This is a genomic window from Pseudoalteromonas sp. PAST1 (assembly GCF_021532515.1).
Classification (GTDB): domain Bacteria; phylum Pseudomonadota; class Gammaproteobacteria; order Enterobacterales; family Alteromonadaceae; genus Pseudoalteromonas; species Pseudoalteromonas simplex.
Genome location: NZ_JAKGBH010000027.1, coordinates 1 through 57,671, shown reverse-complemented (window position 1 = coordinate 57,671; position 57,671 = coordinate 1). Strand labels below are relative to the sequence as shown.

Sequence of the window (57,671 nt, the reverse complement as noted above, 5' to 3'; positions counted from 1 at the left end):
CGAAGCTCCCTGGCTAGTTAGCCGAAATGGTGAGAGTTACACCACTTGCAGCGCTGTAGCCGCGAAGGTCGATATACCAAGTACCCGCTTGAGGGTTTGTAAATGTACAGGTTTCGCTATTGCCGTTTTTATATGGACGGCAGTCATAGCTAGATGTTGTCGATTGCGAACCAAAATTCACATACAAGTCAGCATCACCAGAGCCACCAGAAATAGTCACATCCAGTGACGAATAACCCGCATCTAGATCTTGTGTAAAACGAGTCCAGCCATTTCTTGCTACACTCAAGTTAGACTCAGTGCGGTTAATCGGCGTTACACCACCACCGCTGCCCGAATCATAGCTACCTGTGAGTGATACACCTGAAATTTGATTCCATGCTTCAACCATTACGTAGTAAGTACCTGCTTGTACGTTACTAATAGCGCAGCTTTCTGTACTGCTAGATGAAGTGCTTTTACAATCAAAGTTGCTCAGTGTTGGTTTTGCGCCATACATAACGTAAAGGTCTGCATCACCACTTCCACCAGTTGTATTGAATTGCAAGTTCGTTGCGTCTGCTGGCACTTCAAGGGTAAAGAACATTTGATCTTTAGCAGCACCACTGATCCCTGTACGTGGCACACCATTGGTTAGTTCTTCATCACCGCCCGGAGGTGGCTCAGTTGTTCCACAGCTACTACCCGCACTCAAGCTCGAAGTCACACCAACCGCCGCAAGCGCTGCTTGAACATCTGCTGGTTCGTAATTTAAATCACACGCTGCATCCATCACGCCGTTACCTGCTAAATCCCAGTTTGTGCTGGCTGTCCAGTAAAGTTGATTAGCGCGTGCCATCACGACGAACGCCTTTTGCGTATCCCAACCTGGTGTTGTTGCAAGGTTATAAAATGCCTTGTTGAATACACCTGAGCTGTAATGAACATCCATACCAGAGTAATAATTGTTTTGATGGTCAATCGAGCTGCCATCTTGGGTAGGGTTATTCATGTAACGTAATGCACCGTTACCTTTAAAGATTTCCTGACCCACTAACCAGTCATTTGAGCCTTTCATGTAAAACTCAGCTGCTTCACCTGCCATATCAGAGAAAGCTTCGTTCAAACCACCTGATTTACCTGAATAAATAAGCCCTGAATTTTGTTCGGTAAAACCATGGCTCACTTCATGGGCCGATACATCAAGGCTAACCAGTGGATAAAACGTATTTTGACCATCACCAAATGTCATGGCACTGCCATCCTAAAATGCATTTTCATAGTTATTACCATAATGAACACGCATTTTTAGCTGGAAGGTTAAAGGCGCGGTACCTAACCAGTCGCTATACATATTGAAAATAACGTTACCAAAATAATGTGCATCATTTAATGGCGAGTATGCCCCGTTTATTTCTTTAAAGGTATTTTCTGGGCATGTAAACGAATACGCTGACGAACCACTTGTACCACCATTTAAATTAATGGTTCTTACGTTAGCGTTATTCATCGTACAAGTACTGCCAGACTGAGTAACATCTAGGCTATCAAAATCAGTACCGTAAATGTATTTGCCGGTTTTTAAGTTACCGCCTGGGCCCGTTGCACTAGCATGTTGTAAGTTATCGAAGCTAAATAAAACTTCACCGCTGTTTGCATCAATAATTTGATACGGACGAGATGGGTTATCGCCATACGTCACATAAGATACTTCATACACTAGGTGTGCAACGCTGTCTTCATCTAGCCAAATAGCTAAGCGTGATTGTTCATTATGCTTTTTTAACCCAACTGATTTAATTGCAGCGGGTGAGTTAGCAAGACCCTTCGCCATTGCTTTTTTCTTGTTAAGTGCCGGAGACACTGAGTCGATGTCGGCGGCAATGTCATACACCGCTGCACCATGTGCGCGCTTTAATTGGCCATTACCATCAAATGTAAGGCTAACCGTATCGCCGATGACAGGTAGACCTTGATACATCTGCTGATAACGGCGCGTGGTGTTGCCGTTACTGGTTTTGATTTCTTTTAATACAACTAAATCATTCCCTGCACCTAAACCAACTAACTGATTTGGATTTGCACTCAATACAGATGATGCATTGGTTTGCAAAGCTTGGTTAATCCCTGTTTGTTCGTTTAGGTATTTCTTGTTCGCAGCTACTGCACTTGTTGCTTGAGTCAAAGCAAAAGCAGCAAGAGTTGCTAGTGTGATTTTAGATAAATTCACGTTTACGCTCCGTTAGATTGTTATGTATTTAATATTTTCCTAGTAACCGGACTGCACTGTTCCCGATTAGTGACCAGCCTAGATTGATTGGAACGAAATTGAAAATGAAACAAAAAATTTACAAATAAAGTATTAACTCTAAACTAAAACCCTATAATTAACAGTAGGATAAGAAAATTAAAGTTTATTAATTGTTAACAAATAAAGTGAGAGTGTAAAATTATTGATACAAAATAATAACATTTGATATACATTTGTACCTTTTATTTGCATTTAATATTGCTCATTTCATTATTTGTGGTTCAAAGCTGAAGGCTTAAATATCCACAAAAAGCCTGGGTACATAATTTGCAGCAATACCAAGTACCTAGAATTTAAGGACTAAGCATGAATACTGAGTTGATACAAAATGAATGGCTAAATGAGCCTTGGCTGGTTGTCATTGGAGGCACTGCTCTAGCCGCTATCGCTTTGTTCTTATTGAGGTTTGTAATTATCTATTGTTTAAAAAAATGGACTCAACGCACTGACTTTGTGTTCGACTCTTTATTGGTTGACTCACTCTCTACACCATTGACCTTGTGCACAATGATGGTGCTTGTGATCATTTTTGGTCAGTTATTGAACACCACCGGCTTTATGGCTGAGCACCCCTTACCTATTGCGGCCACCGCTAAAGCCATTTGTATTTTTGCCTTAGTGTTATTTTTAGATCATTTCTTATTTGGTACCGTTGATTATTACAGTGCCCGCTCGGTGGTGGTTTCGAATAGTCATAGCATCATTAAAGGCTTGATCCGCTGTGCAATTGTGTGTGTTGGCTTATTGCTGTTATTAGGCACGTTAGGCATATCAATCACCCCAATTATTGCCTCATTAGGCATTACCTCTCTTGCCGTCGCTTTGGCTTTGCAACCGACACTCGAAAACTTTTTTTCTGGCGTGCAGTTGGTGATTGATAAACCAATTCGGGTCGGCGACTTTATAGAGCTTGAAAGTGGCGACCAAGGGTTTGTTGAGAAAATTGGTTGGCGCTCAACCTGGGTGAAAATGTTGCCTAACAACATGATAGTCATCCCCAATAGTCAGCTGTCTAAATCACGCATCATTAACTATTTTTACCCTGAAAAAGAGCTCAGCGTCCCCGTTGAGGTGGGTGTTCATTATGGCTCCGACCTTGAAAAAGTTGAGCAAGTAACTTTGGATGTAGCAAGACAGATCTTAAAAAGCCATGAATGGGGCATCGATGATTACGAGACCTTTGTGGTCTTTCATACTTTTGACCAATCAAGCATCAATTTTACGGTGATGTTAAGAGCAAAAGAGTACTTTAACCGCTTTTGGGTAAAATCTGCGTTTATCAAAGCATTACATCAACGTTACGCAAAAGAAGGAATTGTGATCCCTTACCCAATCAGAGCGATTAATACCAGCCAAGAATCGGCTCACTTTAAACAGGCTGATTGACCTAACTGAAGTTATCATAATTGCACATTCATCAGGTTTTTTTTGTCTCTTTTTAGACATTATTAACAGCGATTATACATATGCAATCAGCACCTTGAATTTTTACTCTAAAATGTCATAAAAATCGCATAAACACTGTGACATACCTATTTTAGAGGCGTACTATATGCGGCCAGAAAGTGACTGCTTTCTGCGTCTTGTTATACAAATATTTAAGGTCAAACAATGAATGCTTGGTACCTCATTTGTTTTCTTTCAGCATTAGCTATTTTTATTGCTTTTGCTAACCAATTCATCCTCAAAATGCAAACTACAATTGCTATAACAACAGGTTCTGTTGTTATTTCTCTACTTCTTATACTTGCCGTTAAAATGCTTGGTGATACCACCGCCCTCGAAATGACTCAAGTTGTCTCCAGTATCAACTTTAATCAGTTGCTTTTAAAAGGGATGCTCGGCTTTTTGCTGTTCGCGGGTGCGTTAGAAATCAACTTAGCAGCCCTTCGAAAGCAACGGTGGGAAATTACCGCATTAGTGTTATTTTCAACCATAACCTCAACGGTCATTGTTGGTTACTTGAGCTATTATTTGTTTGCTTTTGTTGGCTGGCCTGTGCCGTTTATTTACTGTTTATTGTTTGGTGCTTTAATCAGCCCAACCGACCCGATTGCAGTGTTAGCCATTATTAAACAAATGCGAGCCCCAGAAGGTATTTCTGTGCAAGTTGAAGGTGAGTCTTTGTTTAATGATGGTATTGGTTTAGTGATTTTCACAACGATATTTTCAGTGGCCTTTTATGGCACCGAAGCTACCTTTACTGACGTTGCAGAATTGTTTTTAGTTGATGCAATTGGCGGTATCGTGTTTGGTCTGGTGATTGCGTTAGTCGGGCATTTTTTAATTATTAATAGCCGCGATGTGAACATTCGTTTGCTACTAACCCTGACCATTCCAACAGCCGGCTTTGCAGCAGCAAATATTTGGGAAATCTCAGGTGCCCTTGCTATGGTCACCAGTGGTATCTTACTTGGCAATATTACTCGTTCAAAAGCAACAGAGCGTACCGGGCCTGAAGATACTCGCTACGTGAAAGACTTTTGGCATGCCACAGATAGCTTTTTAAATGCCTTGCTGTTTTTGATCATCGGAATGCTAATTGTCACCATGCCTATTACTCTTGAAGAAATTGGCTTAGGTTTACTCATGGTGCCTGTGGTGTTGCTGGCTCGTTTTTTAAGTGTAGGCACGCCATTTGTATTCTTTAAAAAGTACCGCCAGTACGATAAGCACTCAGTGAAAATACTCACTTGGGGTGGCTTACGGGGGGGGTTAGCGCTTGCAATGGCAGCTGCCATCCCACGCGATCAAGTAATGATCGCAGGCTCTGATTTACATGACTTGATTGTTATTGTCACTTATGTGGTGGTGATCTTTTCGATTATCGTACAAGGTTTGACAATATCGCCGTTGATCCAAAGCAGTATTCAATCAGCAGAAGCGAAAAATTAAGCACTGATTTTTACTTTAAAGGCTCAATTATCGAGCCTTTTTTGTGCTTTATCGGCATACATTCGTGCGTCTGCAACAGCAAGTAATTTAGTCAGCGAGCATGGTTGCTGATCTGAAAAATCGGCTATACCATAAGAAAAGCCAAGCTCAACTTGATTATTAAAACTATTAGGTAAGTGATTGAATGACAAAAATAGACGCTGCATAATAGCCTCGCAATCACTGGTATTTAAATCTGTAAACAAAATTACAAACTCATCACCGCTCAACCGCGCATATAAATCCGCTTTGCGACAGCAGCTTTCCAGCAACCTTGCAAAATCTTTTAGCAACCGGTCGCCTGCAGCATGACCGAACTGGTCGTTAATTGCTTTAAAGTTATCTAAATCTATAAATACCAATTTTGCTTTTAAATGCTGGCGAATGCATAAATCAAGGTAATGTTCAGCTGTGCTAATAAAACCCCGACGATTGGGTAATAAGGTAAGCTCATCTGTGGTTGCTAATTGCATAACCGCAAACTCACGCTCGACAATTGCTGCAAAGTCTTTTAAAACTTTCGTATCTTTATTGTTAAAACTGCGAGGTTGGTGATCAATAAGGCACAAAGTGCCAATTCTATTTCCTGATTTAAGTGTGATTGGGCAACCTGCATAAAAACGAATATTTGGGTCACCCATTACCAGCGGGTTATCTGCAAAACGTTTATCGTTTAAGGCATTTTCAACCACTAGGGGGTCTTTATATAAAATTGCATGGGCGCAAAAAGAAATGTCTCTTGCAGTCTCTGTCACATCTAACCCCACACATGACTTAAACCACTGTCTATGCTCGTCAATTAAGCTAATGACACAAATTGGCACAGAGAAAAACTGTTGGGCAAGGCGAGTGATTCGGTCAAAGGCGGGGTCGCTCTGAGAGTCTAATACACCCAAAGAGCGAAGCTCTTCAAGCCTTGCTTGCTCATTTAACGGCACTGCTGGTCGTTCCATTAGATTGCCTTTTGATCAAAATCACATGTATTTCTTAACCCTAGCAGAAAAAAATGGTCTATTGCATACAAACAATTTCTTAAATTTCTGCTATGCCCATGTATCTAGGTGTTTATTACCCTCTTCATCTTCTTCTATGGCATTTTTACCGCTTTTATCATCTTTTTTAGCAGCTTTTTTTCGTCGCTCTATTTCTCGTTTTTGGCGTTTTTCAAGTTCAATTCGCTGCACGTTCGCATCTTTTACGCCCGCAATGTGAAATGCGCCTTTACTTTCTAACTGTAGCCGTGTAATTCGACCTAAAAAGGGGATCATGATATCCATTTGTACCTCCTATATATCCATTTATTATCGGCGGTTATAGCATATACTTTAATTTCGCAAAAAAATGCTTGCCAAAGATTAGCAAAGCATGTTTATCTATATACGTAAATTATTTAAACAGATTAACGCACTGGTTTACATAAACGAGTGCAATACAGGAAAAATTATGCGCTTCAATCTGACAACTATCCATCATCACCATCATTCACCGGAATAGCCTGTCAGGTTTTTCGCTGAGAGGTTATTCCTAAAAGGAACCTCTGGCGAGCAATCAACCAAATTATTTATTTTCGCCCTGAGGTTCCCTCGGGGTTTTTAGTTTTTGAATTAAAGGAAAATGAATAATGAGCAATACCAACCGTTTACGAATCGCCATCCAAAAAGGCGGCCGCTTATCAAAAGACTGCCAAGAGTTGCTAAAGCAACTTGGTGTGAAATTAAATCTTCGTGAACAACGTTTAATCGCACACTCTACCAATATGCCAATTGATGTACTTCGTGTACGCGATGACGATATTCCGGGCCTAGTAATGGACGGTGTGTGTGATTTGGGTATCGTAGGTGAAAACGTACTTGTTGAAGTACAAGCCGAACGCGAACGCCAAGGTGTGGAATTCGAAGTAAACAAACTTTCTAAGCTTGATTTTGGTTACTGTCGCCTTGCACTTGCATGGCCGCAAGAACTTGGTCCACAAAATAAAAGCTGGTTCGAAGGTAAACGCATTGCCACTACCTACCCAGAAATCTTAAGCCAATACCTAAAACGCGAAGGTATTAACGCAAGCACAGTTATGTTAACGGGCTCTGTTGAAGTTGCGCCGCGTGCTGGTTTAGCTGATGCAATTTGTGACTTAGTATCTACAGGTGCAACGTTAGAAGCAAACGGCTTAATGCAAGGCGATACCATCTTAGAATCAAACGCATGTTTAATTCAAAACAAGAATCTAACTGATCAAAGCAAACTTGATTTAATCAATACGCTAATGCCGCGTTTACGTGGTGTACGCCAAGCAAAAGAAAGTAAATACATCATGCTACACGCACCAAAAGCAAAGCTTGATGAAGTATGCGACTTACTACCTGGCACAGGTCAACCAACTTTACTATCGCTTGCTGGTAGCGACGATTATGTTGCGCTACATATGGTTAGCAGCGAAACCCTTTTCTGGGAAACAATGGAACAGTTAAAAGCACTAGGTGCTAACTCAATTCTTGTTATGCCAATTGAAAAAATGATGGAGTAATTATCCATGTTTCGCTGGAATGAGGAAAATCAACAAGCACAGCAGGCGGTACTTACCCGCCCTGCTGTTACTGCAAGTAAAGAGGTTGAAGCAATTTGCATCGACATCTTAAATGCAGTTAAAGCACAAGGTGACGCAGCGTTATTAAAGATGGCAAAAGAGTTTGATAAGCGCGAAACACCTCGCTTATTAGTGCCAGTTGAAGAAATAAACCAAGCTGAGCAGTTATTATCAAACGAGTTAAAAGCCGCTATCGAAACGGCCTACGCCAATGTAAAACGCTTTCACCAAGCACAATTACCTAAAGATATTAAGTTAACAACGCAACCTGGCGTATTGTGTGAACTTAAATATCAAGCCATTGAAGCGGTAGGTATTTACGTGCCAGGTGGCAGTGCGCCACTGCCATCGTCAGTAATTATGCAAGGGGTGCTTGCACAGTTGAGTGGTGCACAAACCGTTGTGCTTACTACACCTGTGAAAGCCGATGAAACTATCAACCCTGCCATTTTATATGCGGCAAAACTATGTGGTATTAAAACCATTGTAGAAAGTGGCGGCGCCGGAGCGATTGCAGCGATGGCTTACGGTACAGAATCAGTGCCTAAAGTGAACAAGATTTTTGGCCCGGGAAATAGCTTTGTCACCATGGCAAAACAACTTGTTGCGCAAACTATTCCAGGTATGGCGATTGATATGCCAGCGGGCCCTTCTGAAGTGCTAGTGATTGCTGATGAGCGTGCAAACCCAGAGTTTATTGCGGCAGATTTATTATCGCAAGCGGAGCACGGTGCTGATTCACAGGTTATTTTACTGTGTAACAGCGAGCGTATTATTGAAAAAACACAGCAAGCATTAACAGAGCAGCTAGCAAAATTAAGTCGTAAAGACACTGCCGAGCAAGCCCTAGCAAACTCAAGCTTGATATTAGTCGACTCGGTTGAGCAAGCCTTTGCAGTGTCTGCGCAATATGGTCCTGAGCACCTTATTCTACAGCTTGCTGATGCGCAGCCTTATTTAAGCTTAGTGAAAAATGCCGGTTCAGTATTTGTGGGTGATTACACTCCGGAGTCTGCCGGAGACTATGCATCGGGTACGAACCACGTACTACCAACGTATGGTTACAGTGCGACCTATTCGAGCTTAAACTTACTGGACTTCTTTAGAACTTTCACAGTGCAAACCATAAGTAAAAATGGCTTACGTGAATTATCTAAAGCAATTTTACCTTTAGCTGCAGCAGAGGGGCTTGATGCTCACGCTAATGCTGTTTCAATTCGTCTTGAGGCTATGAATAATGAGCGATAATTCAAAAATAACAACGCTGTTGCCAGACAACATTGCAGCGCTTACAGCCTACAGTTCGGCGAAAAGTGAAAAGCTGACAGGCACAACGTGGTTAAATGCCAATGAAAGCCCGTATTCACGTACGCCAAATATCAATTTAGCTGATTTAAATCGCTACCCAGATCCGCAGCCTCAGCAAGTGATCACTCGTTACGCTTGCTATGCTAATTTAGAGCCAGAGCAAGTACTGATGACTCGTGGCGCTGACGAAGGTATTGAACTATTAGTACGTACTTTTTGTAGCCCTGCTAAAGATAGCATTGCACTCTTTTTGCCAACTTACGGCATGTACAAAGTCACTGCTGATACCCACAACATTGCAATTAACGGTTTAACTCAAGAGCTGTTATTAAAAGGCACCGTTGATGAGATTGTCACTGCGGTTGCTGATTCAAAGTTGGTGTTTATTTGTAATCCAAATAACCCTACCGGCAGCATGACAAGCCTAGACAAAATCAGAAAAATCACCCAACAACTTGCGGGTAAAGCGATTGTAGTGGTGGATGAAGCTTATATAGAATTTTGCCCAGAACAAACAGCGGCAAGCCTGATCAACGAGTTTAGTAACCTTGTGGTACTAAGAACCTTATCAAAAGCATTTGCACTTGCAGGTTTAAGAACGGGCTTCACGCTAGCCAACAGCGAGCTACTTGCACCTATTCGTAAAGTGATTGCGCCTTACCCTGTATCAACGGTGGTGGCGAGCATTGCCTCAGATGCATTAAGTAGCGACAACATCGCTTCAATGCGCCGTCAGGTGACAATTCTAAATAGCTTAAAAAGCAAACTAAAAAGTTGGCTCGAGCAATCACCTGCCGTTATCAAAGTACTGAGCGGTGAAGGTAACTTTGTCACTTTAAAATTAAAAGACAAACAATCATTTAATATCGCACTTGAGCAAGGACTCGTAATGCGTGCCTTCACTTTATATGGCGAAGATGATTGGTTACGAATTTCTATCGGTAACGAGCAAGAACTAGAACAAGTAAAAGTTTGGTTAGATGGCTTATCACTGACCAGTAAAACAGTAGAACAGGAATTATCATGAGCAACCCATATTTATTTATTGACCGCGATGGCACGATTATCGAAGAGCCTATCACCGACAAACAGGTTGATAGCCTCGAAAAATTAGTGTTTTTGCCAAATGTGATCCCTGCTCTATTACAACTTCAAGCGGCAGGTTACCGCCTTGTTATGGTTTCAAACCAAGATGGTTTAGGCACTGATAGCTTCCCGACCGCTGATTTTGATATTGCTCAAGACAAGATGATGGATATCTTAAACAGCCAAGGGATTAAATTTGATGAAGTTCTGATCTGCCCTCACTTTGATGAACAAAATTGTGACTGCCGTAAACCAAAAACAGGCTTACTTACTGAGCTTATGCGCTCAGGTAAAGTCGATTTAGCGCGTTCATTTGTGATTGGCGACCGCCAAACTGACATCGGACTTGCCAATAACTTATGCTGCGAAGGCATTTTGTATGACGGCAGCTGGGATGCCATTGTCACTAAGCTGACAACCGCAAACCGTGAAGGCCGTGTCACTCGTAATACCAAAGAAACGCAAATTGATGTGCAAGTTAATTTAGACCAAACAAAAAATGGCGAAATTAGCACTGGCCTTGGCTTTTTCGATCACATGCTTGACCAAATTCGTACTCACGCCAATATCGGACTTAATATTCAAGCCACTGGCGACTTACACATTGATGAGCACCACCTAGTTGAAGATATCGGCATTGCACTTGGCCTTGCCCTTAAACAAGCGCTAGGTACAAAAACGCAAATTGGTCGCTATGGTTTTGCACTCCCTATGGATGAATGTAAAGCAGAAGCGCAAATTGACTTATCAGGCCGTGCCTCATTTGTATTAAACGCCGATTTTAGCCGTGAAAAAGTCGGCGACTTAGACGTGCAAATGGTTGAACACTTCTTTAAAAGCTTAAGTGATAATGCCGCCATGAGCCTAATTCTGTCGGTTAGCGACGGTAACTGTCATCACCAAGTTGAAGGCTTATTTAAAGCGTTTGCAAGAGCACTTCGCGCTGCGATTGCAAAAGATGCTTCACAACAAACTGCCAGCTCTAAGGGGTGTTTATGATTGCCATAATTAATACCGGTTGTGCCAACATTAACTCAGTTCGTTTTGCCTTTGAGCGCTTAGGGAAGACGCCAGAGGTGATCACCTCACCTGAGCAACTAAAAGGCTTTGAACGTGCGATTTTACCCGGCGTAGGTCATGCTTCTGTTGCCATGAAGCGTTTAAAAGACGGTGGTTGGCAGCAAGCAATTGATGAATATCAACGCCCGCTAATGGGCATTTGTTTAGGCATGCAATTACTTTGCGACAGCACAGAAGAAGGCAATGTTGATTGCCTTGGCAAAATTCCGGGTGTTGTTAAGCACTTAGATGTGGGCACATTAACCTCACCACACATGGGGTGGAATGACCTAAGCGTGTTAAAAGAGCATGCCCTTACCAAAGGGTTATCGGCACAAGATCAAGTGTACTTTGTGCATAGCTTTGCTCACACAGTGAACGATGCCACCCTAGTTAGCGGTGAATACGGGCAAGCTTTTTCAGCAATTGTTGCTAAAGATAACTACGCAGGCATGCAGTTCCACCCAGAGCGAAGCGCCAAAGTAGGCACGCGACTTTTACAAAACTTTTTAGATTGGCAGCTGTAAGCGCAGCAAACAAATAAGAGAAATAAACGTGATTATTCCAGCACTCGATGTATTACAAAACCAAATTGTGCGCTTATACCAAGGTAAGTATGATACAGCACAGTTTTACCCTTACGAACTTGGCGCACGCTTACAAGAGTACGCAAACAGCGGCGCAGGCAAACTGCACCTTGTTGATTTAGAAGGCGCGCGCGATCCAAATAAAAAACAGTGGCAGCATATTCAAGCTGCGACTAAAGCGCTTAATGTGCCTTATCAAGTGGGCGGTGGTATTCGCTCTGAGCAAGATGTTGCTGACTGGCTTGAAGCTGGTGCTAACCAAGTCGTGATCGGCTCAATGGCCGTTGAAAAGCGCGAACAAGTAAAGGCGTGGATTGAAAAATTTGGCAGCTCTCACTTTGTTATCGCACTGGATGTTAATAAAACTGACAACGGCTGGGCGCCAGCAACACATGGTTGGTTAAGTGAATCTGAGTTTGGTTTGTTCGAACTTGTTGATTTTTACGTGGCACTGGGTGTGGTTGATTTTCTGTGTACTGACATCAGTAAAGACGGCACCATGACTGGTCCTTCGTTTGCACTTTATGAAGATTTAACCAACCACAACAGCGAGATTAAAGTTCAAGCATCAGGCGGTGTAAGCTCACTGGATGATATTGCAAAGCTGAAAAAACTGGGTGTTGGCGGTGTTATCTTAGGTAAATCATTGCTCGATGGTGCCTTTAATGTTGAGGAGGCGTTAGCATGTTATCAAAACGCATAATCCCTTGTTTAGATGTAAAAGACGGCCAAGTCGTTAAAGGTGTTAAATTTAAAGGCCATGAAGTGGTTGGTGATATTTTAACGCTTGCTAAGGCATACAGCGATGCCGGTGCGGATGAACTGGTGTTTTATGAAATCAGTGCCAGCGTCGAAAAACGCCTACTTGATGTCAATTGGGTTGAGAATATTGCACGCCACATTGATATTCCATTTTGTGTGGCAGGCGGCATTAAATCTGTTGCTGATGCAGCACGTGTTTTAGAACGTGGTGCAGATAAAATCAGTATTAATAGCCCTGCAATTGCTCGCCCAGAGCTTATCAAAGAATTACACGATGAGTTTGGTAAACAATGCGTAGTTGTGGGTATTGATAGTTTTTATGATGAAAACACTGGCGAGTATTTAGTCTACCAGCTGACTGGCGACCCAAATGCATCAAGCCGTACTCGCTACAAAACCGAAGAATGGGTTAAACGCGTGCAAGACCTAGGTGCTGGTGAAATCGTGCTCAATTGTATGAACCAAGACGGCGTGCGTAAAGGCTACGACAATGTTCAGCTATCAAAAATGCGTGCACTGTGCGATATTCCTCTGATTGCATCGGGCGGCGCAGGTACGATGCAAGACTTTGTTGATGTGTTTCAACAAAGTCAAGTTGATGGCGCACTCGCTGCCAGCGTATTTCACAAGAACGTCATTGATATTGGCGAACTAAAACAATTTTTAACTGATAATAATGTAGCGGCAAGACTATGCAATTAACCAAAGACACTTTTTCTCAAGTCGATTTTGCCAAAAGCGAATTGATCCCAGCTATTGTGCAAGACGCACGCACTGGGGTGATTTTAATGCAAGGCTTTATGAATCAAGATGCATTAGCTGCCACTTTCGACAAACAAAAAGTAACCTTTTACTCGCGTTCTAAAGAGCGTTTATGGACCAAAGGCGAAACATCAGAAAACTACCTTGAAGTCGTCTCTGTACACACCGACTGCGATTACGACTCACTATTAGTACTGGCAAACCCACTTGGGCCAACATGCCACCTTGGTACACAAAGCTGCTTCGGCGATGATGCTAAACCTAGCTTATCGTTTTTAGCTGAGCTTGAACAAGTGATTGTCTCACGTAAAGACGATGATCCAAGTAAAAGCTACACAGCGTCTTTGTTTGCAAAAGACTTAAGCCGTAGTTGCCAAAAAGTGGGTGAGGAAGGCGTTGAAGTTGCCCTTGCAGCCATGAAACATGATAACGATGAATTAACCAATGAATCGGCAGACTTACTGTATCATTTAACTGTGTTATTGCAGCGCCAAGGCCTATCGCTGGCTGATGTGGTGAGCTGTTTACAAGGTCGCCATAAGTAAATTAAGTTCAGTTAGATGCACCTTTTTAGGTGCATCTTTTTTAGTGTTTCTTAAATCCACTCTTATCTACCCTGTGCTTTAAAACATCACGGGTAAAGTCATGTTCACTAAAGCCTTTAAGTCCTGCAAGGTCACCTCCTCACATATAGTGTGATTTTAGAATCCATTGCAACAACAGTAAAAACGTGAATTGATGTCAACCTGAAATAAATGCAATAAATTCAACAATATATATAATTTCATTATTTGATTAGTAAGTCTAATTATGGTCTAATTCAATTGAAAAGGACAAAGAAGAAGGATTCTTATCATGAATAAAATTTCATTATCAATTGCTACCCTTTTAGCGATTGCATCAACATCAGCATTTTCACAAACAATTACTTTTACTGGCTCTGCGCATTGTAGTGAAGATACTGTGAAAAAATCTTCAGCTTTAAACGAGCTAATTGCTACAAATGGCGATTTATCAGCACTAAAAGAAGTCTCTTTAGAAAATGTTGGCGCAACCGCTAACGGATACTTTATTTTCAACCCAACATTTTCAAGAACTTCACGTTACTTCAATTGTGCAATTCCATTGAACGATAACATTGGTCAATACCAACTAACAGTTCACGGTACTACTCAAGGTTTAAATAACTCTTTTGGTGGTTGCTCAATTTCACAGATTAAAAAAGTAAATGATGGCAACAGTGAAGTATGGCTTAAATATGGGACTGGACAGGGTTTTGATTGGATTAGCATATCTGATCTAAATAACTCATCTAAACAAAGTGTTAATTTCACAACAAGTTTAGATAATAATTATCAAGACAATTCTATTCTTTCATTGACATGTAGAACAACTTGGCAGCAAGGAACTGTTTCAGTTGGTCAAATAGAAATAAATTATTAAACTAAAAAATTTGTCCTTTTTAGTAGGGCTTGATGATTCAAGCTCTACTTAATCGTGTATATCAGAATGTTAGTCTTATTAAATGTTCTATTTCGTACATAGAAAATACAGGTGCATTTATTAATCCCACTTATCGCATTACTTTGTAATTATTAGCCTTAACCTTAGAATTCATAAGTTCAGCCTATTATTTTTATAAAAAATTTTTAAACCCTTTAAACCTTTTTTATCAGCACCTGCGACTAAGCTAATAACACCACACATTTGAAAGGGAAGAACCATGTTAAGTACAGTAAAAACACTCTCACTCATTGCCGCAGGCTTATTATCAGCACAAACCTTTGCTTGGGGTGATATGTCACTACAAGCAACGAAAAACCTAACGCTAGATGCAGCCTCATTAAGCGCTTTAAAAGTAGAAGCCGGCTCTGGTTTTTTACATATAACCGGTAGTGACAGTGATGAAGTAACCGTTAAAGCCGAGATTTATCAAGAAAAGCCTCATGATGAATACTGCTTAAACCTTGAAGCCAAAGGCAATAACGCAGCACTTAGTGCAGGCCAGTGCGATTACCACACCAATAAGCAAACCCGCATTGATTTAACTGTTGCGATCCCTCGTTCATTTAATGTTGATGTACACGATGGCTCTGGCGAAATTATTATTAGCAAAGTCGCTGATACTGTGATCAACGATGGTTCAGGTTCAATTACCGCAAATGACATTACAGGCACATTAGAAATCAATGATGGTTCGGGTAGCATAGAGGCACGTAATATCAGCCGTGATATTAAAATTCATGACGGCTCAGGTAATATTGATGTTGCCAACGCACAGGGCAATATTGAAATACACGATGGTTCTGGTGGCATCGACTTAAATGATATTTCTGGTGATGTTGTCGTTTCAGATGGCTCAGGCAGCATTCGCGTTGATACTGCAGCAAACTTTGAGTTACTAAGTGATGGTTCTGGCTCAGTAAAAGTGACCAACATTGCTGGTAAAACTAAAATGTAAGCCTGCGCTTTTACCATATACGCAACTAAAATGCCCTCCTTTACGAGGGCATTTTGCTTTGTAATCACCAATCTTTATTAGCATTTTTACAAGGGCTTAGGTATCCTTTAGGAAACGTTTAAGGAACTGCTATTTAAAAGGATAGCCTGATATGAAAAAGCCACTCGCCGCCTTACTAACTGGCCTTGTTTTAACAGGTTGTACAGGACTAACAACTGAACAACAAACAGCCATTGATAACTTAACCCCTTGCGAGAAAATTAACGCCCTATTAGGTGCTTACGACAACCGCTTTGAAGGCTTAAAACGTAGCCGTGTAAATACTAAATACATGGAAACATGGACAGCGAAATACAACCTTATTGCCGATAACTGTCAAATCACGGCGCTTGATAAAGACAATGTTACCTATCGCTGTGTAGGCAACTACGAGCAACAGCAACAAGCTGTCGCTGATCACACCCGTGCGGTAAATTTTACCCAAGCTTGTTTAGCGGGTAATAATTGGCATCAAACACAAAAAGAGTCAGCTGAATCGTTACGCACCACGTTTGTGCTTGACGAAAACAACCCTGTTATCTCAATTCATTCGGGTAAAACCCTATCACGCAAACAGCCTTGGTCTACTACCCTTGAAATTGGTAAGCCAATTGAAGGCAAGTAATACACTTAGGAAGGCTAATAGAGATTAGCCTTCACATCACTATGACACATTCAAAAATACCAACCAGCCAATACAAAACAGATTGCATCGGTCAATGTCATCGCCTAAATGGTTATTGCACTGGCTGTGGTCGCAGTAATGATGAGATTTTTGATTGGATCATTTTATCCGAACAAGAAAAGCAAGCGATTTTAAACACTCCTCGCCCTGACATAAAAGCGAAATAGTTCTGACACCCAAGCGTCATTAAAGCTTGTTAGCCTGATTCAAACTGACCATCAGGTAACGATAATGACCGCTATTTTTGTAATCAACTTAGCAAGTTCTACTGAACGATTGAACCGTGTAAGCCATGAGCTAAATGCACAAAATTTGGCATTTGAACGCCTTGATGCAATTGATGGTAGAGAGCTGTCTGATATAGAGATAACCAAGCACTATAGTGCTGATTTAAACCTAAACAAATACCATAAGCCCTTGAGTAAAGGTGAAATTGGCTGTTACCTGAGTCACAGAAAAGCATGGCAAACCATTGTCGATAGGCAATTAGATTACGCCATTATTTTAGAAGATGACTTTGTTCTCGACCGCTCTATTCACAGTGCAATTGAAAACATTAGTACATTAAAACAGCCTTGGCAGCTAATAAAATTGGCCGCTTATAAAGACCGAAATCGGGAAATTGACTTTACAAAACCCCTTGCTGATGAGCAACACTTAGTCATTCATAAAAAGCTTATGTCTGGCTGCTGTGCAACTGCTGTTAGTTTTGAAGGTGCAAAAGCGCTGTTAAAAGCCACAGCCACATTTGGCCGCCCCGTTGACTGCGATTTACAGCATGTGTGGGAAACCGGTGTTTATGGATACTCTTTGCTGCCCTACCCAGTGTCACAACCCGATAATTCACAAAGCGATATTCGGGATAGATCAACCAAAGTTAAAAAGTCGTTTTGGCGACGTAAAAAACAGCAACTTCATAGTGCACTACTAAACACAAAGTACACAAAGCAGTTTGTAAAAGCGCAACAAACACCGAGCAAAAAGAAAGGAGCCGCAGCTCCTCTCTTACCAATCAAAAATCATTAACGATTTATTTAGCTTGGCTGTTATTTAGCTTGATTTGGGTGGTCAACACCCATCCATGCTTTAAACAATGCCATTTGAGCTGGTGTTGCATCTTTTAATGCTTTGACCTTTTTCTCTTTATCAAAATCTTCGCTAAGTGTTAGCGTTGTGCTTTGCAGTGCATCGCGTCGAATGAAATCAACAGTCACTGTGTCGCCTGCTTTGAACGTTTCGAGGCTGGCTGTTAAATCTTTACCCACATGCTTTTTGTTAAACGCGACGATTTTATCATCCGTTGTTAAGCCCGCTTGCCATGCAGCGCCACCACGGCGAACATGCGATAGGGTTAATAACTCACCGCTGTTTTTAGCAAACGAATCAATACTAGGTACTGATTTTGCGCCTTCAGGGCGAATTAAACCTAAGCCTACTTTTGCAAGTAACGAATCAAAGTCGATAGCAGCTGGCTCATCCACATTTGCTTGCCACCAAGCGCTGTAATCACGACCTGTAAGCTCTTTTAAAATTGCTTTAACATCATCTGGCGTAAAACCATCTGGTAAACGATGCTTGTTATAAAGCGCGCGGTGAACGTCGCGGTAACTGATTTTGCCATCGCTTTTTTCTAGCAAATCAATATCAAGCGCCATTGAAATCAATGCACCTTCTAAATAGATATTGGTGCTGTAGTTGCGAGCGTGGTCGCCGCCTTGGTTGATCCACTTATCAAAGCCTGTTTCAGTTGCGCTTTGTACTTCGCGACCCGGTGTTTGTAAGTGACGATTAACGGTTTTCGTTAACGTGCCGAAGAACTCATCAGTTGTTTCAATGCCAGCGCGCACCATTAAGTGATCTTCAAAGTAGCTGGTTGAGCCCTCTGCAATCCATAATGTTTTTGCGTAGTTAATGTTTGTGTAGTCATACGGCGCGATACCTTTAGGGCGGTATGCTTTTACGTTCCAAGTATGAATAAATTCGTGAGCTGCGGTGCTGATAAACGCAAGGTAATCTTTACGAGAACCAAAACGGTCACGTGGGCGCTGGATAATTGTTGAGTTTAAATGCTCTGTTGCACCGCCTGCACCTGACGTAGCATGTACCATAAATACATAACGCTCATACGGGTAGCTATCCCAAATTACATTACCGGTTGTCACTAGCTTTTTAAGGTCAGTTAGCATTTGATCTACGTCGTAGTTGCCTTCACCCCAAATAACGAGTTCATATTCACGGCCATCAACAGTGAACTTGTGTAGCTCATTGATACCCGTTTCGATTGGTGAATCAACTAAAATATCGTAATCAGCGGCCTTAAAGCTGTGTTTAGAACCCGCATTTTCCATACCCGATACTGAGCGCCATTCTTTTGGTACATTTAGCTCAACTTTAACTGGGTCTTGGCGGAATGATTCGCTGAACATGAAAAAGCCAGAAGCATCAATGAAGGCATGGCTATCATCAATATGACGAGCACGTTTACCTAGCTCGTTAGCGTAAACTTGGTAATCTACATTGACTTGAGTAGGTTCGTTTAAGTGAACACGCCAAGTGCTGTGGTCAATTTTTTCCCACTTTAAAGCCTTACCATCATCATCTTTTGCTTCGAAAAAGCGCACGCCATTGGCAAGATTTAAAATTTCGTAACGGCCAGTACGCCAAGCTGGAAGTTTTATATCTAAATGTGCTTGTGCAGTTTGCGGAAACTCAACACTAACATTACCTAAATGGTGCTCTGGCTGAGTGATAGACAGTGAGTAGTTTACATCTGCAAACGCACTGCTAGAACAGGCCGCCAAAATAGACATGGCCAAAAACTTTTTCATAACAACTCTTTTTATTACTATCAAAATTACCAAATAGACTAACAATTGCGATAAAAAATGTGAATTAAAAACCGATAAACAGCCATTGCAACAAGTTTGATAGACAAAATGGCTAAGTTTTTGACTTGGAACCTACATTTCGTACTATTTTGTTGTAAACTTAGCTTATAGACAGTTGATTAATAACGGCGGTATTACTCGGTGCAGCAACAGCATGATCTTCTTAATAAAAAGTTAAAACAAGCAATCGATGCCCGGACGGTTGTTGAGGATGCACGCAAACACCAAGTTGAGGTTCTTTCTCAGTTTGCTGCAAAGTTATCTCTAAGTTGTAAGGGCTTAGATATTGAGTTAGATAATCGCCTCGCTAAGTTTAGAAGTGCTCTGAAAAAAGGGGTTGACTTTAACCTTCTTTCACCTTTTATTGATGATGTTCTAGGGCTATTAAAACACCAAGAAGCAAAGCAAATTGCTTTACAACGCGAACTTAACAACAGTGTCACTGATGCAGGAAAGCAGCTACAAAAAGTAAAAGGTTTACCGGATGATGCCCGTCGTTCTTTACGCCATTTGCTTGATCATGAGTTAAATAACATCCAATCTAACCATGACTTTATCCCTTTATTATCTAAGCTGGTAATAATTTATCATCAAGCTTTACAGGCAAAGCTTTCGACAAAAAGTGAAACTGAATCACAAATTAAACCCGAGCTTGCAGCCGAACTACTTAACCTAGCAAATGATCTCGTTTTAGAGGATGAAAGCGCTGAACAAATCAAAGCAGTAAAGAATAACATTACACATAACGACTGTATTGATGATTTACTTGATTCTGCTCTAAAAATTATCACGATTATTACTCGTAATATGAGTAAAGAGCGTCAATCAGCACAGAGTTTTTTGATCTCTTTAAATCAAACAATTGAAGATTTACATCATTCAATTGTTTCAACCAGTAAACATTCTGAGTCACTTAGCGCTGAGTACGAGTCGCTAAATAAGCAAATAGAAGCAAAAATTAAAAACCTTAATACTCAGACGCAACAAGCAACGTCAATATCGTCCCTCAAAGAGCTAGTCGAAGAAGAGTTAAAATCATTAAGTGATGATTTAATTGCAAAAGAAAAATTAGAACAGAGTGAAAGAGAGCATTTATTAAATAGCTTTAACGACATTAATAAAAGAATAAGTCATTTAGAAAGCAAACTCTCAACTTACAAAAAACGGTTAAATGAACAACGCTATAAAAGCTTACTTGATGGTTTAACAAAGCTACCAAACAGAGCCGCTTTCGATGAACGTTTTAATCATGAATTTCATTTATTTAACATCCAAGAGTCTGATGTGACATTTGTGGTGCTTGATGTCGATCACTTTAAATCTATTAATGATAGGTATGGCCACAGTGCTGGCGATAAAACATTGCAAGTTATTGCTAAAGCACTACAAAAATCAATTCGTAAATCAGACTTTATTGCCCGTTACGGTGGTGAGGAATTTGTGTTATTAATGACAGGCATGTCTATTGAAAATGCAGTTAGCTCTCTTGAAAAACTGCGCAAAAATATTCAGGCAATACCGTTTAAATTTAAAGATAAGCAAGTAGAAATCACTATTTCTCTTGGTGCTACCCAACTTAAAAAAGGTGATACCCCGCTGATTGCTTTTGATCGTGCCGACGATGCTCTGTACAAAGCAAAAAATGAAGGACGAAATAAAGTTTGCATTAGCAAATAAAGCCCTTATCTCAATGGTGAGGTCTTTGACACACAATGATAAAGGCTCATAGATGAGCCAGGAGAGTGCTTATGTTAAAACAACTGAATCCTACAGGTGTACTGGATTTACTATCGCAACTAGAAGTTGATCTACTCGAACAGTCATCCACCAGCGAGCGCTATAAATTATTTAGGAACTGTGTGCTCGCGGTTCTCAATGTGGGCAGCCACACCGATTCAAGCTCTGAAATTTACAATAAATACGAAGACTTTGATATTCGCTTATTAAGCCGCGAGCGTGGTATTAAAATTGAACTTGAAAACCCACCCGAATCCGCTTTTGTTGATGGCGAAATTATCACTGGTATACATGAACATATCTTCTCGGTTATTCGCGATATTCTGTTTATTTGTCAAAAATACGAAAAAGACTTAACAGAGCAAAAAACCATTACTCATATGGTCTTCGACATGCTGCGAAATGCAGGCGCACTGAGAGTGAATAGTGATCCGAGCATGATAGTTTGCTGGGGCGGCCACTCAATTAACGAAGTTGAATACAAATATACTAAACAGGTTGGCTACGAACTCGGCCTTCGTGGCTTAAACATTTGTACTGGTTGTGGCCCAGGTGCAATGAAAGGCCCAATGAAAGGTGCCACCATCGGCCATGCTAAACAGCGTATTACAGATAATCGTTACTTAGGTTTAACCGAGCCAAGTATTATTGCCGCTGAGCCACCTAACCCGATTGTAAATGAATTGGTGATTTTACCCGATATCGAAAAGCGCTTAGAGGCATTTATTCGTACCGCACATGGCATTATCATTTTCCCAGGTGGTGCAGGCACTGCAGAAGAGTTGTTATACCTTTTAGGTATTTTGTTGCATCCTGATAACGAAAAACAATGTTTACCAGTGATCTTAACTGGACCTAAAGAAAGTGAAAACTACTTTATTGAGCTGTGTAAATTCGTTGAGAAAACACTCGGTAAAGCGGCGCTTGAGAAATTTGAAGTAATTATTGATGACCCTGAACGTGTGGGTAAAACACTCAAAGCGAAAATGGCTGATGTGCGTGAATACAGAAAGAGTCAAGGTGACGCTTACTACTTTAACTGGACGCTAAAAATCGACCATGATTTCCAACAGCCGTTTGCACCAACTCATGCTAATATGTCGGGCTTAGATTTACATTTAGATCAACCAACTCAGCAACTCGCAGCTAACTTACGCCGAGCATTCTCAGGCATTGTTGCAGGTAATGTTAAAGACGAAGGTCTACAAGCCATCAAACAACATGGCCGCTTTGTACTCAGTGGTGAGCCTTCGTTAATGGCTGATATGGATAAGCTGCTGGCAGCATTTGTAGATCAAGGTCGTATGAAGTTGCCTGGCAGTAAGTATATCCCTTGCTATGAGATCAAAGCTTAACAGGAGACTATGTGACAACCCAATTACTTTTAATAGATGCGCTAAATCTTATTAGGCGCATCTATGCTGTTGATAGTAATCAGAGTCATCACAGTGAAGAGCATATGATAAAAGCAAGCTGTGCCCGAGTGGCACATGCTTGCAAAAAGTTACGCCAGCAATGTAATGCAACTCACGCGATTGCCGTGTTTGATGGTGAAAGAAGCTGGCGTTATCACTACTTTGAGGCCTACAAAAGCACTCGTTCACCAATGCCTGACACCCTCAAGCAAAACTTATCACGCTTTAAACAAGCAATTGAAGACACTGGCATTGTGGTGTTTTCACCTGATAATGACGAAGCCGACGATATCATTGCCACCCTTGCTCACAAAGCAGCTACAAATAATGTAGCTTCGACTATCGTGTCTACTGATAAAGGCTTTTTACCGTTTTTATCTGAACAAATAGCTATCTATGACTACTTTAAAAAGCAATACATTGAAGTTGAAGATATAAAACAGCGCTTTAATGTACCCAGGCATCGACTTGCTGATTTTTGGGCTTTGGCAGGCGATAAAACCAATGATATTCCTGGTGTTAAAGGGATCGGTAATAAGTCGGCACAGCAATTAATTAATGATTATGAGTCGATAGAAGCGGCCATAAACGACGATGAGCTAAACCCTACTCTTAAACGCAAGCTAAGCTCAGAAATGGAGATGTTTGTGATATCAAAAAACCTCGTTATGCTGCGTACTGATATTAACTTAGGCTTTAGTTTAAAGCAGCTAAGGCTCAATTAGTCGCAATCTCGTAGCACAGTTGGCCAACTGAGCGTATACTGAAAATTCGCGTTAATTTTATAGAGTTACACATGTTTAAAAAGGTTTTCCAATATCTGGTACTTGGGTTAGGTGTTTATGCACTGATAGCAACCCTCGTGATCACTTTTTATAAAGATGATCCGCAAGCCATGATCTGGCAAGACCGTGAAGCCTTCAATAAGCGATACATTGCAAAGCTGTCTGTTGATAAACCTGAAAATCTAAATGCGGTGCTTGATTATTTAGGCAGCCCCGATCTAACCTATGCAAAACGCACCGAAGACAATGTTTGGCAAATAATTTTTTACCGCACTCAGCACGTTAAATCCGATGGAATAACGACAATAGACGAGTGCACGGGCCTACTTTTTAAGAATGGTCAGTTGGTGTTATGGGGGCCAAGTGCCTATGAAAGCTATCAACAAGAAACCTAAACGCTTATGATGGAAAATGTAACCCCTCGGGAGCTAGCGCGCTTATTTGATAGTACGCACCAATTACTTAAACTTTACCATCAAAAGCAAAAATGGTCTCAAATCTTCCCTTTATTAAGTAACCTTGCTGAGCGGTACTACCTATTATACCAAGCCTACCCAAAAGGGATGCAAGCGCAATTAAGCTTGTATGTAGCGAACCACGGCTACACCACAAATTTAGTTGTAAACCAATGTGTTGTAGCCTGTATTTTATGCCGTAGTCTTAATTACAACCAAGCTATTAGTGAGCAAATTATTAGTTGCTGCTTAGCTAATTACCTGTGCGTGCAATCGCAAAGTAATAAATTAGCAGCAAGTAAAGCACTCACCCCGCAAGATAAAAAACTATGGCAATGCCGTCATCAATTAGCAGCAAAGCTTCTAAAAGAGTCAGGCTCGCATACGCTACCTATTCAGCACTTATTAGCGCGTTTAAATAAGTATAAACAAGCACTACTCAGTGCACCAAAAATTATGATTTACGATGGTGCAACAACCTTAGTTGCTTTGGCTAATATTATTGCGATGAATACGACTTATCGCGAGTCAGGTGGACATATAAGCGTGTACAAAGCCTTAGCTGATATATATTTGCGTACACCGAACGAATTTGCACAAAATGCCATAAAAGCTCTGATTGCGCATATTGGCCCTTACATTCCGGCCAGTGAAGTAAAATATGCCGAACAAGTACTTATCTATTTAGCGACAGATGAACATGGTCGTCATATTTTAGTCGATGTGAGTCGTCCTGAAAAAATTCGTTGGCATCGCATCAAGGCAAGCTTAACGACTTGCGCTAAGCAAAGGCCTTGTAAAGATACTCGCTTGCTCTACACAGTATGGTTTAGTGAGAACATAAGTTTTGCTGAGCCACAACCAATAAATGAGCAACGTAGGCAACAATATTTAACGTTAATTAGTGCATTAAAAGTATCAAAAGAATATAGCTATCAAGGTTTAAATAAGCTTTTAAGCCCCTACCCTGAATTAATAACACAGCTCACTGTTGCCGCTAAACCCTATAATAAAGAGCAGCAAAGAGCTAAAGACTTGCGCCATTGTTTATCTATGGTCGGATACGATAACGCCCCTGCGATTATTCAAAAAGTATTGTTTCAACGCTTAGTCGCAACCACCTCTCACCCACTTTTTCAGCATATATCTAAGCGGCTTGAAAACATGGTACGTATTATCCAAGCGTTATTTAAACACACCGATTCAATTCAATTTGAGCAGGTTGCTTTGCCATTGTATGCCTATGTTCTTTATCTTTGTGAACATCAAGCAACCAGTATTTCCCGTAAAACGGTATTTGAGCAAGCTGAAAAACAAGTGATTAGCCCTCCTCTTGGCTGTTTGTTTGGGGTTAGTCAATTAAACCAAGAACCACTAACGGCGTATTTAAATCAACTGATTGGCGATAACAGTTGGACACAACATTTACTTGGTAGTGAGCAACATGATAAACAAACACTTGATATCAATGAAAAGCATTGGGTCGCGATTAAGCTATTTACTTATTATGTTTTTCAGCCAAAAGCACTTTTTAGTAGTTGGCAGGAACAAATTATTTTCGATAGTTTATCGGCCGCTGGATGGCAATCAAAAGCAGATTTTTATGCATATCTCAAAAACTGTGAATTTGCAGACAATTTTTAGATTGTGTTGTTAAAAAGTGCGAAAACGTTAAATAAATATGAACTTTAGTCTATTTATAGTCAGTATTCACAGGATAAACTGGCAAAAAGCTGAATAAATTGCTATAAAAGCCGCTTAAATTTTCAAACACATCCACGTAAACCCTCTAACAAGTAAATCGCATGCTATTTCGCGATAAGTTTACGTGTTTATCTACTCATAAATAGGAAAAGTAAATGGCTAAACAAACCATCACAGTGATCAAAGGCGACGGCATTGGTCCTAGCATTATTGATTCAGCACTTGAGATCCTTAAAGCTGCAGGTTGCGATTTTGATTATGAATTCGTTGATGCTGGCCTTGCTGCCCTAGAAAAAACTGGTGAGTTACTTCCGCAAGAAACAATCGACACAATCGCGCGTAACAAGATCACTTTAAAAGGTCCATTAACAACACCAGTTGGTGAAGGTTTCACTTCGATCAACGTAACTTTACGTAAAAAGTTTGGCCTTTACGCTAACGTTCGTCCTGTTAAGTCATTTGCAGGTACAAAAGCTCGTTACGATGACATCGACATCATCACTATTCGTGAAAACACGCAAGGTATGTACTCAGGTCTTGGCCAAGTTGTTTCTGAAGATGGTAACGAAGCTGAAGCAATGTCAAAAATCACCCGTGAAGGTGCAGAAAAAATCGTTACTTTTGCATACGAACTAGCGGTACGTGAAGGCCGTAAAAAAGTAACTGCTGTACACAAAGCTAACATCCTTAAATCTACATCTGGTTTATTCTTAAAAGTGGCACGTGAAGTAGCTGAGCGTTACCCACAAATCGAATCAACCGAAATGATTGTTGATGCAACTTGTATGAAACTAGTTATGACTCCTGATGAGTTTGATGTAATCGTTACTACAAACTTATTCGGTGACATCCTATCTGACCTATGTGCTGGTCTTGTTGGTGGTTTAGGTATGGCTCCTGGCGCAAACATCAGTGAAGATGCTGCTATCTTCGAAGCTGTACACGGTAGCGCACCAGACATCGCAGGTAAAAACCTTGCAAACCCAACGTCGGTGATCTTAGCATCTATCCAAATGTTAGAGCACTTAGGTATGGGCGACACTGCAGAGCGCATCCGCAGCGCAGTTGCTGATGTTATCAAGTCAGGCGACCGTACAACTCGCGACCTAGGCGGCAGCCACGGTACTACAGACTTCACTCAAGCTGTAATTGAGCGTCTATAATAGAACACTTGTTTGGGGCTAATAAACTTAGCCATTAACCACCTAGTAAAAGCCAGTCTACGACTGGCTTTTTTATTACCCCACTTAACCAGACACCCACTTTATCTAACAAGATTTAAACACATAAAACTAGACACCCACATTTATTCTTTCAATATACTAACCAGACATCCAATTTAATATTTCTCACTTCTCAAAATTATGACTAAACTTACACTGTTCAACTCATGGAGGAGAAGAGCATGGCAACCCCTCGTAGAAACTTAATTAGCGTTTCAAACACGCCTTATTATCACTGCATTTCACGCTGCGTTCGTCGCGCTTATTTATGCGGGCAAGACCCACTAACTGGTCGTTCATATGAACACAGACGCGATTGGGTTGAAAAGAAATTACTTCAACTTGGTCGTATATTTTGTATTGATGTTTGTGCTTACGCAGTTATGAGTAACCATACTCATCTAGTACTTCATATTGATATAGCAAAAGCAAAGCGTTTGAATAATAAAGCGATTCTGATTAGATGGCACAAGTTATTTAAAAGTACATTCCTTTGCCAACAATTCTTAAATGGCGAATTGCTAACAAAAGCAGAGCTTTCTGCGGTTAATACCAGAGTAAATTTATATCGAGAGAGGCTCAGTAGCATCAGTTGGTTTATGCGCGTTCTTAATGAGAGTATTGCACGACAAGCAAATCAAGAAGATGACTGTAAAGGTCGCTTTTGGGAAGGTCGGTTCAAGTCACAAGCATTACTTGATGAAGCAGCTCTTGCAGCTTGTCTTGCGTATGTTGACCTAAACCCTGTAAGAGCGAAAGCGGCTGATTTACCTGAGCAATCTGACTACACCAGTATAAAAACACGCATTGAGTCAGCTCAAAACAATAAGCAACCAAAATCACTTATGCGCTTTGCAGGTAAACCACATAAGCATATGCCTAAAGGTCTGCCGTATGAGCTCAAAACATACCTGCAACTCGTTGATTGGACTGGCCGCTCAATACGAGAAGATAAGCCAGGGAGAATCCCCGAAGATGCGTTACCAATTCTTGAACGATTAAATATTTGTATTGATAACTGGCTTACACTCACCACCTCTTTTTCACGCTCATTTAAGAATACGGCGGGTAAAGAACAAGCTATCACAGCTTATACAAATCATATGAAACGAAAACGAAGAAGTTCTATAGCTAATAGCTTAGCCTTATTTACTTAGTTACGCATTCTACACTAGAAATCAACCTTACAAACCCAATCCTTTTAATTCTAGGAGCATAACGACTTTTGCGACTAGCGCTGGCCAGTATGTAAAACTAAAAATTAACTCAGCACATAAGGCTGAAATTTAATAAATAACAATGAAAAATGACTATTCTTTCTAGCAATTCAGCTTGTTCTCAATAATTCAAATCTTTCTTAAGCTACATCTTTTTAAAAATAAGCTGGGTGTCTCATTAAACAGATTAAAAATAAGTTGGGTGTCTATTTAAAAATATCCAAACCTTATGGTAGTGAGGTGTTAAAGTGGGTGTCTAATTATAAAAAAGAAACCGATTCTGATAGTAGCTAAGTTATGCAAGGCAGTAACGTAAATGTATTATCTATTGGTTTGATTAGCCATTTTCCACACGAACAATTCAATGCATAGTTACACCCAAAAGCGATGACAAATAAACATGCAGATGCAACAAAAATATCAAAAAATCAAAATATAGAAAAATTAATGCAAAAAGCTACTTTTGCGGTTGACATCAGTTTCCAAAACGCTTAAAAATACTCTTAACATTTTTTAAACAGCGGTCATCTAGTCTGCTGTGCATTTTTAGAAGAAATTTAAAAAATAATGAATATTCGCCGTCACCTTTTAGTCGTCAACGTTCTCGTACTGGTCTTAGTTACAAGCCCAGCGGGAGGCTATTAAAAGGTGAAAGCACGCTTTTTAAAAAACCCCCGCCATATGCGGGGGTTTTTTTATGCATTTATGCTTGCACATACAGAGGAATGAGGATGAGTACAACTGAATATAATGGATCCGAACTAGTTGTTCGGGCACTTAAAGAGTTGAATGTTAAGTATATTTTTGGCTACCCAGGTGGGTCTGTTCTTGATTTATATGACGCGTTATTTCAACAAGAAGATATTGAACATATCTTAGTACGTCACGAACAAGCCGCAACTCATATGGCTGATGGTTATGCCCGTGCTACCGGTGAAGTCGGTGTGGTGCTAGCAACTTCAGGCCCTGGCGCTACAAACTGTGTCACAGGTATCGCGACAGCATACATGGATTCTATTCCGATGGTGGTGTTATCTGGCCAAGTTCCTACTGGGTTAATTGGTGATGATGCATTCCAAGAAACTGATATTGTTGGTTGTTCTCGCCCTATCGTAAAGCACAGCTATAACTGTCGAAGCGCAAAAGATATTCCAACAATCTTAGCTAAAGCATTCTACTTAGCCAGCACAGGCCGCCCTGGTCCGGTTGTGGTTGAATTACCTAAAGATATGCTTAACCCTGAGTTAAAGTTCCCATTCGAATTTCCAAAAACAACTGAGCTTCGAACTTATAACCCGAACACTAAAGGCCACTCAAAACAAATTCGTAAAGCAGTTAGCGCTATTTTAGAAGCTAAAAAGCTGGTTATTTACTCTGGTGGCGGCATTATTCTATCAAATACCTCTGAGCAACTGACTCACTTGGTTGAATCATTAAACGCGCCTATCACTAACACCTTAATGGGTCTAGGTGGTATCAGCGGTACTCACCCTAACTTTATTGGCATGTTAGGTATGCATGGTAGCCTTGAGGCAAATAAAGCCATGGCAAATGCTGATGTTATTTTAGCTTTAGGTGCTCGATTCGATGATCGGGTAACGAATAACGTTAAAAAGTTCTGCCCTAATGCCACGATTGTTCATGTTGATGTTGACCCAACCTCGATTTCTAAAACCATTAAAGCGCACATCCCGGTTGTTGGCTGCTTAGAAACAGTACTAGAACAATTACAAACCGCGATTGATAAAAGCCCTATTTCTATTGATCGTTCTGCACAAGAAGATTGGTGGCGTCAAATCATTAGCTGGCGTGAACAAAAATGCCTAAGCTACAGCACGGACGGCGATAAAATCAAACCACAAGCCGTAATCGAGGCAATTTACAAAGCAACCAATGGGGATGCTTACATTAGCTCTGATGTAGGTCAGCATCAAATGTTTGCAGCTCAGTATTATCCGTTTAAACACCCTCGCCAATGGATCAACTCTGGTGGCTTAGGCACCATGGGCTTTGGTTTACCTGCAGCAATGGGCGTTAAGCTTGCCTTCCCTGATAAAGAGTCTATTTGTGTGACGGGTGATGGTTCAATCCAAATGAACATTCAGGAGCTATCAACTTGCTTACAATACAATTTGGCTGTGAAAGTTGTGTCGTTGAATAACCGCTCACTGGGCATGGTGCGTCAATGGCAAGATATGATGTATTCTGGTCGTCACTCATCATCTTACATGGAATCACTTCCTGATTTCGTAAAATTAGTTGAAAGCTATGGCCATGTAGGTATTCGTGTTGATCATATTGATGAACTACAGCCTGCTATTGAAAAAGCCATGTCTATAAATGACAGACTGGTATTTTTAGACATCTGTGTAGATGAAAAAGAACATGTTTACCCTATGCAAATCAAGCTAGGGGCAGTCGATGATATGTGGTTACGTAAAGGAGTAAAAGCATAATGCGCCGTATTTTATCAATCTTATTAGAAAACGAACCAGGCTCGTTATCGCGCATTGTAGGCTTATTTTCACAGCGCGCTTACAACATCGATAGCCTGACTGTGGGCACGACTGACGATCATTCTCTTTCGCGTATTACCATTACAACCATGGGTGATGATCGCATCGTTGAGCAAATCACCAAACAAGTGAATAAGTTAGTAGATGTTCTAAAGATTATTGACTTAACCGAAATGGCGCATATCGAGCGTGAGCTATTATTGGTGAAAGTTTTTGCCCAAGATGAAACCACTCGAGCAGCAGTAACGCGTGTTGCTGATGTGTTCCAAGGTGCTATTTTAGATATGGGTCGCCACAGTTACACACTGCAACTTGTAGCGAGCACAGAAAAGGTTGAATCTTTCCTTGATACCCTGCGTCACGAATCAGACATTATTGAAGTTGTACGTTCAGGTGCGGTTGGTATTGGTCGTGGTGATAAAGCGTTAAAGGCATAAGCCTTTTTCGCTAGCGCGACAAAACGCAAGATACAAAAAAAGGGCTATAAGCCCTTTTTTCAATAATTAGTAAGTTACCCTATTAAGGATTAACTTGGTCTTTAAGACCTTTACCCGCTTTAAAGCTTGGGATAGTTGCTGCTGCGATTTGGATTTCTGCACCAGTTTGTGGGTTACGGCCAGTACGCGCTGCGCGCTCTTTTACTGAGAAAGTACCGAAACCAACTAATGCTACTGAGTTACCTTCTTTAAGAGAGCTAGTAACTGCGCCAGTGAATGCATCTAGTGCACGAGTTGCTGCAGCTTTTGAGATTTCTGCATCAGTAGCAATTTTTTCAACTAATTGAGCTTTATTCATTGTTAGATTCCTATTCGTTATTATTTTGCCTTCGCAAAACCTATCTTTATGCATTTTTGAGAAGTTAGCAACAGCAAATTGCTATTTTTACGTAATTTATTCAAAAATGACTACTATTTAACTATCAATCACAAGGTTAGTGACATCAGTATTAATAAAGACTTAATTTAACTTCCATCACAAAATTTTATGATAGCCAAACCATCATTCAATTTTCTCGATAACCAAGGTAACTTCCCCGACCTCAAAGCCAAACTTATCAATAGCGGTACGGTTTATCAAGCGTGATTCTGTTACCAAGTACATCCAATCATCGAAATTTACCACTAAAGTACTACCATCATATGGAAGCTCGACAGAATATGTCCAATGGAACACGCTTCCATTGCTCTCACCCTTTGCTTCGCCAATCACATCTAATGCTGTCCCTGTGGTACTGCCATCATCATTAATGGTAATGTACCAAACACGGGTTTGCGTTTCGCCATCATCATAAACAAATTGCTCGTCAATCACTCCCTGATTGCCGTTCCAAGATGCTTGCATGTCAACTACCAGCTTACGTGTTAACTCGCCCTTGTGGTCTTGCACAACGCCGTAGGCTTTGAGCTCTCCACTAAAAAACTGCTTAAAGTCAAACTTAGGCTCTGTTCCTTGATAATAATCAACATCAGGCGCAGAGCAGCTGGTAATTAACAGTACCATAGCAAAAATAAAGAGTGCTTTGAGCTTAATCATGTTTCCCTCCAATAAGCTGTTTACGAAGTGATGGTTCAGACGTGTCGGCGCTTAACCAAATTGCTAAGAAGTTATCAGCGAATTTATTATCATCGATCTGACCTAGCTCTTTATCATTAAAGTAAAAAGTACCGACTCCTTGCTCGTTTGTTAGAAACGACAAAGAATCGTTTTTTTTGATATCAGGCCAAAGGGCTAATAATTGTTTATCGTAAGCACCTACCATGTCATTGAGCTTTAAATGTTGCCATTGCTCGTTGGTTGCTTTGACGATGTCTTTCGCATCGAAATCCCGCAAATAAGTCAGTGTAAGTTTGCTGGGGTGTTGGCCAAACTGATACGAACCCGATGGGGTCTCTAATTTAGCGTTATAAACATCCCAAAACAGATACTCCATTTTCGCTTGGCCCACCGTTTTAAAGCCATTTGCATATACGCCCGCAGAGAACAATAACGCAGCAAATAAACTAAAATTAAGTGACTGTTTCATCGAATAATCCTTAAAGTTGTGTTGTAAAACACTACGAAAAACCACCTAAAACTGATCATTTAGCCGCTAAAAATCGCTTATTAAAAGCGATAATAGCCATAAACATACTTGCCCAACCCAAACCATAAACGAGCCAAAACTGCCAAAGAACGAGCTCAGTATTAAGCACTTCAAAGCGCATTCCAGCATAGTAACTAGCAGGAGCAAATAGCGCGCAAACACCCCAAGCAATATACCAAGGCAGCTTTTGTAGAAAATGCATCGAAGTATTAATGGTTAAAAGTAGTGCAGCCCAAAGTACAGCAAGCCATAGAGGAAAAGGGCTTACTTTAAAAGCAAGTAAATTTAAGCTGCTGGCAAGCCATTCATAGCCCAGTGCGAGAGGCAAACCACATAAGAGTAGCCAACTATCTTGCTGGCGTTGCTTTGATAGATAAATCATCAAAGCGACAACAGCTAAAGCGGGTATCAGAGAATTATGTTCAAGGAGTAAGGCCATAAACCAGACTCCTTGAAACAAAACAAAGTTAATAATCGAGCGCGATATCATCGCCAGAATGACCAAAACGAGGTTTACGGGCAACTAAGTGCACTGTACTTATAGCACGGGTTCTAAACGCACCTTCACAGTAAGCTAAATAAAATAACCATAAGCGATAGAATCGCTGGTCAAATTTCACTTTGTTTATTTCAGGCCAGCTAGCCACAAAACGCTCACGCCAATCAGCCAAAGTTCTTGCATAGTGAACACCAATATCTTTTACACTGTGCACAACCATGTCTGTTTGCTGCTTTATTTGCTTGTTCATTTCGTCTAAACAAGGTAAACAGCCACCTGGGAAGATGTACTGCTGAATAAAATCGGAATTTTTGAGGTAATGACTGTAACGCTGATCAGCTATGGTGATTGCTTGAATAAGCATTGCACCACTGTCTTTTAATAAAGACTGACATTTGGCAAAAAAGCCTGGCAAATACTCATGCCCAACAGCTTCAATCATTTCAATTGATACAAGCTTATCGTACTTGCCCTCTAGGAGGCGGTAATCCTGCTTTAATAAAGTAATTTTATGCTCAAGGTTAAGCTCTTTAACCTTTTGTTCAACATAGGCATGTTGCTCATCAGAAATGGTGGTCGTTGTTACATGGCAATCAAAATGTGTTGCTGCATAAATCGCAAATGCGCCCCACCCTGTGCCAATCTCAATCACCGAATCACCGGGTTGTAAATCAACCTGCTCACAAATCAATGCGAGTTTGTGCGCTTGGGCTTGCTCAAGGCTAGCTTGTTTTGACGGGTAAACAGCACATGAATACAACATTTCGTCACTTAAAAATGCACTGTATAAATCGTTGCCTAAATCATAGTGCGCCGCGATGTTCTTTTTTGAACCGCTTGCTGAGTTTTTATTTTTAATGTGATTAACTCGGTGCGCAATGCCACTTAAGAAGGCGAATTTTTTCTCGAATGCATCTAGCTGATCTTGATTAAGGGCAAATATTTCAATAAGTTTAGTGAGGTTGTCACAATCCCAATAGCCGAGAATATAAGCCTCTCCGGCACCCACACTACCAGATAACGCAAATGACTTATACATAGCAGCATCATTTACCGTGACCGTTGCGTGTAAATCACTTGTAATGTCACCGAATTGCTCTGTTTGGTTACCCTCTTTAAGAGTAATGCAACCGATGTTGATACTGTTGAATGCACCTATTACCAGTTTTTTATAAAGCTTTGTCATCCAGCCGGTCGTTTGGGCTTGTGTTAAATTTGATACTTTTTCCATCACATCACCTAGTTGAATTCTCTTATTTGCCCGAGTGGCCAATAAATGGCACACGTTTGCAAAACAACTTCAAAGCATGAAGGTAAATACCTTTAAAAATACTTAACGTCATAGCCGGAAACTGTTTAAGCACGGCACTAACCTGCTCTTTCGTGAGAGGCTGCTTTTGCAAACGCAGGGTTGCATCAAACAAAAGAGTGTCGTCTTTTTTATTTTCAATATGAATCATGGTGTTATCAGAATTCATTCTAATATGCCAATGATAGTTCATATCTAAGTTCATGAAAGGTGATACGGAGAAAACCTTTTTAAAGTTCACTTTTTTTTCAAGGGGTACGACATAATAATGACGCTCATTCCAAGGCGTATTGCTGACTTCAGCAAGCATGTGAGTGAACTCGCCATGACTAGTTTGGAAGAAGAAAAAGTTAACCGGGCTAAAATAAATTCCTAAACAGCGCACCTGTCCGAGCATAAAAACATGGGTAAATTCATCGTCAATGCCAAGCTCTTTAATTTTGTTAAGTGCACGCTGCTTGAGTGGCAACTGCATATCGGTTTGATAATTAAAATAGTCGCTCTGATTAAATTTAAGCGCCTTGAAACCACTTAAGCCAAGCCAAGGATGAACTCCATTAAGCTCATCAGGCTTAGCTAAATCGACCCACATCATATAAAGCGGGTATTTAAAGTGATGCTCTTTTACGGCAAAGCGCCTATGGCGAACATCACCTACATATATGGCGCTATTCAAACTCGACTCCGAGTTGCTTTGCCACATTTACAGCGCTTCTTACACCATCTTCGTGGAAGCCGTTGTACCAGTACGCTCCGCAAAAATAGCTGTTATTTTTACCGTCAATAAGAGACTTTTGCTGCTGAGCGGCAATCGACTGCTTATTAAATACCGGGTGATGATAGGTAAACTCGCGTAAAATTTTATCTTTATCAATGCCATCAAGGTGGTTAAGCGTGACACAAAATTGCGTGTTGCTCTTAATGCCTTGCAAAATATTCATCTGATAAGTCACAACAGCAGCTTTGTCTGTGTTGTTATTTAACAGATAATTCCAACTCGCCCATGCTGCTTTGCGTTTTGGTAGCAGTGTAGTATCAGTGTGTAGTACCACTGAATTAGCCGTATAAGGTATCGCTGAGAGAACACTTTTTTCGTCTTCGCTTGGGTCTAATAACAGCTTTAAAGCTTGATCTGAGTGGCAAGCAAACACAACTTTATCGAATGATTCACTGTGGCCATCATCAAAATGAACATGCACATTGTCATCTTTTCGAGATACCGAGCTGATATTACTATTTAAACGAATTTTATCAGCAAAACCTTGGATCATAGGTTTAATGTATTCGCGAGAGCCACCCGGAATAACATACCACTGCGGACGATTAGTGATGTCCAACAAACCATGGTTATAAAAGAACTTAACAAAAAACTCTACGCCAACTTGCGCCATCTCTTTAATGCTTGTTGACCAAATAGCAGCGCCCATCGGCAAGATATAATGAAAACGGAAAAACTCGTTAAAGTCATGCTCGTCTAAAAACTCGCCTAGAGTTTGATTTTCTTTGTAATTTTTTTCAGCATGCAATGATTTACACACATCATTAAAACGCACAATGTCTTTTAAAAGTTTCCAAAATTTAGGACGAAAGATATTGCGCTTTTGTGCGAACAAGCTCCAAAAAGTGTGGCCGTTGTATTCAAAGCCCGTTTGCTCATTATGCACACTAAAGCTCATTTGGGTCTTCTGACGGTCAACGCCCAAGCGCTTTAGTAGCTTTTCAAAATATGGGTAAGTTCGGTCGTTAAAGACAATAAAGCCTGTATCAACAGCGTACTCAACGCCATCAACTTTTACGTCTATGGTTGCAGTATGGCCACCTATGTAGTCGTTTTTTTCAAATACGGTTACATCGTAGTGTTTATGCAATAGGTGTGCACAGCTTAAACCCGCAATGCCAGATCCAATAACAGCCACTTTTTTCAACGTGATAATCCTTTTGCAAGCTTCAGCCAAAGTGGCGTAGGAAGCATTCTTAAAAATTTTAAAATGAAGGTAAAACGGTGCGGAAAGTGCACTTCTTTGCGCCTTTTCGCGACCCCTTTATAAATATAATTTGCCGCTTTTTCTGCACTCACCGCCATAGGCATAGGAAAGTCGTTTTTATCAGTCAGCGGCGTTTTAACAAAACCAGGGTGAACTAAAGTGACATCGATATCTTTTAAATCAACCGCTAAGCTATTAGCTAAATAACTTACACCGGCTTTAGACGCACCATATGCTTGGCTGCGCGGTAAGGGTAAATAAGTCACACTAGAGCTTACGAGCACCAGCTGACCACCGGGCTTTATTTTTGGTAATAGCGCCTCAAGACAATAGCCCATACTGAGCAGATTGGTCGTGACTACCCGTTCAAACAAGCTACTGTCAAAATTGCGAGCATCATCAATGTACTCACAATTGCCAGCATTTAAAATAACCCGGTCAAATTGCGTATAAGCCACTGTGCTCGAACGAATATCTTGAAGGTCTGTTGCATCAAACTGGCAAGACTCAATATTTTGATGTTGGCTCAATTTAGCAAGCTTTTCTGAATTTCTACCGCATGCAATGACCTGTTCATTATTGTCTGCATAAAGCGTTGCTAATGACTCGCCAATACCTGAAGTTGCACCTGTAATTAATGTCGTCATTATGCACTCGCTCTTTTATCGATGTATTTCACAGCCGAGCCAAGCACGGGAATATGCCTGTAAAGCATAGCGCCTACGTCAAAATAGTCGCGATGATTAATTATTTTATCGCCAGCAAACTTTAAACGACTATGGCCTGCAACCGAGATTGCTTGGCCTTTGTTAAGCTTTGGATGTCGATATTGCATAGTCCAATAGATAAACGCGATGTCGTCTTTGCCCTCGGTATTTTCAGTAACATAGCTGTCTTCAATAACAAATTTGCAAGAAAGTACATTGGCGTAAAGGTTTTTGAAGTATTCACGCAGTTCCCCAAGACCATTTACCGCATGCAAGGGATCTGCGAAATGAATATCTGTATGATAGATTTCATTCAGTAACTGTAAATTGTCTTTATTGAGTGTTTGATAAACATCAATAAACCTATCAAGGATCGCCTTTTCCATGTCACACCTTAAATGCGTTAAGCGCTCGCTCTCGTGCGGCTTTATGATCAACAATTGCTGGCCAATAACTGCTCGACTTACCCTGTTTCGCTAGATAATCATGCGGAAAATGGATTTGCTTAGCAGGTATTTTTTCCAGCTCTGGTAAATATTTACGGATAAATTCACCATCTGGATCAAACCGCTCGCTTTGGCTGATAGGGTTAAAAATTCGGAAATATGGCTGAGCATCACACCCTGTACTAGCAGCCCATTGCCAGCCACCGTTATTAGATGCAAGGTCGCCGTCTATTAGGTGCTGCATAAAAAAACGCTCGCCTTTACGCCAATCAATTAATAAATGCTTGGTTAAAAAGCTCGCAACCACCATGCGTAATCGGTTATGCATCCAGCCAGTTTGCAGAAGCTGCCTCATTGCAGCATCAACTAACGGGTAGCCTGTTTTACCTTCGCACCATGCTTTAAAGTCGCTGTCATCATCACGCCATTTCACAGCGTTGTATTTATCATTAAAATTTTCGTACTTATTTAGGTTTGGATAAATCGCGATAAGATGGCGATAAAACTCACGCCAAATCAATTCGTTAACCCAACAAAATAAATTGCTCTTACTGCTGCGTAGTACATCAGGATGGCGCTGCTGGATCAGTGCCAATAATTGATGAACGCTGACAATACCAAGGGCTAAATATGGACTTAAACCAGAGGTGCCTTTAATGCTTGGGATATCTCGTTGGTCTTGATATGTTGCGAGTTTTTCTTCTATAAAGCGCGCGCAAACGTGGCTGAGCGTTTCATCATCAACAGGCCATTTTTCTGAGCTGCCGTCTGGGGCCAATAACTCATTTGGCTGCCACTCAGTGGGCTCAAACATCTGCGGTGGTTCAGCAAAATAAAAGTGGGTGTCTTGATAAACTTTTAACCATGCATTTTTAAATGGCGTAAATACTTTGAACATCTCACCGCTTTGATTTTTAATGCTTCCCGGCGGCGCAATCACATCGCCGTCGTATGCGTAAAAAGCAATCCCATTGCTGTAAGCGTGCTGTAAAAAGGCTTTATCTCGGTTTACCTCGTTAAGCTCATATTCGTTGTTAGCGTATACATTTTTTACTTGATGCTGCTCGCAAAATGACGCTAATTTTTCAACACAGCCTGCGTAATCAGCTGCATCAATAATATGTAATTCAATACCTTTGCTAGCTAAAAGCTCCCCCAAGAAGCTAAGCCTACGCTTTAATAAATCTAGCTGAATAGCTGCTACATCATGCTTTTGCCATTGCTTTTCAGTAATAAAAAATACCGCATTTCTGCAACCATTTTCGATTGCATGATACAAGGCGTCGTTATTAAAAAGGCGCAGATCGCGCCTAAACCAAAATAATGTATTCATTAAATTCCGTAGCGTAGTTTTAATTCGTTCGGATAGGGGTCAAGATACACTTGCTTAGCAAGATACTCGTTTGGATGCACTTTTAAATGATGCTTAATTAGCGTAAGTGGTACGTATAGTGGCACCAAGCCTTGGCGATATTCATCGATGGCATCACGTAGTTCTTGCTTTTCAATCTTAGAAAGCGATTTTTTAAAATAACCTTGCAAATGCATTAAGGTATTTGCGTTATTTTTACGTGAAGCCGGTTTTTTAAGGGCTGTCATTAACCCTAAAATATATTCATCAGCCAAAGTTTGGATATCTTCGCCATCAAAAGTGCCAAGTAGATTTCCTAGACTACGGTAAGCTTCGTAGTTATGAGCCATCAATAAGTACTTATATTGGGCATGAAACTGAGTCAATCGATGTACTGTGAGTGGTTGTTCGCTTAATGTTTGCCAGTGCTTGTAGGTATAAACACGCATTACAAAGTTTTCGCGAAGGTGAATATCATTTAAACGACCGTTTTCTTCGCATGGTAACAATGGGTTATGTGCCATTATTTGCTCTGCAAAAAAGCCAACGCCTTCCGAGGTGTTACCTGTACCCGCTTCATTGTAGATTTTAATTCGTTCCATACCGCAACTAGGACTTTTCGCGCAAAATACAAAGCCACTTAATTCTGCCGTTTGTTCTGTGGCAACGCGTTTACCGTATTCTGTTAACTTAGGACCAACATCGCCAGTGCCATCTGGGCGGCACACTTTAATAGTATCGCCAACACGCACTTGGCGGATCGTTGGCCGAGGGATTGGCAACCCTACCGCTACTTCAGGACAAAACTTTTTATATTCAACATGGTTAGCCAACTCATCCATGCAAAAATTAGATTTTTTGTGCCCGCTGTCAAAGCGAACCTTGTCGCCTGCTAAGCAGGCGCTTAAACCAATTTTAATTGTCGATTGCTGCATATAAACTCTACTAATAGATAAGATTACCAATTGGGTTCAGTAATTTACTAATACCTTTATTGAAGTGTAGGGCACTACTTACAACTGTAAAGCACAAGCACCCTTCAATCGTTTTTGGTGTGTGATTGTGACGACCATCTAACATCATAAAGTCACCTGGTACATAGTGTCCGTCTTCATCACTAAACTCCCCATCTAATAATAAAGTGAGCTCAAAACCTGTATGTGTGTGATCTGGAATTTCACCACCCGCATCAATATGAAGCAAGCTTGCTCGTAATGGACCATCCTCTAAATCAATACGAGAGCGGGCAAGCTTACCAATTTGCATAAACTTGCTGTGGCCAATACGCGTGAGCGCTCTGGGTAAGGTGTAGGTTTTGTCTTTAACATTAACCGATACCTGCTCTTGCTCGTACACTTCATCAATCGTTTCATCAGCGGTGATGGCATCAAAAAGTGTTTGATCGAACATATTATCCAAGTCGGTAGCTGATTCAGTAAATACATTGTCTGCATTTTTCGCTTCAAGCGCAGCGAGCTCTTTTTGACACACAGGACACATTTCAACATGAATAGCGACTGCAACACTCAAAGTGGCAGGTAAATTACCTTCACTGAACTTGGCAAGTAATTCGTTGCTAGGATGGTGCTTAATCATGGTGATCTCCCATTTCATTGCGTAACTTCTGCAAGGCTAAGCGAAGACGAGATTTCACTGTGCCTACGGGAATATTTAAATGTTCAGCAAGCTGTTCTTGCGACATATCTTGGAAATATACACCGCGCACAACCTCTCGTTGCGCAAGGGGTAATTTATCAAGGTATTGTTTAATCTGTTTATCTTCTAAATGGTCACTAAATTCGTGTTGGCCCGGCTCCGCTTCATCTATCAATGGCCAGATATCTTCGCTAATACACTCTTCTTTACTGCTTTTCATTTTTCTGAGCATATCGAAAGAAGCATTACGCATCACGGTATACACCCAGGTTGTCGCCGCACCTTTCTCTTTGTGGTAAAGATGCGCTTTGCGCCATACAGAGGTAAGGGTTTCTTGAACTAATTCCATCGCTTGCGCTTCAGAGCCAAATTGTTTGATCCCAAAACGTTTTATTTTTGGCGAAAAATATTGGAACAGCACAGCAAACGCACGCTTATCACGGTGCGTTGCTACAGCAAATAAGGCATCAGCAAGCTCTTTGCTTGGTGTATCTGGCATGGCAGAATATTGACCTGTGTTAGGTTTACAACCGGTTTGAAGTTGTTGACTTACCATCTTTGTGTCATCCAATTATTGTCGTAAAAACTTATACGCCAAAAAGTTGATGTGAGATCACATTAATCAGTAAATTCGTTGTTAATTAGAGTATGGAGGAAACTTAGCAAGTTTTCAAAATTAGATTTAAAGGCAAGTTGTTGTTTTTTAACTAATGAAATAGGCAAAATTTCGAGCCAGCGGGCAACAACCCAAGCAAGGTTATCAAATTGTGGGGTTTTATAAAGACCAGCTAAATCAGGCTGATTTGCAAACACAGCACGAAGCGTGTCGCTCAATAGAGTGTTTTCGTCATTGATTGGTGTGTTTACATACCATGAAGGCGATGTAATTAGTTCGATGTCAGCATGGCGTAGTTGCTGCTTATCCTGATATGCGTTATACATAGACACTGCATGTTCAGCATAAACATCAATTAGTAATTGGCCACTATCATCTTGATTGAAGTCGGTTATTTGCACTAAACAACCTATTTCGGGCAAGTTAAGATCTGTGTCGTGTTGGTAAGTGCACAGCACAAAACCTGTATTATCTTGTACAGCTTCTTTAACCATCGTTAAGTAACGCTGCTCAAAAATTCTTAGCTTGGTGAACCCTTCTGGTAAAATAAAAACCGGTAAAGGAAAAATCGCACGGTTCATAAAGTCTACTATTCTAAAACCACATGCCTTTAATTACGTGCGTTTTTAATCCGCCGATCAATATTTCATGAAATCTTAATATCTACCTTTGTACTCTAGAAGTTGAACCATTGCGCAACGTTACGAAATAATTCGATTGATGCATACGCACTGAGTAAACTCAAAACCGGTGCAACCATAAGTAAAAATAAGCTGATTTCACTACTCATTGTCTTGTTTCCTTACTGCTTGTTTGTTGCTTTAGGAGCTTGAGCAATTTTTACTTCGTCTTCTTTCGAAGCGATTGCATCTTCACTCATGTAAGTATCTAGTAACTTTTGAGCATCAAACTCAATGCTGTTCATTACGCTTTCTTTCAACTCAATGCTTGCTTGTTGAACGTAGCTTTTAACAGATTGTGTAATTGTGTTGCTGATATCTAATTCAAAGTCAGTAGCGCTTGCTTGAGTTGACCCTAATACAAGTAACGCAGCAGTAGTTAATTTAAGTGAGTTATTCATAGTGGTATTCCTTGTCTCTTTAAGTAATTAGTCGTAATTACTTAATCAAAGGTTGTGCCACCCTGAAAATATTTTTTAAATTATTGATTTTTAACGATTTAAAAATAAATTAATTTTTTAAGCGCATTCAGGGTTGGTTAATAAAACCAACGAATTTAAATATTTTGACCAACATTTAGTGAAAAAATAAGCATTGCCAACTTCAGCGCACACTTGTACACTGAAACTGTTTTATTCACTCATTTTTAGTAGATAGATATGACAGAACAACTCCCTTATTCACACCAAGAAGAACAACTTAATGTGCTTACTCACGGCATGGGAGTCCTGTTTTCGGTATATGTACTGTGGGACTTAATTTCACAATCTAAAGTTGTGTCAGCTACGGTGAGCGCCATCGTGTATGGCTCAAGTCTACTGGTATTATTTTTAGCCTCGACCTTATATCACGCCAGTACCAGAGAGCGCATACGAGCCATTTATAAAAAATGTGACCACTGTGCGATTTACTTGCTTATTGCCGGTACCTACACGCCTTATTTAGTTATTTCGTTATCTGGGGCTTGGGCAATTGCCGCTTTGGTATTTATTTGGTCTTTAGCGCTGAGTGGGGTTGCGTATAAATTACTGGTCAAAAACACGAATAAAAAAGTCTCTCTCGCTACCTATTTATTGATGGGCTGGTTTGCATTAGCACTTGTTTACCCACTTTATTTGAACCTTGATTTAAGCGCTTTATGGTGGCTGCTAGCTGGCGGGATTGCGTACAGTTTAGGCACTGTGTTTTACAGCGCTAAAACCCGCCATTACAGCCATGCTATTTGGCATGTATTCGTGTTAGTTGGCTGTGTTTGTCATTACCTATCAATTAGCTTGTATGTTTATTAGTCCCACTGGTGCAGGCGCATATTAATTTTAGCTTTATTAAAAGTAACACCTTCACTTAGTAGTTTTTGTCGTTGCTCGAGGTGTTTATTGCTGCCTTCAGGAAACGATATTTTACCCTGACTATTAACCACCCGATGCCATGGAATGCTTGAGCCTTCAGGCATTACTTTTAATAACCGTCCCACTAACCTTGAGTTATTAGGGTATCCCGCAAGTTTTGCTACTTGCCCATAACTGGCAACTTTCCCCTCAGGAATGGCACAAATAATGGTGTAAATTAAATCTTCTTTAGTTGCCTGCTGCACGACTCGACTCCAAATAGTGTTTACTGACCTCGCTAAAATCTTGCCAAATGGCTCTTGCAACAGGGCCATGATGAACCGAGTGCTGTCTAAATACACGAATTTCTGCGCCAAACTGGTGTTCACGATCGACAATTTTAATTTGCTGCAATAAACCAGCGTCGATTTCGGCTTGGCAATGTTGCAAACTGATCATTGCCCAGCCCGCACCAGAAAGTAAAAATGACTTAACACTGGTTATATCGTCAATTTTCATTAATGCAGAGCCTAGCGTATAAGAAAGCCTATCACTGTCAAAACTCAAGTCGCTTTCAAACATGGCCAAACACGGGTAATTTTGAATATCTGCAAAACTGATTTCACAAGGCACCACATCAGGCGCACTGACAATACCGATATCAAATTTACCAATCGGTAAACTTTCGAGATCCCCTGTTGCATGAAACAAATCAAACCACGGGCCAATTCCTAAATCAGCCTGATGACTATTAACCTGCTCAAGAGATACAAAACGCTTCCCTGAAGAAATACTAAACTCTGTACTGGCAAAACGTTTAAAGGTTTGGCTGATCACTTGGTTATAACTGTTTTGATGGCAAAGCTGCTCATAGCAAATTTTATAATTGGCTTCATTCCCTAGTGCCAGTTCTTTAGCAAGTGAGCTTAACTCACTGTTTGCATTAAGTAATAAGCGGGCCTCACGATAAAAAATACGGCCTTTTTCTGTTAGGTGTAACCTGTATTGACTTCGGTCTAGTAGCTCAAACCCTAGCTCTGATTCTAGCTTTTTAATTGCTAACGTGAGCGCGGGTTGAGTCTTATGCAATTTAAGTGCGGCTTGGCTCAAACTAGAGCTTTGCACAATAGCATCTAGAATGATTAATTGATTTAAATTCATTAATGGCAAACTATATAAATAAAACTTATGCTGTTTCTAAAATTTAATAATTTTTATTTTATATCTTTGCAGCGTATCCTGCAGCAAATTTATGCTTTCTTATCTATGGAGAAGACAATGAGATTGGCGCCCGCCGTATTAATGAGCAGTATGTTTCTGTTACTTGCGGCATGTTCAGAGCAAGCAAAACAAGGTGAAGCAGAGCCGGTAGTTCGCCCTGTAAAACTGTTTAATATTGGTAATAATTCGGAGCAGAGCATTCGCAGCTTTCCTGCTGAAGTGGTTGCTAACCAAGGATCTTACCTTGCCTTTCGAGTAAATGGTGAGTTACTTGAGTTCCCTGCTCTTGCGGGCCAACACGTTGAGAAAGACCAGCTTTTAGCCAAACTGGATCCTGAGGATTTTCAACTGCAATATGATGAGCGCAAAGCACGTTATGAACTTGCAGCGTCTCAACTTGAGCGTGTGCAAAAGCTATTTAACCGCTCAATTGCCAGCCAATCTGAGTTAGACCAAGCCCTTGCTAATAAACAAGTTGCTGAGTCAGCGCTTAAAATTGCCAAAACCAACCTAGATAATAGCGAATTACGCGCGCCGTTCGCGGGTACTGTGGCAAAGGTATTTGTGAAAAACTTTGAAAACATTCAAGCAAAACAAAACATCCTACGCCTTGAAACCCGCGACCTAATGGATGTGGTTATTCAAGTGCCTGAAAAACTCATTGCACGCATCGATAAAGACGCTCACTATCAACCTGATGTTGTATTTGATGGTTATCCAAACAAGTCATATCAATTAACCATTAAAGAGTTTGATACCCAAGCCGACCCAATTACTTTAACGTATAAAGTTGTGTTTTCATTACCTGTGCCAGAAGATTTTAATCTACTTGCCGGTATGACTGGCCGCGTTGATATAGACTTAAGCAAAATCACCAGTTCACAATCACCTTATACATTGCTGCCTGTTGAGGCGGTATTCTCAGAGCCTACCAAGTCTGAAAACGACAACAGCTTTGTGTGGATTTATGACGAAAACACCGGTTTAGTGCACAAGCAAGCTGTTGAAGTTGGCCAATTACACCGTGATGGCATTGAAGTACTATCAGGTATTAAAGAAGGCCAAATCGTTGTGGCTGCTGGTGTGCACTTTTTAGAAGAAGGCATGAAAGTGCGTCCATGGCAAAAAGAGCGAGGCTTATAATGAGCTTTGCTGCACTCGCTATTGAAAGAAAAGTCATTAGCTGGATGTTCGCGCTGTTTCTACTTATTGGTGGAACCGTCGCTTACTTTGGCTTAGGACAACTTGAAGACCCTGAATTCACCCTAAAAAAAGCCATGGTGATCACCCTTTATCCGGGCGCGTCACCGCAGCAGGTTGAAGAAGAAGTCACCTTCCCTATTGAAAATGCAATTCAGCAGCTACCGTATGTTGATTACGTAACCAGTATTTCATCACCGGGTAAATCGCAAATTACCGTCGAGATGAAAAGCATTTATCGTAAACAAGACTTACGCCAAATATGGGACGAACTGCGTCGTAAAATCAATGATCAGGCATCGTCGATGCCCTCAGGTGTTTATCCAAGCAAGATTATGGATGACTTTGGTGATGTATACGGGGTGATGTATGCAGTCACTGGCGATGGTTATTCTTACGATGAGCTTAAAGATTACGTTGATTATTTAAAACGTGAACTTGTTTTGGTTGATGGCGTTAGTAAAGTAACAGTGGGTGGTGAGCAACAAGCACAAGTTATGGTTGAGATTTCAACCCGCAAGCTTGCCCAGTTAGGTATTTCGCCTAATCGTATTTATCAACTTTTACAAACTCAAAATAGCGTGTCGAACGCTGGTAAAGTGCGTGTTGGCGATGAATCAATTCGCTTACACCCAACCGGTGAATTTAAAGACGTAAAAGAGCTCGAAAACCTACTGATTTCTAAGCCTGGTGAAAATGAGCTTATTTACTTAGGTGACGTTGCCACCGTTTTTCGTGAGTACGCAGAAGTCCCTAACAATATTATTCGCTATAACCAGCAGCAAGCACTACTGGTAGGTGTGTCGTTTAGCACTGGCGTTAACGTTGTTGATGTAGGTGCAAATATTGATGCCCATTTAGCGTCACTAGAGTATCAACGACCACATGGTATGGAAATTAACAGCGTTTATAACCAACCAGAAGAGGTTGAGAAGTCAGTTAGTGGCTTTATTATCAGCCTACTTGAAGCTGTTGCCATCGTTATTATTGTACTTTTAATATTTATGGGCTTTAAAAGTGGCGTATTGATTGGTGTAATACTGCTACTGACCGTATTAGGTACCTTCATTTTCATGAAGTTATTTGCCATTGATTTACAGCGGATTTCGCTTGGTGCTTTAATCATTGCCTTAGGGATGCTGGTAGATAATGCCATTGTGGTTACCGAAGGTATATTAATTAACCTCAAGCGCGGACAAACAAAACTGCAAGCGGCGACTAACATTGTTAATCAAACCAAGTGGCCATTACTGGGGGCTACGGTTATTGCAATTACTGCCTTTGCGCCGATTGGCTTGAGTTCAGATGCCAGTGGTGAGTTTGCTGGCAGCTTGTTCTGGGTGTTGTTTATTTCCTTGTTACTAAGCTGGATCACAGCTATTACTTTAACGCCTTTTTTCGCTGATTTAATGTTTAAACAAGCCACTGAAAAACAGCCGCATCACGATGAAGACCCTTATCAAGGTGTTATTTTCAATGTTTATAAAGGCGTGTTGCATACAGCAATGCGGTACCGTAAAACCACGCTACTGCTGATGGTGATCATGCTTGTTAGCTCAGTTCATGGCTTTAAATTTATCAAGCAGTCGTTCTTCCCAGCATCGAATACTCCTATGTTTTATGTTGATTATTGGCATACGCAAGGCGCTGATATTCATACCACTATGGATGGTGTTGCAAAGCTCGAAAAATTCTTACAAGCCGACCCACTGGTTGAAGAAATAACCACAACGGTTGGTCAAGGTGCACCGCGTTTCATGCTGACTTACGCACCTGAAAAATCATACCCAGCTTATGGGCAATTGATTATTCGAGTAAAAGACCGCGAAGCTGTTACAACCATGATCAAAAAAGTACGCGATTACCAACACGAGCATGTACTTGATGCTCAGCTCAAAGTAAAACGTATGGAAATTGGCCCATCAACAGATGCAAAAATTGAAGCGCGTTTTTCTGGTGCTGATCCTGTGGTACTTCGCCAATTAGCAAAAGAGGCGAAAGACATTCTGCATCAAGATGCGGGGGCATTTAATATTCGTGACGATTGGCGTGCTCGCTCGAAGTTAATTCGTCCGCAATTTAACGAGCAAAAAGCCCGTCGTTTAGGAATTGCCAAATCTGACCTTGATCAACTGCTGTTAACTAGCTTATCGGGTAAACAAGTGGGTGTTTATAAAGACGGCACACAAATGCTGCCAATTATTGCTCGCTCACCTGCTGAAGAGCGTTTAAACGTTGAAAGCTTGCGTGACTTACAAATTTACAGCCCAGTGTTAGGAGTGTTTGTTCCGGTGACACAAGTGGTTGATGATTTTGTTGTTGAGTGGGAAGACAGCTTGATCATGCGACGTGACCGTAAGCGTACCATCACTGTAATGGCCGACCACGATGTTATTGGCGATGAAACTCCAGCGAAGCTGTTTGCACGTGTTCGCAAAGACATAGAAGCTATTGAACTACCTCGTGGCTATGAATTGCAATGGGGCGGCGAATATGAGTCATCAACAGATGCGCAAAAAGCGATTTTTGGCTCATTACCTCTTGGTTACTTAGCCATGTTCGCTATAACTGTATTGCTGTTCAATTCAGTTAAAAAGCCTCTAGTGATTTGGGCAACAGTGCCACTTGCCATTGTGGGTGTATCAGCTGGTTTATTACTAATGAATGCAGCATTTAGCTTCATGGCATTGCTTGGCTTACTGAGCTTAAGCGGTATGCTCATCAAAAACGGCATTGTATTAGTTGATCAAATTAACCTTGAACTTGATAGCGGCAAAGCCCCTTACAAAGCAGTATTTGACTCAGGTGTAAGCCGTGTTCGCCCTGTAGCGATGGCAGCAATTACCACCATTTTAGGCATGATCCCACTGCTATTTGACGTATTCTTCCAGTCAATGGCGGTAACCATTATGTTTGGTCTTGGTTTTGCGACAGTGCTGACACTAATTGTTGTGCCTGTGCTTTATACCATGCTTTTTAAGATCAAAGTACCTAAACAGCGTCACGCTAATTAATACAGATTGACTCTCAACCAAAAGCCCTATCAGCAAACTGTTAGGGCTTTTCTTTATTACCTTTTAATTTAATAAACAATAAGGTAATAAAATCCGCCACAGCCAGCAAATAAAAATAAGCAACACCAAAAATAAAAACGCACTGGTTCTTGGTGCTTATGGATGGTAGTGATACTTCCTATATAGCTTCAGCTACCTACACGAATTTTATTCGTTAATAACCCCAACACCCCATAACCAACAAACAATAGGGATGCAATAAAGATAAATACATTCTGAAAAGTAGCCATTGATAACCCAGTTTATTAGTCGTGAAACATTGGTCAGCTATCAATCATTAACTTATTTATTATTCTCGGTAAAGTCGGGTGCCGAGAGCTCGCCTGTGTCTAGCATAAATTTTTGTTATTTAAGGTGGGTTAAGGTGGGTGTCTAGTTAACGTTATTTAAGATGGCTGTCTAGTTACTTTTAAAGTGGATTTCCATTTAAAGTGGGTGTCCATTTTTGGGGAAGCGCACTAGCTTTCGTGAAATTTATTTAACGTGGCTATCCATTTTGATGATCTGGTTATGGCTCTAAATAAAGTGGGTGTCTGTTTAATGATTAACTTATCAGCTTGTGTGCTAACCTATTTCTGCTGATTTAGTACTTGAAGAATTAAGATGTTTAGAAGTGGTTTTTACTTATTGATTGCAATACTCAGTGGTACTTTAAGTGCCAATGAAAAAGCATACTATCAGCATGAGTCTAATGTGGCTTTTCACGTTGCCGTTGAAACTTTATCTGATGCTATTTTAGCAATTGAAGGACAAAATGGATTGATATTTAACTCAAGATGGATTTTTGGGGAAATCGGCACGCCAATCGCAGATATTTGTGAAGGGCAACAATCAGCCGATTTAGAGCTCGAGTGTGATTCTGTTTCAAACCGCACTGTTGAATCTCATTATGACTTTCCACAACACAGTCAAATTGCTCTGTATTTTAGACCTAACTTGATTGTGAATGGACTCAAATTGATTGAAGCAAGTGTTAAAAACAATAAAGTAGCGCTATTACTATTTGAAGATACCCATACAAAAGAGCTATTCTTTGTAAGAAAACATCAACTTATCGATATTATCGCGAAAAAACTCACTAAAAAAGAATTTAAACAGAAAAGAGACCGTCTTGAAGATGATGCTATTTACCCTAATAAAGGCTAAGGTTGAAATCAGTATCATTTAGAACCCTGAAGGGAACCAGTAAAGACTAGTCAGGGCTCTAATGCGCTGAAGCTTACTTTTTCAGGCTTAATGTACCTGTACGTTTAGTACTGCTACGCTTCGTTTGATTTGGTTTTGATGAGTGTGGATTGCCAGCTTTTGATCTTGATTGGCCTTGCTTGGCATCATTGCGTGCTTTTTTCACGTATTTAGAAAAGTCGCGCTTTTTTTCTTCTTCATTGCGTGGCTTTTGCTTCGCACGAGCTTGCGTTGGCTGTTTGTTTTCATCAATTGAACGCTCTTCCGTTTTACCTGAATCTGCAATTGAGTTATTGATCTCAGCCATTTCTTGTTCGGTTAAGTGACGCCACTGCCCTACTTTTAAACCCTTTAGGGTCACGTTCATAATTCGTGTGCGCTTTAAAGTCACCACTTCATAGCCTAAATATTCACACATACGGCGTATTTGGCGGTTTAAGCCTTGTGTTAGCACAATGGTAAATTGCTGCGGGCCGGTTTGTTTAACCTTACACTTTTTAGTAACGGTATCGAGGATAGGAATACCATTTGCCATCTTATTAACGAACTGGCGATTAAGTGGTTTATCAACCGTTACTACGTATTCTTTTTCATGATTATTACCAGCACGAAGAATTTTATTAACGATGTCGCCTTCGTTAGTTAAGAAAATTAAGCCTTCTGAAGGTCTATCTAAGCGTCCAATTGGGAAAATACGCTCGGGGTAATTAACTGCTTTAACAATATTGCTTTGGATTTTTCGCTCAGTCGTACAAGTAATACCAACTGGTTTGTTATAGGCAATATAAACCAGCTTAGGCTTTGCTTTTAAAGGTTTGCCATCAATAAGTACATCATCGGCGTCACTGACTTTTACGCCCATTTCAGGCAAGTTGCCGTTAACAGTAACACGACCTTCTTCAATATATTTATCTGCCTCACGGCGTGAACAAAAACCTGTTTCACTGATAAATTTATTTAATCGCTTTAACTCTGTCATGGCACACTTCTGTCTGGATTTTAAAGCAGCTAGTTTATACCAGAAGCCTTTACCAAGCTAGGTAGAATCTAGGCTCTTTGACTACACTTTTAGTGTTGCGCTGCGTTTTTGGGCTTTTCGCTCAATAAACTATGTAGCGTATCAAAATCGAAGGCGTACTCAGTGCTTTTACTGTTTTGCAGTAAGAAGGCTTCAAAAGGGATAACCGACCAATCTTTGATATTTCTCAGCCAGCGATAACTTTGAATATTGTGCTTTGTGATCACCCCAAGCTGAAACTTAATCGCATCGTGATTTTGCCAATAAGGGTTGCCATTATGATGATCGACCACGCTAATTAGTGCCCACGCTCCCATCATAAAATGCCCGCCAACACTGGCCGTGAGTTTTTGTTGTTCAATTAAGTCTAAATTATCATCAAGCCAGTCTATGCCACCTATGAAATAGGCTTTATCTGTTTTACCTTTCACAGCTTCTAGGGCGCCTTGCGCCATTAAATCAGACGCACACCAAATCACATTGCTATCAGGGTGTCGTTGCAATAATCGACTTACTTTATTCGCAGCCTCCTGCTTACTCCAATTTGCATAGACAACTTGCTCAAGCTCAACATCTTGTTTACGTAAATAATGAACGAGGCCATCACTGCGGGTGTCAGATTCAGTACCATAATGGCCATTAATAGCAACAAAATGAGGCGTTTGCTTTGTATTTATTGCCTCATCAAGTAAGGCTTTGCCAAGTTGCTCACCGGCTTTGAAGTTATTGTGAAATACTTCACCTAACCAATACTTAAAGCGCTGACGGGGTTTACCGACTTCGTCTCGCTCTACGCCAACAATCGTTTCTTCAAGGGTGATAAATTTAATTTTGTGCTGCTCAAGCAAGGTCATTGACTGCTCTGCACCACCTGGGTAATTAATTAAAATTGCGTAGTCGGGTTTAGCGTTATATTGCAGGTATTGTTTCAGCTCAGCTAATTGAATGTGGCGATTTCCACCGCCATAAATTGTTGTAAGAGCGACATTATTTTGCTTGGCAGCAACCTGCATCACATTAGTCACTCTTTGCCAAAATAAATCACTTTTAACTGAGGGGTTAACTAACAGCACAGAGAATTGCTCGCCAGCATATAGCGGTGAATAGCTAAGCAAGGTTAGAACAAACAAGCAAATCCGCATTACCGCCTCACTCTATTATAATTATTGTATACGAGGAATTAATTAGATAATTTTCGCCAAATTAACTCGCACGGACCGTGTTTAAAATACATACTATACACTTTACAAAAAAACAATTGAAAAACAAGCATAACAGCAATAACTAACCAGTAATCTATTCTATCAAAGCTAAGCGCAGCAGTAGGAAATACAACTTTAAAAAACAATATAAATATGACTGTTTGCATCAAATATAACGTCAATGACATACGCCCAGCTTGCTGTAGCAGCAACCAGTTATTAGGGATATTCTTAACTACTTTCACAATAATGTGGCAATAAAAAATAGCCATGGATAAAGCAGCCAACCAATTAATTGGTTCTACAATCGCGTACATAAAGACACTCTGGTTTGGATCGATTATTAATCTCAGGGCCGTTAAACTTATCGCAGCTGGAACAATCAACTTGAACTGGGAGTTTGTTAAACCCTGAACAAATACGCCTTTCTTGTATAAATAGACACCCATCATCATTAACCCTGCGGCCATCCACACAGTGATAAGGGGTACAGCAATAAGCATTATGATAAATATCAAAAAGTTACTGACGAATCCTGCGAAGTAAGAAGAATACGCTGCATCATACGCCATTAAGAAACTCTCAGAGCTTCTCGTTACAGGGTTAAAATCTGGCTCTACAAAGGCAAGTAAGAATGAAATAAGGGCGCCGATAAATAAAAACAACAGACCTATACGCAAGTTTTTTTCTTCATCTTGCTGACTAAATTTAAGCGTTAACCAGCCTGCACAAGCATAAATAAACAAAATATCACCAGCCCATAATAAAAAACCATGGGCAAGGCCTATAAATGCCAAAACTTTTAGCCGTTTATGTTGTTTTTCAACATTTTGCCAAAGCTGCCATTGAATAACTAAAGATGCTCCGAATAACAAGCAAAAAAGGCTTCTAAAACGCCCATCAATAAACACGGTATTAATAGTGAAAATTAGCGAGTCTGAAAAGGGTGGCGTAGCACTTGGGGTATAGTCATACTCAAACACAGCAAAGGTGTAGATGTTCATAAACATCAAGCCGAGTACCGCAATACCCCGTAACACATCCATATTTATATTGCGCATAAATCCCTTATAGGTTTTGCCTGCAGCTATCACTCCAATTTACTGCATTTTCGTATATCTTGGGAAGATCTGCGCTTTCAATGCTTAGATAGGCAACAGCCTGTTCAAGCGCCCACCAGCTACCAGTTTCGTACGCTTTAACCGTTTCAAGTATGTAATAGAGGATATTTTTTTCTTGCATGAGAGCGGCATGAATTTCGTCAGGAAACGGCAATCTATCCAATAACTTTTCCATAGGTTGATCTAATATGGCATCAAGTAATGAAAATAGCCCTGTTAAAAATGCCTCACCAGTTTGCTGTTTAGCAACACGCTGAGCGATTAATTCACAAAAACGGGCTCTTACAACACAAAGCCGAGTCAACTCGGCTGGTTTTGACTGGGCACTGTGGGCAGTAATAATTAGGCTAACAAACTTTTTAAGTCGTTCATGACCTAAATAAACAAGCGCTTGTTTTAATGAGCCAATTTTACTCTTTATAGGAAAAACACCGCTATTTATTAAACGTAACAGTTTATAAGCAAGTGCAGTATCTAAAGAAAACAAACCAGCGATTTCACTGATATCTGGATCTGGGCGCATGACTTGTGCATAAATCGATAATACCAGCGCATAATTGTAATCAATATCACGATGCTGAATCATCTTCGGTTTAGCAAAAAAATAACCCTGAAAAAAATCAAAGCCCATTTTATACGCTTTTTCGTAATCATCAGCTGTTTCGAGTTTTTCAGCTAATAGCTTTATCTTTTGATACTTTTTTAATTTATGAACAATCGGGGCCAATTCTTCAAAAGGGGTTTGCTGAACATCAAACTTTATTAAACGAATAAGTTTTAAAAAACGGTCCCATTCGGGTTGGTAAACAAAATCATCCAACGCTAATTTATAGTTGTTATGAAATAACTCACGGCAATATTCGTAATTTTCGTCCGTTGGCTCAATGGTTTCAAGTAACTCAATCACGACATCATTTGTTGGCAAAAATGCGCAAAGGTCCAGCTTCAAAGACTCTGGACCAATATTAATTAATGCTTTTTTACCCGACGTTATATGACGAGTACCTAAATTGAGCTGGTTTTCCATAATTAGGCGAGCCGTTGCCGTGCTCTCTGACACATCAGGAAAACTATTTTGTAAACTATCTCTAAATAGTAGCTCATAGGCGACAACTTGTTGACGACGATTAAAGACCGCTTGCCTAGCAACAAATACAGCCACTTTACCTACTTTTCTTATTTTATATCACACTAAGTAATTAATAGCTGAAATTGGTAAAAAAGTCACCTAATTACCATGAATCACTTACTTTTTATTGATATAAGCCAGATAAATAGCCTTCTGCAACGGATTGCCACGTAAAACGGGCATTTCTTGCCTGTTCACATATTGAGCACCATTTTTCTGGTTGCGATTTTTTAAGCTCAAGCGCATCACTAAAACTAGTAACAAGTTCGTAGCTTTGTGATGCCAAACTCTCGCCTTGGAAACTAAAACCACTCACATGATGTTCTACTGTATCACGTAAACCACCTACACCATGTACTAAGCACGGCTGTCCTGCTCGCATTGCTAACATCTGGCTAATACCGCACGGCTCAAATGAACTTGGCATTAAAAATAAATCGCCTAAGTGGTACATGTATTCACCAACATAATGCGCATAACCTTTTAAAAATAGCAGGTTATCTTGACGTGCCATAACTGATGTCATGATGTGCTCAAGTTCAGTATCCCCTGAGCCTAAAATAATCATGTAGCCGTTATGTTGTTTTAAACGCTGACATAACTCATCTAACACAAGCCCTTTATCATAAGGCTGACGAAGTAACAGTGCTTTTTGGTCCGTTAAACGACCCACACTGGTTACTAATGGCCCAGAAAACGGCCGTGTTTTAAATTGAAGTAATCGTTGATGCGCTATGTAATAGCTTGAATCTAATACTGGGCTTTTTGCCATCCATTGAAATAACGCATTTTCGGCATGTTGATAAAGACTCGCTAAGCTGATGTCTTCAAGCTTCATTCCTGGGTACTCGCAACCATTAAGAATGCCCACTACACGCCCTTGTTCATAGGCAGCCTGCAAGTCAGCTTCAAGTCCCTCACCACCAAAAAAGCCTTTTTCAGCATCACTTGGACGCAGTACTTCTTGGCAATAAGTTGGCGAAACAAGGTGTACTTTATCAACCAGGTTAATAGCAGTACGCATTGGGTTAAAGCAATCAAAATAGCGCGGATCGCATAACCTTTCGCCGTTATAACCTAAACTTGGGAACCAGGCTTCTAGGCTTGAGCTATCACCTTTGAAAGGACGTATCCCTTGCAATGCAAGGTTATGTACTGTGTAAGCTAAAAATAAGTGCGCTAGTTTTCTATAGCGGCTATCTGATTTAAGTAATAGAGCAACACAAGCACTGTGCCAATCATGTAAGTGAACAACATCCGGCGTGCGAATAAGCCCTTGTAATAAGGCTTCGCAAACAGCAGCGTTAAAAAGAGCAAACTTACTTGCATCGGTTGCAAACGGACGGCCCGGTTCATCATTACAATAAACAGCGCCGTTATGGCGGCTAAATTCCCAATTAGAAATAAGCAGTTGCGTTATACCTTCTTCACTTTTAGCAAGCTTCCACACATCCAGTTTTTGCATATGACCTGCAAAGGGCACGTGCACTACACCTATGTGATGCCGCTCTAAATACTCAAAGCCATAATCTGGGATCACCACATCAACACTAAGGCCTTTTTCTACTAACGCTTTAGGGCAATCTCTAACAACATCCGCTACACCACCGACTTTTGCATTCGGTAATGCATCATTCTCTGCAGCTACCATCAATACATGCATGCTTTGCAGTACTCCATAAAACTTTTATACCAATTGGCAATAATACTTAATTAAGCAAACTGGTATTATTCAAATATAAATAAAGGAGGGACATGCCCTCCCTTTTTGTCTTAGCGCGATTGCTTAAGCAAGGCGTTTATTATCTTGCTCTTGTTGCTCTAACTTCTTTGCAAGCTCATTCAACATATCACGAGTGACCAGCACAATCCCTTTTTTCGAGACTCTAAAGCCATTTTCTTTGTCGACTTTGTTATCGTAACCGATTTCAAGTCCTTCGGGGATCTCACAGTTACGGTCAATAATAGCACGCCTAATCTTACAATTTCGGTTGATCTTAACACCTGGTAATATCACTGATTCTTCGATTTCACAGAATGAATGAACATATACATTCGAGAAAAGTAGTGACTTCTTAACTTTAGAACCAGAAATAATACAGCCACCTGATACTGTTGAATCAACAGCCATACCACGTCTGTCATCATCATCAAAAATGAATTTAGCAGGTGGTAACTGCTCTTGATAAGTCCAAATTGGCCATTTTGGATCATAAAGGTCAAGCTGTGGCTGTGGCATTACCAGCTCCATGTTGGCTTCCCAGAATGAGTCAAGTGTACCCACATCGCGCCAGTATGGCTGACCATCATGTACATCTCTAAACGGATAGGCAAATACGTTATGCTCTTCGATGATAGCAGGGATAATATCGTGACCGAAATCTCGGCCAGAACCTTCAGTTTCTGCGTCTTTTTTCAATTGTTCAAATAAGAACTCAGTATTGAAAATATAGTTACCCATTGATGCTAAACAGGTCCCTGGCTTACCAGGCACAGAAGTAGGCTCAGCAGGTTTTTCATCAAAACGACGAACACGATTGCTTTCATCAACTGTCATTACACCAAATGTATCTGCAGCTTCTTCGCAAGGTACCTCAATACAACATACCGTCATATCAGCACCTGTCTCAACGTGTTTAGCCAACAAACCACCGTAGTCCATACAATAAACGTGGTCACCCGAGAGGATCATCACATACTTAGGCAGCTCATGGCGGATAATATCCATATTTTGGAATACCGCATCAGCTGTACCACAATACCAGTCATCTCCATTTCGCTGAGAGGCAGGAAGTATTTCAACTGATTCCCCCAATTCTTTTTTGAAATGGCCCCATGCACGATTTACGTGACGAATTAACGAGTGCGACTTATATTGAGTAGCAATACCAACTCGACGAATACCTGAATTTATACAGTTCGACAGTGGAAAGTCGATGATTCGGTGTTTACCACCAAAATAGACTGCTGGTTTAGCACGCCAGTCTGTTAATTCATGTAAACGTGAACCTCGCCCTCCTGCTAGGATGAGGGCATACGTTTCTCTTGTTAAACTACTTATATATCGGTTTGCATAACTTGGCATAACTCTCTCCGTCTTAAGCTAGCTGCTTTTCTTCTGTGTGTTTTGCTGTGCACTAGTATCCATTAATGGCTCCAAATGCCAGATGTCGTCACTGTATTGACTAATGGTCCTATCGCTCGAAAACATGCCACTGGCTGCAGTATTCAAAATACTCATTAATTAGATGGTACGCCCCACCCATTAGCTAAACTCATAGTGTTGGCTATTACAGGAGGAAACCATCATGTCAGTTGCAAAAGTCATAGGTATTGATTTAGGTAAATCAACCTTTCACCTAATTGG

Annotated in this window: 54 protein-coding genes and 2 pseudogenes; 28 read left to right on the top strand and 28 right to left on the bottom strand. The window is 40.6% G+C overall.

Translation table 11 applies throughout. From position 1 onward, the window contains the following. Positions 1 to 13: 13 nt before the first annotated feature. Positions 14 to 2,209: pseudogene (locus L1272_RS14185) on the bottom strand (M4 family metallopeptidase). 387 nt (positions 2,210 to 2,596) lie between these two features. Here L1272_RS14185 and L1272_RS14180 point away from each other — a divergent pair. Both L1272_RS14180 and L1272_RS14175 read left to right on the top strand, forming a co-directional pair. Further along, on the top strand, positions 2,597 to 3,676 hold the full coding sequence (locus tag L1272_RS14180) for a mechanosensitive ion channel family protein (protein ID WP_235373717.1): 1,080 nt from the start codon (positions 2,597 to 2,599) through the stop codon (positions 3,674 to 3,676). 225 nt (positions 3,677 to 3,901) lie between these two features. Then, on the top strand, positions 3,902 to 5,185 hold the full coding sequence (locus L1272_RS14175; RefSeq protein ID WP_054552023.1) for a cation:proton antiporter: 1,284 nt from the start codon (positions 3,902 to 3,904) through the stop codon (positions 5,183 to 5,185). A gap of 23 nt (positions 5,186 to 5,208) precedes the next feature. On the opposite strand, the gene L1272_RS14170 is transcribed toward L1272_RS14175, so the two are convergent. After that, on the bottom strand, positions 5,209 to 6,177 hold the full coding sequence (locus tag L1272_RS14170; RefSeq protein ID WP_235373716.1) for a sensor domain-containing diguanylate cyclase: 969 nt from the start codon (positions 6,175 to 6,177) through the stop codon (positions 5,209 to 5,211). A gap of 90 nt (positions 6,178 to 6,267) precedes the next feature. Further along, positions 6,268 to 6,501, bottom strand: a complete 234-nt coding sequence (locus tag L1272_RS14165) for a hypothetical protein (RefSeq protein WP_054552021.1) — start codon at positions 6,499 to 6,501, stop codon at positions 6,268 to 6,270. Between the two features lie 344 nt (positions 6,502 to 6,845). Between L1272_RS14165 and hisG the strand changes: the two genes are divergently transcribed. The 13 genes from hisG (at position 6,846) to L1272_RS14100 (ending at position 17,580) form a co-directional block, all read left to right on the top strand. Then, positions 6,846 to 7,745: an ATP phosphoribosyltransferase gene (hisG, locus tag L1272_RS14160; protein ID WP_138616628.1), complete on the top strand. Its 900-nt coding sequence runs from the start codon at positions 6,846 to 6,848 to the stop codon at positions 7,743 to 7,745. A gap of 6 nt (positions 7,746 to 7,751) precedes the next feature. Continuing rightward, positions 7,752 to 9,053: a histidinol dehydrogenase gene (gene hisD / locus L1272_RS14155; RefSeq protein ID WP_138600754.1), complete on the top strand. Its 1,302-nt coding sequence runs from the start codon at positions 7,752 to 7,754 to the stop codon at positions 9,051 to 9,053. Continuing rightward, the gene (gene hisC, locus L1272_RS14150) at positions 9,043 to 10,140 is read left to right on the top strand and encodes a histidinol-phosphate transaminase (protein WP_268841502.1); all 1,098 of its coding nucleotides are present in this window, start codon (positions 9,043 to 9,045) and stop codon (positions 10,138 to 10,140) included. Before hisD ends, hisC begins: the two co-directional genes overlap by 11 nt. Further along, positions 10,137 to 11,198 (top strand): bifunctional histidinol-phosphatase/imidazoleglycerol-phosphate dehydratase HisB, encoded by a 1,062-nt coding sequence (gene hisB / locus L1272_RS14145; RefSeq protein ID WP_054563884.1) that lies wholly within the window; start codon positions 10,137 to 10,139, stop codon positions 11,196 to 11,198. Before hisC ends, hisB begins: the two co-directional genes overlap by 4 nt. After that, the gene (hisH, locus tag L1272_RS14140; protein ID WP_054552016.1) at positions 11,195 to 11,785 is read left to right on the top strand and encodes an imidazole glycerol phosphate synthase subunit HisH; all 591 of its coding nucleotides are present in this window, start codon (positions 11,195 to 11,197) and stop codon (positions 11,783 to 11,785) included. Before hisB ends, hisH begins: the two co-directional genes overlap by 4 nt. 28 nt (positions 11,786 to 11,813) lie before the next feature. Beyond that, positions 11,814 to 12,548 (top strand): 1-(5-phosphoribosyl)-5-[(5-phosphoribosylamino)methylideneamino] imidazole-4-carboxamide isomerase, encoded by a 735-nt coding sequence (locus tag L1272_RS14135; protein ID WP_063707479.1) that lies wholly within the window; start codon positions 11,814 to 11,816, stop codon positions 12,546 to 12,548. Beyond that, complete coding sequence (gene hisF / locus L1272_RS14130; RefSeq protein ID WP_054552014.1) at positions 12,530 to 13,309, top strand: imidazole glycerol phosphate synthase subunit HisF; 780 nt, start codon at positions 12,530 to 12,532, stop codon at positions 13,307 to 13,309. The genes L1272_RS14135 and hisF overlap by 19 nt, the downstream gene beginning before the upstream one ends. Further along, complete coding sequence (gene hisIE, locus L1272_RS14125; RefSeq protein ID WP_235373715.1) at positions 13,300 to 13,914, top strand: bifunctional phosphoribosyl-AMP cyclohydrolase/phosphoribosyl-ATP diphosphatase HisIE; 615 nt, start codon at positions 13,300 to 13,302, stop codon at positions 13,912 to 13,914. The genes hisF and hisIE overlap by 10 nt, the downstream gene beginning before the upstream one ends. A gap of 310 nt (positions 13,915 to 14,224) precedes the next feature. Continuing rightward, positions 14,225 to 14,812, top strand: coding sequence for a hypothetical protein (locus L1272_RS14120; protein WP_138600742.1), 588 nt, complete (start codon positions 14,225 to 14,227; stop codon positions 14,810 to 14,812). A gap of 280 nt (positions 14,813 to 15,092) precedes the next feature. After that, positions 15,093 to 15,830 carry a hypothetical protein gene (locus tag L1272_RS14115; protein WP_235373714.1) on the top strand — a complete coding sequence of 246 codons (738 nt, stop codon included), beginning with the start codon at positions 15,093 to 15,095 and terminating at the stop codon, positions 15,828 to 15,830. Between the two features lie 151 nt (positions 15,831 to 15,981). After that, positions 15,982 to 16,494, top strand: coding sequence for a hypothetical protein (locus L1272_RS14110; protein ID WP_055021702.1), 513 nt, complete (start codon positions 15,982 to 15,984; stop codon positions 16,492 to 16,494). Positions 16,495 to 16,535: 41 nt separating this feature from the next. Beyond that, the gene (locus L1272_RS14105; protein WP_054552009.1) at positions 16,536 to 16,721 is read left to right on the top strand and encodes a DUF1289 domain-containing protein; all 186 of its coding nucleotides are present in this window, start codon (positions 16,536 to 16,538) and stop codon (positions 16,719 to 16,721) included. Between the two features lie 64 nt (positions 16,722 to 16,785). Next, positions 16,786 to 17,580, top strand: a complete 795-nt coding sequence (locus L1272_RS14100; protein ID WP_235373713.1) for a glycosyltransferase family 25 protein — start codon at positions 16,786 to 16,788, stop codon at positions 17,578 to 17,580. 20 nt (positions 17,581 to 17,600) lie between these two features. Here L1272_RS14100 and L1272_RS14095 read toward each other — a convergent pair whose 3' ends face one another. Continuing rightward, the gene (locus tag L1272_RS14095; protein WP_235373712.1) at positions 17,601 to 19,382 is read right to left on the bottom strand and encodes a M61 family metallopeptidase; all 1,782 of its coding nucleotides are present in this window, start codon (positions 19,380 to 19,382) and stop codon (positions 17,601 to 17,603) included. A gap of 201 nt (positions 19,383 to 19,583) precedes the next feature. Between L1272_RS14095 and L1272_RS14090 the strand changes: the two genes are divergently transcribed. The 9 genes from L1272_RS14090 (at position 19,584) to ilvN (ending at position 30,931) form a co-directional block, all read left to right on the top strand. Beyond that, positions 19,584 to 21,119 carry a GGDEF domain-containing protein gene (locus L1272_RS14090; RefSeq protein ID WP_138600731.1) on the top strand — a complete coding sequence of 512 codons (1,536 nt, stop codon included), beginning with the start codon at positions 19,584 to 19,586 and terminating at the stop codon, positions 21,117 to 21,119. A 71-nt stretch (positions 21,120 to 21,190) separates the two neighbouring features. Next, positions 21,191 to 22,534 carry a nucleotide 5'-monophosphate nucleosidase PpnN gene (gene ppnN / locus L1272_RS14085; protein ID WP_138600729.1) on the top strand — a complete coding sequence of 448 codons (1,344 nt, stop codon included), beginning with the start codon at positions 21,191 to 21,193 and terminating at the stop codon, positions 22,532 to 22,534. Positions 22,535 to 22,545: 11 nt separating this feature from the next. Then, positions 22,546 to 23,319 carry a flap endonuclease Xni gene (gene xni, locus L1272_RS14080; RefSeq protein ID WP_138600727.1) on the top strand — a complete coding sequence of 258 codons (774 nt, stop codon included), beginning with the start codon at positions 22,546 to 22,548 and terminating at the stop codon, positions 23,317 to 23,319. A 71-nt stretch (positions 23,320 to 23,390) separates the two neighbouring features. Beyond that, positions 23,391 to 23,774, top strand: a complete 384-nt coding sequence (locus L1272_RS14075) for a DUF3192 domain-containing protein (protein ID WP_054552003.1) — start codon at positions 23,391 to 23,393, stop codon at positions 23,772 to 23,774. Between the two features lie 6 nt (positions 23,775 to 23,780). Then, positions 23,781 to 25,478, top strand: a complete 1,698-nt coding sequence (locus tag L1272_RS14070; protein ID WP_187490061.1) for a hypothetical protein — start codon at positions 23,781 to 23,783, stop codon at positions 25,476 to 25,478. Positions 25,479 to 25,693: 215 nt separating this feature from the next. Next, a complete protein-coding gene (locus L1272_RS14065; protein ID WP_054552001.1) occupies positions 25,694 to 26,701 on the top strand; it encodes an isocitrate dehydrogenase in 1,008 nt (335 codons plus the stop codon). Positions 26,702 to 26,943: 242 nt separating this feature from the next. Further along, on the top strand, positions 26,944 to 27,918 hold the full coding sequence (locus L1272_RS14060; RefSeq protein WP_235373711.1) for a transposase: 975 nt from the start codon (positions 26,944 to 26,946) through the stop codon (positions 27,916 to 27,918). Between the two features lie 791 nt (positions 27,919 to 28,709). Then, positions 28,710 to 30,434 (top strand): acetolactate synthase 3 large subunit, encoded by a 1,725-nt coding sequence (locus tag L1272_RS14055; protein WP_235373710.1) that lies wholly within the window; start codon positions 28,710 to 28,712, stop codon positions 30,432 to 30,434. Next, positions 30,434 to 30,931, top strand: a complete 498-nt coding sequence (gene ilvN / locus L1272_RS14050; RefSeq protein ID WP_063707505.1) for an acetolactate synthase small subunit — start codon at positions 30,434 to 30,436, stop codon at positions 30,929 to 30,931. The genes L1272_RS14055 and ilvN overlap by 1 nt, the downstream gene beginning before the upstream one ends. Positions 30,932 to 31,013: 82 nt before the next feature. Here the strand turns inward: ilvN and L1272_RS14045 are convergent, their stop codons facing one another. The 15 genes from L1272_RS14045 to L1272_RS13975 form a co-directional block, all read right to left on the bottom strand. Then, complete coding sequence (locus L1272_RS14045) at positions 31,014 to 31,289, bottom strand: HU family DNA-binding protein (protein ID WP_004586404.1); 276 nt, start codon at positions 31,287 to 31,289, stop codon at positions 31,014 to 31,016. Positions 31,290 to 31,493: 204 nt separating this feature from the next. Further along, on the bottom strand, positions 31,494 to 32,027 hold the full coding sequence (locus L1272_RS14040; protein ID WP_235373709.1) for a DUF3833 domain-containing protein: 534 nt from the start codon (positions 32,025 to 32,027) through the stop codon (positions 31,494 to 31,496). Then, positions 32,020 to 32,517: a chalcone isomerase family protein gene (locus L1272_RS14035; RefSeq protein ID WP_235373708.1), complete on the bottom strand. Its 498-nt coding sequence runs from the start codon at positions 32,515 to 32,517 to the stop codon at positions 32,020 to 32,022. Before L1272_RS14035 ends, L1272_RS14040 begins: the two co-directional genes overlap by 8 nt. Before the next feature lie 55 nt (positions 32,518 to 32,572). Then, a complete protein-coding gene (locus tag L1272_RS14030) occupies positions 32,573 to 33,067 on the bottom strand; it encodes a DUF2878 family protein (RefSeq protein WP_235373707.1) in 495 nt (164 codons plus the stop codon). Continuing rightward, positions 33,045 to 34,307: an SAM-dependent methyltransferase gene (locus tag L1272_RS14025; RefSeq protein ID WP_235373706.1), complete on the bottom strand. Its 1,263-nt coding sequence runs from the start codon at positions 34,305 to 34,307 to the stop codon at positions 33,045 to 33,047. The genes L1272_RS14030 and L1272_RS14025 overlap by 23 nt, the downstream gene beginning before the upstream one ends. A gap of 22 nt (positions 34,308 to 34,329) precedes the next feature. After that, a complete protein-coding gene (locus tag L1272_RS14020; RefSeq protein WP_138616594.1) occupies positions 34,330 to 35,061 on the bottom strand; it encodes a DUF1365 domain-containing protein in 732 nt (243 codons plus the stop codon). Next, positions 35,054 to 36,310, bottom strand: coding sequence for an NAD(P)/FAD-dependent oxidoreductase (locus tag L1272_RS14015; protein ID WP_235373705.1), 1,257 nt, complete (start codon positions 36,308 to 36,310; stop codon positions 35,054 to 35,056). The genes L1272_RS14020 and L1272_RS14015 overlap by 8 nt, the downstream gene beginning before the upstream one ends. Continuing rightward, positions 36,307 to 37,017, bottom strand: coding sequence for an SDR family NAD(P)-dependent oxidoreductase (locus L1272_RS14010; RefSeq protein WP_054551991.1), 711 nt, complete (start codon positions 37,015 to 37,017; stop codon positions 36,307 to 36,309). Before L1272_RS14010 ends, L1272_RS14015 begins: the two co-directional genes overlap by 4 nt. Next, positions 37,017 to 37,463, bottom strand: a complete 447-nt coding sequence (locus tag L1272_RS14005) for a nuclear transport factor 2 family protein (RefSeq protein ID WP_235373704.1) — start codon at positions 37,461 to 37,463, stop codon at positions 37,017 to 37,019. The genes L1272_RS14010 and L1272_RS14005 overlap by 1 nt, the downstream gene beginning before the upstream one ends. Before the next feature lies 1 nt (position 37,464). Continuing rightward, entirely contained in the window at positions 37,465 to 38,856 is a 1,392-nt protein-coding gene (gene phrB, locus L1272_RS14000) for a deoxyribodipyrimidine photo-lyase (protein ID WP_235373703.1), read from the bottom strand. After that, positions 38,856 to 39,809, bottom strand: coding sequence for a YbgA family protein (locus L1272_RS13995; RefSeq protein WP_235373702.1), 954 nt, complete (start codon positions 39,807 to 39,809; stop codon positions 38,856 to 38,858). Before L1272_RS13995 ends, phrB begins: the two co-directional genes overlap by 1 nt. A gap of 10 nt (positions 39,810 to 39,819) precedes the next feature. Next, positions 39,820 to 40,470 carry a ChrR family anti-sigma-E factor gene (locus L1272_RS13990; protein ID WP_235373701.1) on the bottom strand — a complete coding sequence of 217 codons (651 nt, stop codon included), beginning with the start codon at positions 40,468 to 40,470 and terminating at the stop codon, positions 39,820 to 39,822. Further along, complete coding sequence (locus L1272_RS13985; protein WP_054551986.1) at positions 40,463 to 41,086, bottom strand: sigma-70 family RNA polymerase sigma factor; 624 nt, start codon at positions 41,084 to 41,086, stop codon at positions 40,463 to 40,465. Before L1272_RS13985 ends, L1272_RS13990 begins: the two co-directional genes overlap by 8 nt. Positions 41,087 to 41,148: 62 nt before the next feature. Further along, positions 41,149 to 41,727, bottom strand: coding sequence for an LON peptidase substrate-binding domain-containing protein (locus L1272_RS13980; protein ID WP_235373700.1), 579 nt, complete (start codon positions 41,725 to 41,727; stop codon positions 41,149 to 41,151). A 221-nt stretch (positions 41,728 to 41,948) separates the two neighbouring features. Continuing rightward, complete coding sequence (locus tag L1272_RS13975) at positions 41,949 to 42,227, bottom strand: hypothetical protein (RefSeq protein WP_063707548.1); 279 nt, start codon at positions 42,225 to 42,227, stop codon at positions 41,949 to 41,951. A gap of 258 nt (positions 42,228 to 42,485) precedes the next feature. On the opposite strand from L1272_RS13975, the gene trhA reads away from it, so the two are divergent. Then, positions 42,486 to 43,115, top strand: coding sequence for a PAQR family membrane homeostasis protein TrhA (trhA, locus tag L1272_RS13970; protein WP_054551983.1), 630 nt, complete (start codon positions 42,486 to 42,488; stop codon positions 43,113 to 43,115). On the opposite strand, the gene L1272_RS13965 is transcribed toward trhA, so the two are convergent. Together L1272_RS13965 and L1272_RS13960 are read right to left on the bottom strand one after the other, a co-directional pair. Next, positions 43,112 to 43,420, bottom strand: coding sequence for an MGMT family protein (locus L1272_RS13965; protein ID WP_054562368.1), 309 nt, complete (start codon positions 43,418 to 43,420; stop codon positions 43,112 to 43,114). The genes trhA and L1272_RS13965 overlap by 4 nt on opposite strands. Next, positions 43,404 to 44,315, bottom strand: coding sequence for a LysR family transcriptional regulator (locus tag L1272_RS13960; protein ID WP_119852979.1), 912 nt, complete (start codon positions 44,313 to 44,315; stop codon positions 43,404 to 43,406). The genes L1272_RS13965 and L1272_RS13960 overlap by 17 nt, the downstream gene beginning before the upstream one ends. 117 nt (positions 44,316 to 44,432) lie before the next feature. Between L1272_RS13960 and L1272_RS13955 the strand changes: the two genes are divergently transcribed. From L1272_RS13955 to L1272_RS13945, 3 genes are all read left to right on the top strand, one after another. Beyond that, positions 44,433 to 45,518, top strand: coding sequence for an efflux RND transporter periplasmic adaptor subunit (locus L1272_RS13955; protein ID WP_235373699.1), 1,086 nt, complete (start codon positions 44,433 to 44,435; stop codon positions 45,516 to 45,518). Next, complete coding sequence (locus tag L1272_RS13950; RefSeq protein WP_235373722.1) at positions 45,518 to 48,589, top strand: efflux RND transporter permease subunit; 3,072 nt, start codon at positions 45,518 to 45,520, stop codon at positions 48,587 to 48,589. Before L1272_RS13955 ends, L1272_RS13950 begins: the two co-directional genes overlap by 1 nt. A 663-nt stretch (positions 48,590 to 49,252) precedes the next feature. After that, positions 49,253 to 49,795 (top strand): hypothetical protein, encoded by a 543-nt coding sequence (locus L1272_RS13945; protein WP_235373698.1) that lies wholly within the window; start codon positions 49,253 to 49,255, stop codon positions 49,793 to 49,795. Positions 49,796 to 49,868: 73 nt separating this feature from the next. Here the strand turns inward: L1272_RS13945 and rluF are convergent, their stop codons facing one another. The 7 genes and pseudogenes from rluF to L1272_RS13910 form a co-directional block, all read right to left on the bottom strand. Then, positions 49,869 to 50,813 carry a 23S rRNA pseudouridine(2604) synthase RluF gene (gene rluF, locus L1272_RS13940; RefSeq protein ID WP_054551977.1) on the bottom strand — a complete coding sequence of 315 codons (945 nt, stop codon included), beginning with the start codon at positions 50,811 to 50,813 and terminating at the stop codon, positions 49,869 to 49,871. Positions 50,814 to 50,902: 89 nt separating this feature from the next. After that, on the bottom strand, positions 50,903 to 51,982 hold the full coding sequence (locus L1272_RS13935) for an ABC transporter substrate-binding protein (RefSeq protein ID WP_235373697.1): 1,080 nt from the start codon (positions 51,980 to 51,982) through the stop codon (positions 50,903 to 50,905). Positions 51,983 to 52,032: 50 nt separating this feature from the next. Next, positions 52,033 to 53,115: a DUF418 domain-containing protein gene (locus L1272_RS13930; protein ID WP_235373696.1), complete on the bottom strand. Its 1,083-nt coding sequence runs from the start codon at positions 53,113 to 53,115 to the stop codon at positions 52,033 to 52,035. A gap of 7 nt (positions 53,116 to 53,122) precedes the next feature. Then, a complete protein-coding gene (locus L1272_RS13925; RefSeq protein ID WP_235373695.1) occupies positions 53,123 to 54,337 on the bottom strand; it encodes an EAL and HDOD domain-containing protein in 1,215 nt (404 codons plus the stop codon). Between the two features lie 91 nt (positions 54,338 to 54,428). Beyond that, on the bottom strand, positions 54,429 to 55,967 hold the full coding sequence (locus L1272_RS13920; RefSeq protein ID WP_235373694.1) for a glycogen synthase: 1,539 nt from the start codon (positions 55,965 to 55,967) through the stop codon (positions 54,429 to 54,431). 123 nt (positions 55,968 to 56,090) lie between these two features. Then, positions 56,091 to 57,389, bottom strand: a complete 1,299-nt coding sequence (glgC, locus tag L1272_RS13915; RefSeq protein WP_054551973.1) for a glucose-1-phosphate adenylyltransferase — start codon at positions 57,387 to 57,389, stop codon at positions 56,091 to 56,093. Positions 57,390 to 57,407: 18 nt separating this feature from the next. Further along, positions 57,408 to 57,545: pseudogene (locus tag L1272_RS13910) on the bottom strand (glycogen/starch/alpha-glucan phosphorylase); the annotation flags it as partial. Positions 57,546 to 57,671 lie beyond the last annotated feature (126 nt).

Coding starts and splice junctions, on each gene's coding strand:
- L1272_RS13945 (WP_235373698.1), top strand. CDS start 49,253: ATGTTTAGAAGTGGTTTTTACTTATTGATTGCAATACTCAGTGGTACT.
- L1272_RS14095 (WP_235373712.1), bottom strand. CDS start 19,382: ATGAAAAAGTTTTTGGCCATGTCTATTTTGGCGGCCTGTTCTAGCAGT.
- L1272_RS14040 (WP_235373709.1), bottom strand. CDS start 32,027: ATGATTAAGCTCAAAGCACTCTTTATTTTTGCTATGGTACTGTTAATT.
- hisB (WP_054563884.1), top strand. CDS start 10,137: ATGAGCAACCCATATTTATTTATTGACCGCGATGGCACGATTATCGAA.
- ppnN (WP_138600729.1), top strand. CDS start 21,191: ATGTTAAAACAACTGAATCCTACAGGTGTACTGGATTTACTATCGCAA.
- L1272_RS13920 (WP_235373694.1), bottom strand. CDS start 55,967: ATGCATGTATTGATGGTAGCTGCAGAGAATGATGCATTACCGAATGCA.
- L1272_RS14170 (WP_235373716.1), bottom strand. CDS start 6,177: ATGGAACGACCAGCAGTGCCGTTAAATGAGCAAGCAAGGCTTGAAGAG.
- L1272_RS13960 (WP_119852979.1), bottom strand. CDS start 44,315: ATGAATTTAAATCAATTAATCATTCTAGATGCTATTGTGCAAAGCTCT.
- L1272_RS14165 (WP_054552021.1), bottom strand. CDS start 6,501: ATGGATATCATGATCCCCTTTTTAGGTCGAATTACACGGCTACAGTTA.
- trhA (WP_054551983.1), top strand. CDS start 42,486: ATGACAGAACAACTCCCTTATTCACACCAAGAAGAACAACTTAATGTG.
- L1272_RS14035 (WP_235373708.1), bottom strand. CDS start 32,517: ATGAAACAGTCACTTAATTTTAGTTTATTTGCTGCGTTATTGTTCTCT.
- L1272_RS14060 (WP_235373711.1), top strand. CDS start 26,944: ATGGCAACCCCTCGTAGAAACTTAATTAGCGTTTCAAACACGCCTTAT.
- hisF (WP_054552014.1), top strand. CDS start 12,530: ATGTTATCAAAACGCATAATCCCTTGTTTAGATGTAAAAGACGGCCAA.
- L1272_RS14120 (WP_138600742.1), top strand. CDS start 14,225: ATGAATAAAATTTCATTATCAATTGCTACCCTTTTAGCGATTGCATCA.
- hisH (WP_054552016.1), top strand. CDS start 11,195: ATGATTGCCATAATTAATACCGGTTGTGCCAACATTAACTCAGTTCGT.
- L1272_RS13995 (WP_235373702.1), bottom strand. CDS start 39,809: ATGCAGCAATCGACAATTAAAATTGGTTTAAGCGCCTGCTTAGCAGGC.
- hisIE (WP_235373715.1), top strand. CDS start 13,300: ATGCAATTAACCAAAGACACTTTTTCTCAAGTCGATTTTGCCAAAAGC.
- L1272_RS14110 (WP_055021702.1), top strand. CDS start 15,982: ATGAAAAAGCCACTCGCCGCCTTACTAACTGGCCTTGTTTTAACAGGT.
- hisD (WP_138600754.1), top strand. CDS start 7,752: ATGTTTCGCTGGAATGAGGAAAATCAACAAGCACAGCAGGCGGTACTT.
- hisC (WP_268841502.1), top strand. CDS start 9,043: ATGAGCGATAATTCAAAAATAACAACGCTGTTGCCAGACAACATTGCA.
- L1272_RS14075 (WP_054552003.1), top strand. CDS start 23,391: ATGTTTAAAAAGGTTTTCCAATATCTGGTACTTGGGTTAGGTGTTTAT.
- L1272_RS14005 (WP_235373704.1), bottom strand. CDS start 37,463: ATGGAAAAGGCGATCCTTGATAGGTTTATTGATGTTTATCAAACACTC.
- L1272_RS13975 (WP_063707548.1), bottom strand. CDS start 42,227: ATGAATAACTCACTTAAATTAACTACTGCTGCGTTACTTGTATTAGGG.
- L1272_RS13985 (WP_054551986.1), bottom strand. CDS start 41,086: ATGGTAAGTCAACAACTTCAAACCGGTTGTAAACCTAACACAGGTCAA.
- L1272_RS14070 (WP_187490061.1), top strand. CDS start 23,781: ATGATGGAAAATGTAACCCCTCGGGAGCTAGCGCGCTTATTTGATAGT.
- L1272_RS14065 (WP_054552001.1), top strand. CDS start 25,694: ATGGCTAAACAAACCATCACAGTGATCAAAGGCGACGGCATTGGTCCT.
- L1272_RS14055 (WP_235373710.1), top strand. CDS start 28,710: ATGAGTACAACTGAATATAATGGATCCGAACTAGTTGTTCGGGCACTT.
- rluF (WP_054551977.1), bottom strand. CDS start 50,813: ATGACAGAGTTAAAGCGATTAAATAAATTTATCAGTGAAACAGGTTTT.
- L1272_RS13950 (WP_235373722.1), top strand. CDS start 45,518: ATGAGCTTTGCTGCACTCGCTATTGAAAGAAAAGTCATTAGCTGGATG.
- L1272_RS13980 (WP_235373700.1), bottom strand. CDS start 41,727: ATGAACCGTGCGATTTTTCCTTTACCGGTTTTTATTTTACCAGAAGGG.
- L1272_RS14115 (WP_235373714.1), top strand. CDS start 15,093: ATGTTAAGTACAGTAAAAACACTCTCACTCATTGCCGCAGGCTTATTA.
- L1272_RS14045 (WP_004586404.1), bottom strand. CDS start 31,289: ATGAATAAAGCTCAATTAGTTGAAAAAATTGCTACTGATGCAGAAATC.
- hisG (WP_138616628.1), top strand. CDS start 6,846: ATGAGCAATACCAACCGTTTACGAATCGCCATCCAAAAAGGCGGCCGC.
- L1272_RS14100 (WP_235373713.1), top strand. CDS start 16,786: ATGACCGCTATTTTTGTAATCAACTTAGCAAGTTCTACTGAACGATTG.
- L1272_RS14025 (WP_235373706.1), bottom strand. CDS start 34,307: ATGGAAAAAGTATCAAATTTAACACAAGCCCAAACGACCGGCTGGATG.
- L1272_RS13955 (WP_235373699.1), top strand. CDS start 44,433: ATGAGATTGGCGCCCGCCGTATTAATGAGCAGTATGTTTCTGTTACTT.
- L1272_RS14175 (WP_054552023.1), top strand. CDS start 3,902: ATGAATGCTTGGTACCTCATTTGTTTTCTTTCAGCATTAGCTATTTTT.
- L1272_RS14030 (WP_235373707.1), bottom strand. CDS start 33,067: ATGATATCGCGCTCGATTATTAACTTTGTTTTGTTTCAAGGAGTCTGG.
- L1272_RS14180 (WP_235373717.1), top strand. CDS start 2,597: ATGAATACTGAGTTGATACAAAATGAATGGCTAAATGAGCCTTGGCTG.
- L1272_RS14010 (WP_054551991.1), bottom strand. CDS start 37,017: ATGACGACATTAATTACAGGTGCAACTTCAGGTATTGGCGAGTCATTA.
- L1272_RS13930 (WP_235373696.1), bottom strand. CDS start 53,115: ATGCGCAATATAAATATGGATGTGTTACGGGGTATTGCGGTACTCGGC.
- glgC (WP_054551973.1), bottom strand. CDS start 57,389: ATGCCAAGTTATGCAAACCGATATATAAGTAGTTTAACAAGAGAAACG.
- L1272_RS13990 (WP_235373701.1), bottom strand. CDS start 40,470: ATGATTAAGCACCATCCTAGCAACGAATTACTTGCCAAGTTCAGTGAA.
- ilvN (WP_063707505.1), top strand. CDS start 30,434: ATGCGCCGTATTTTATCAATCTTATTAGAAAACGAACCAGGCTCGTTA.
- L1272_RS14105 (WP_054552009.1), top strand. CDS start 16,536: ATGACACATTCAAAAATACCAACCAGCCAATACAAAACAGATTGCATC.
- phrB (WP_235373703.1), bottom strand. CDS start 38,856: ATGAATACATTATTTTGGTTTAGGCGCGATCTGCGCCTTTTTAATAAC.